Genomic DNA, 57,671 nt, shown 5'->3' with positions numbered 1-57,671 from the left:
AATCACAGTTGGGGTTGGATTTTACTGGGAAGCCATTGCCGGTGTAGCACTGTTAATTATCAGTGTTGAATTCATCCCATTTCTTATGACCTTCATCGGACCACGGCAATTAAGGCAAAAAGAAATCCGTCTTCAGTTCAATGTGAATAGCCGTGAAAGCATCGCCAATATCATCAGCAAGATTAAAGGCGAAGAAATCTCTTTGAAAAATGTCCGCATCAAGGATCTTGCAGAAGGAAACCAACTGGTTCAGTTGATTGTGACGGTGGACTTTCGCAGAAAGACTACAGATGTATATGAGGCAGTGACTGAAATCGAGGGAATTAACCGGGTAGAGATCGAAGGATTATGAGAAAAGCCGCTGATTGGCGGCTTTTTTGCTTCGTTCCGAAATTTTGTCTTGCATGTCCATGAAGAAGGTTATATAATCTTTCTTGTACCTTATCAATTTGATACGGGGGATTAGCTCAGCTGGGAGAGCGCAACGCTGGCAGCGTTGAGGTCAGGGGTTCGAGCCCCCTATTCTCCACTTACCGGAAACCCTTGCGCAGCAAGGGTTTTTTGCATTTTTAGGACTTCCCTTTGCCTCATACTTTTTGAAAAGTGCACAAAAAGTGCACCTTTAGTATACTAAAGCGCTTTAAGCCTGTTTGAAGAAGCCCCTTTCAAACCGATCTGCTGCTTGCTGTTGTAAGTCCGGATTTACATGCGAATATATGTCCAGGGTGGTTGTTACATCGGCATGACCTAATCGTTCCGCTACAATCTTAGGGTTTTCTCCATATATCAGCAGCAGGGTAGCATGAAGATGGCGTAAATCATGAAGCGTGATTTTCGGAACGCCTGATTTTTTAATATACCGATGAAACTCCCTTAGCAAATTCCGAGAATCTTTAAAGTTCCCATCATAAGCACAGAATACCATATCAAGATCATTATAAGCTGCACCTAACATTTCTTTATGTTTTTCTTGTTTTTCTTTATAGAGGAGTAGTTTTTCCACTAAGTATGATGAAATGGATATTTGCCTGCGTGAGCTTTTCGTTTTTACATCCTTCAAAAAAATCCCCTTCTTCACGGTCCTTGCAAGGGAGTGGCTGATCCGAATTTTTGCTTTTTCAAAATCTATATCCGACCATTTTAATGCCAGCATTTCTCCCCGTCTAATACCAGTAAAAATGAAGGTTTCATAAATCATTTCTTCTTCAACTTCTTTCACTACGTCCAAAAACCGATTCGTTTGTTCTTCTGTCCATGGATTAACTTCTTTCCTTTTAATTTTCGGGGGTGTTGCATCTAAAGCAGGATTTTGTTTCAGATATCCCCATTTAACAGCTTGAGTAAATGCCCTCCTAAGTAAGTTATGAAATTCACGGATTGTTTTAGGCTGGAGGTCCTCATCAAGCTTATCGTTATAGAAATCATCCAACATTTTAGTGGTTATGCTATTTATTGAAGTATTGTTGAAATAAGGGATTAAATGATTCTTTACGGTATACCATCTGGTTTCTGCCGTTGTATCCTCAACAGAATTTTTGTATGAGCCATTAAACCATTCAATAATATACTCAGAGAAGGGTATTTGCGAAGGTTCAACATACTTACCTTCATTTAGTTCACTAAGTACCTTATTTAGAAATTCCCTGGCTTCTTTTTTTGTTTTAAAACCTCCTTTAAATCCTTGCATTCTTCTACCTTCTTTTGTTTTCCCCTTATCGAATCTTACTGCATATTTTGTTCCCTTTTTGAAAATTGATCCTTCCATTTCGCTTACCTCCAAAACTGTATTTTATGTAAGCATCTGGTCTTTAACATGATTGCCATATGCTGTTTTGTTTAAAATTACTGGGAAACAAAAAACTCCGTGACTAATAAGTCACGAAGTGCTTCTCGTAGTTTAAATTTCAACGATATTTCAAGTTATCAATTAAGTTTTCCTGCATAATACTATCTAAAGTACTTTTGTGATTAAATTATTGCATTTCTACTCAACTTAAGGACTACTACGTAGTCCACACAGGTCGAACTCTGATCCGATTTAAGTAACAACATTGGAGATATGAACGACGGAATTCTCCTCGCCTTTTGTTTTACTGCAAAATCACTTAATGTTTTCTGAAATTTTATAAATAAACTTTATCAATACCGCTTTTAATTTTTCTAACTCAATCAATGCGTCTTCAATATTTTTTATTTTATACTGATCCACTATAAGTTGCTCCATCCCTTTACCTTGTTGTTCAAAACTATTTATTACATCGTTTAATTCATCATTATGCTTTTGACTTCTCACAGACCAAACCAAGGAGGTTAAAATAACAAGGATTAAGAAAGCAGAGAAAGTTCCAACCATTGAAACACTTTGTGAGAGAGGTGTAACTGCCTTTAACTCTGAAATGGGTGTAGATAGAAGATTATTGAAACTATAATAAATAAAAATAAAGAACGATGGGATTTCTTCGTAATAAAAATGAGTCGTGTTTAACTTAAATAATGATAAATTTATTAAAGTGAATGATAAGATAGTAAAAATCACGAGGCCAACAATACTAATTACATAGTAAGCAAAATTCATCCGGCTGTTTTGGTAAAGTCTTAATTTTTTTGCAATAAATAAATGTATTCTATTAAAAAGGACTAACATTTGAAGATTCGTTGTCCTTTTTTCCATCTGCCTGTCATTCAGGAGTTCAACAGGCGTTTTTGTTATTTCCTCTTCAAGAATTAATGTGGATTTATCCACTCTAGAGAGGAATAAAGTGTAAAATCCGAGGATACTTGATTTTTTAAATATAACTTTAAATCTGTTGTAAAACGTCAAAATCAATATTACTGATATGGCCGTACAAGAAAAGAGCAAAAGTGCTTTATTTGTTGATGTCATAATTACTATCAGCGAAATTAGATATACAGTAGAAGAAATGAATGAATATTTTATTGTAATCATAAAGGATAAAATTCCATTAATGAATGTAAAAGCTAAAACCCAGTTCTTCTGCCTGAAAATAATGTGTGGAATCCGCCAGAACAAAAGTATTAATGGATAAAAGCAGATATATAAAGACCAAAAAAATATATTCTTATTCTTGGTAAATAACCATAATAAAGCAACTAAACCTAATAGAATTGGTAATTTATATATAATAAAATAAGTGTGATTAGGCAGGAAATTTTGTATCAAATAAATATCAACATCAAATATAAATAATTTAATTATTGAATATGCCCATATAAAAGCTGCAATAAATTCTCTTAATAGCTTTGTTAAAGTCAACTTAGAATCTAAAGTACTCTTAACTATTACATTTATATCTTTCTTTCGATTCGTTATCTCGTTCATTTTCCCTCCAAGTAAATTAATATAGTAAGACGCCAAAGTATATAACTTATTTTATCATTTCATGAAATTTTTTACATCAACCATGAAAAAAAGCACGACAAACTTTGCAAAGTACAGCTTTTAATTTTTCGTACATAATCGTAAAGAAAACGCAGTGATTGAAGTCAGCGTATAAGTCAGCGAGACAATTAAATGGTTAGGACTACTACTATCGCCAAAACAACAAATCAACCAGTAAGATAATACTACGTCTTGTATCGCTTTGCAGCCAGAAATAAATGGAGAAGCACAGGGACGTTGTTCTTCTAAAGGCTCAAGGATGAAATCATCGGGAAGTTATCCCGGGAGATTCATTTAACCTTCATAACTTGGTGTTTTGCAAAACAAAGGGACCTACCATGGCTCCATCTGAAATAACTAAAGCTCTCAAAAGGTGTTTAAAGACAGCCAGCCTTCCAGATAACCGGTTTCACGATCTCAGGCATTCTCACGTAACGATTCTGCTGGAAGAGAATGTCCACTTTAAAATTGTCAATACCCGTTTCCACAAAAGAAGAATAAAGGCGATTTGGCGTAATGATATAATAATCGGTAGATTCCGGATTGGCTTCATCATACCGTCCACCTGTATATAGAGTTGAGCAGCTAATCTCTTTTAACTTACAGGTACAGTCAAAGGTTTTAAGATTTCCCATGACCGTGAATTCAGAATCAATCGCTGATGGCTTATCCTCATTATCGCCTGGATGGAATCGTGCAGTTGATTCATTAGGGACAATCTCAAACAGCCAAAAGGAATTGATGAAGGGAAGCAAACAGCTGGGAAATCAATTAAACAGTGGCGCAAAGAATATCGAAGCATACAACCAGGTCAGCCTTTCTCTAAAATGATGCCCAATCCGTTCCGATTAAAATAAGAACTCCTTCATGATGTGCCGAACTATGGAACAGGGCTTGCTCCTTATTTCATATCGCTCAGCTTATTTGCAGGTGCGTTACTCCTATCAACTGTAGTTCCTTTTCGGGATACAATCGCACCGCCCCAATCTGCCTTTAGCTGGTTTGTTTAAAAATTTGCTGGTTTATTTGTCATCTCGATTTTTCATAGCCTGATTACCAATTTCTTATTGGTTCAATTGATAGGACCGTTTAGCGTTTATGGCGACCATTTAAATCCTGGTCACAGCTGGAGATAATACAGGAAGATTTATTTGTATCATCCTGCTCGTTCTTCAATTAACACCGAGCGCAGGTACCTTTCCTGTGGAACTGGTGCCTACTACCCTTCAGAGGCTTAACTATGTATTGCCAATGACTTATACCCTACAAGGATCGAACTCTCATTTCCACAGGGGATTATGAAATTCTCCTCCAAGACATTTTTAGGCTTATGATCTTTCTAGTCGTTTCACTATTGCTTACAAAATTGGTGCTAAGCATCCAAAAAAGAAGACTAAAGATGTGAAAAACAAAACCTCCTCAAGAAATGATTGAGGAGGTTTTAACGAACATTTTTAATTAAAACTCTGAACAAAATTGCTCATTATTCAAAATGAACAAATGGATCCCTTAAAATAAATAAAATGACCAGTCAATGTTTATAATGAATGAGCCTTTTTATTATTGGTTAGAAGTATATGTTATTATTTTATAACTTCTATCGCTTTTAAAACAGATCCGTACGTCTTAATCGATGAAAAGTCGATTCCGGCACTAATAGATTTTTTTGCTAAATCGGGCCGAATACCAGTAAAAACCATATTTACTCCCAACAGCCGAAGAACATCATTTATTTTAAATAACTGACTTGCAACATATATATCAATAGTAACAATTCCTGAAAAATCCATAATAAGGTAGGCAAGCTTTAATCGAGAAATTTCGGGTACAACCCAATTGAAAATATGTTCAACTCTTTCAGATTCAATGTTTCCTATTAAAGGAAGGATAGCAATACCATCATGGATAGGTACAATAGGAGCCGATAATGCATCAATTGCTTTTTGTTTTTTAATTAACTCTTTTCCTCTTTCATCAATGACACTATCGGTCTGGCGCTCAAAAGCAAGTATGGTCTCAGTAACGGTAATATCGAGCATATAGTTAACACGTTTATTTATTTCAGCAGATTCTTCAAAGGTAAGTCCATGCTCTAAAGAAACCTTTGTGATTTGTTCTATAAGACCCAATCTAATTTGAGGATAACGCCCGATTATTCCTGAAATTCTGCCCCTGAGCGCCGCTGAACGTTCTCCACTTTTTTGACTCATTTTTAAAAAACCTTCTGGTACTTCATATTCATTTAAAGTTATGCCTTCAGCCGATAATGTGATGAACTCAGTGTAAACACTGTAGTAATACTCTAAGTCTTCTTGAGAAAGTACGATCCCAAGTCTTTGTACAATATCATCAACGACTTTAACTGCTAATGAATCAGCATGTTCAGTTAGATAATCAGCAACCACTGAAAATGATTTCATAATTCTCCGCCCATCCTTTCTTTCATTTCGATTATATCCTTTATTTTTTTAAATAAATATTTTAAATCATATTGTTAGAATATCGTATCCATTTTCTAAATTATATTTACTTTAATCCTTTTCTTGTTCTTAATATTCAGAACTTCGTAATTTGTTAGACATGGAAGGGAATATTGTAACCGTTCGATAGCCAACAGAAACCTCTTTAAATTGAATAAAATTTATTGTGTCTAGTAGATTTTCATCCATATATCCAACTCTTGCCGTTTATTCGTTATTCAACTATCCTGCTCCTATAGTACCATAATAAAATGTCACCATTAATTGGTGACATTTTCTAAATTATTGCACTAAGATGTTCTCTTTTTCTATCCAACCAAGAGAATAATTCTTTATTAATTCTATTATCCTTTCTCTATAATATCAGCCTTTATTTGAAGGTCAGAAAGTAGGCTATAGGATAATATTTTCTTTTTATACTCTTTAACAACATCTACACGGTCTTTATAAAGGAATAAGGATACTTTTACCTTCTTTTTACCTTCGTTCACGTTAATAATAACAGGAGGCCCACTATCATCCCTAACTAAGTAATGCTCCTCAGTCCCTGGCCAAATGTAGTGTTTTTCTAAAAATGTTCCTTCATTGAAAGAATGAATGATTTGTATTTTTTCTTTCCCTTCAATTATTTTACCATTTGAGAACACTGTGGAATTTTTATAATTAACCGTTGAGTGCAATTCAAATTTTTTGAGAATCCATTCAACAACACCGGTAGGAAGACAAGTGACTACAATCTTAAATAAACTAAAAAGTGTTAACGAAATGATAACAGCCCATGTCATTTAATCATCTCCAATATGATTTATTCAATATACTACAAGGAAAAAAAAGCCTCCGAAAACCTTTTAATCCCTCTTTCAATATTTTTTTCATTTTCGCGTGCAAATGTAAAACGTACAAAGCCTTTTTTTTCTCCCATAGTCAATCCAGGGACAAAGATTACCCCTCGCTTAATAGCTGCCTCAAGCAGTTTTGCCTCGCTATATTCTTTCTTCAGCTCGCACCAAAGATGGATTCCCCCTTGAGGAATATGGAATCCTACATGGTCCTCCAATGTTGAACGAAGGCTGGTAACAATTTGGTCCCTCCGCTGCATAAGCTTAGAAATCAAATTGTTTAAATGAACATCAAAATATTCCGAATCAAGAAATTCATTTGCAATCCACTGGGTAAAACTTGCGTGTCCGAAATCCACTTGTTGTTTAGCATCCGCAATCCTCTCGATAACTGGCTTAGGTCCAATAATCCATCCAATCCTCAGCCCTGAAGCTACAATCTTAGACAAGGAACTAATATACAAGACATTTCCGTTCACATCCATAGATTTTAACGGAGATGTTTTTTCTCCTGAAAAGGATGTTAAGCTGTACGGGTCATCTTCAATTACTGGAATGCCCATTTCTGATGACAACTCCAGTATTTGTTTACGGCGTTCGACGCTTAAAAAGGCTCCAGTAGGATTTTGATGAGCTGGATTGAGAAAAAGCATTCGTATTCGGTGTTTTTGATGCAGCTTTCTCAAATGATCGGGGTTGATTCCATCCTTGTCTACCGGAAGAAGATACGTTCTAACTCCTGCTGATTTGAAAATTGAAAGACCGTAATGATAAGAAGGATCTTCCAAAGCAACTGCGTCTCCAGGCTTAAGAAGACACTGAACCACAAGATGGAGTGCTTGCTGAGCTCCAGAAGTGATAAGAATGGATGATGGGTCAATTTCAATATCTTTATATTTTTTAACATGCTTTGCAATCGTTGAACGCAAAATTTGATTCCCTTGAGGGTGATCATACCCAAGGTTGCCAACGAAGGTCCTTGTTGAAGTAATTTTACCCATATATTCCAATGGGAATAAATCCGGAGATAATTCACCGCTGGCAAGATTGATGAGTTTTTGGTCTTCTGTCTCCTTTCGCAACCTTTGGACAACAGGTAAACTTGGCTGAAAAGAACCTGCTTCAACATATCGATTCCAGCTGGGGATTCTCTTTTTTGTCAGACCCCAAATATCTTTGCTTATGACTGTGCCGCTACCTCGCTTCCTCTCTATTAGCCCATTCGACTCAAGCTCATCATAGGCTGCGACAACAGTACTCCTGTTTAAATTAAATTCCTCAGCTAGCTTCCTTTCAGAAGGTAAAGGGTTATCCAGAGGGAAAGTTCCGTCTATAATTCCGTGTTCAATATACTCTGCAAGTTGTTTGTATATAGCTTTTTTATCTTTCCGATCAGGTTTCCAGTTCATTGCTTACCTCCTTTTTTATTAGTATTCATATCAATTAACAAATTTAATATACACTCCAACCGCAATGAAGGAGATTAAAATTACGACTATATAAATGATAGAAAGATTTACGGTATTTTTCTTTGTTGCATTCTGGTAACCTTCATCACCTTTCCCGGCCAACAGCAAAGTAAGCACTAGTACAGCGACTATAATAATGACAACTAAATATAGACTAAGGGCCATACGATCACCTCAAAAATTAATTAGGCTTTTTTTAATATTATTAAGTATAACTCTTTTGTCGAAAATTCAGACCATCCACTTTCACGGATTATTAACCATCCAATTTAAAGAAAGTTATATCCATAACTATGCAGCTAAGCTAACATGATACCTATAATACATTTTCCATGGCCAACCCAATCCATTAAAAAGAGCCGGCTTACTTAGCCGACTACTTTGATGTACCTTTATTATCTCCACTTATAAAATTGCTGCATATCTTAGACATGCTTGTATGACTTAGAATAAGAAATTAGTTTACATCTGGATTGAATTTCACTCACGGTGGATGTCCACATTTCTCATGGAGGTCAACCCTCCCATGCCTCACAGAGTCTTCGCTCTCAAATTCCTTCGTCCAACCTTTCCATGAGGTGGATGTCAGTCATGCTGCTCCACAGGGTCCATGCCCGAAGTTTAGTTGCTTTGCTGACTAATCCGTGCTTCAAATATATATGACGTACATAAACCTAAAAAACTACCTGTTACTCTACAGTTTCTACCAAATTATGCGGCCAATCTAACTTCAATTTCGTTCTCTCATATGAGGGATATTCTTTAACATTCTTTCTTCACTGAACTCAAATTGCTTTTTGCCTATGGCAAAGAAAATACGAATCAATTTATTGCACAAGGCGATTAAGGACTGCATCTTCTTTAACGGATTATCGGGACGCTGGGTATAGTAGGTATGCAAAGTCTTGAATGCTTGGTTCTTGGCGACCATAATCATACACACCCTGAACAGGAGTGCCCTTAGCTTCTTCCTGCCTCTTTTGGTTATCTTGGTTTGTTCCTTATGCTTACCGGAAGTGTTTTCCTTCAAGCTCAACCCTGCCAGTTTGATGATTTGTCTAGGGTGGGAGTACTCTTGTAGATCTCCCACTTCGGCGAAGAAACCGGCTACTGTATCTCTTCCTACACCCTTGATTGCCAACATTTGCTGTACACCAGGGATATGTTCAATAAGGTTATCTATCTTTGAATCTAATTCTTCAAATTTCATCTGGATTAAATCATACTTATCTAGCAGTGTAGTCAACTAAAGTTTCGCCATAGCTGTCATTCTACCAAGAGGCTATTTTTTTATACAAACTCAATTTTCTTTCATTACAGGAATGCTGCTTCGTTAGTTAAACAAGATAGCATTACTTGATTGTAATGCTCCACTAAATCTCATTTGGTTTGCTCTAGAAGCCAGTTAAAGAGATTTAGACTCTTTTATGCTTCCACCCAACAATTGTGACCAATTTCAGTATAATAGGTATATTTAACGTTTCCACAGATTCTTTCTAATACAGTCACAAGCCGTTTTGTCTTTTCACTGCTCACCTTACTTGAATTCCCTACTTCTCAAAGTATCTTAGAAGCAGGTGAAGAGACAGTTACTAAGACAATCAAAGAGTTATGTCCAAGGCGCTCGTTCAAGTGGGCTAATACAAAAGCAATAGCCCTTTTAGTTGCCGCTAGCCAAAATCCCTTCAGGAAAAATCTCTACCAAAGCCATATTTTTAGCATGGAAATGTATATAAAAATGTAAATAATTTTTTTCTGGATTACTTATCTTCTAATAATGAGGGGCCGCTTTTTCTATTTTAAGAAATGGATAAAATGGGGCCGCTTGGACAGACTAAACCGGAAATGCCAGAGAGTTTTTGGGCAGACCCTATTAAAGATATTTAAGCGAGGACAAATTACATGTTTTGGAAAAAAAGATCAAAAAAATCCGGCATGAACAAAAGGTGGCAACAAGCTACTTCAAAAAAGTGATAATTTATCGATTGATACTCTTAAGGACCTAATTTCCAATATGGATGATGGAGAGTTGATAGAACACAAAATCAATAGAGACCGGAATATTACGATTATTTTTATCAGAACATTGATAGACCAAGAAAGATTAAACGAATCTATCATCCAGCCAGTCAAAAATTGTTCAGAAGAAATGATACATACCTGCCTTTCCTCTGCAAGGGCTGAGGCCGTTACCAGACTAGATGAAGCCCAGAAGCTGCTGATGCTGGGCCATGTTCTTCTTCATGACGCAATGGGTAACTGGTGGGCCGTTCCGCTTGAAAATCCATTAGGGAGAAATATTGAACAATCAGAATCAGAAACCATTTTATATGGTCCTAAGGACAGCTTTACGGAGCAGATTGACCAAAATATCACCCTATAACCTGATTTCACGGTTTGGCTCCATATTCAATGCCTAGAAAAACCAAAAATGTTTCCTTGCTGATATCCTCCTTTTTACCTTTCGCTTTTAATAATTTCTGCCAGAAGCTCGTATGAATGCAGGCGAGCTTTGTGGTCGTAAACTTGGGCAATGGCCATGATTTCATCTGCCTGGCTCTCCTCCAAAAATGTATGCAGCTTGTCCTTTACCGTCTGCCGGCTGCCAACAATCGATGAGCCTAATTGCTGCTCTAGAGCCTTTAATTCGTAGCTGCTGGCCACTTCAGATATGTCATTTACAGGTGGTTGAAGCGGTGTAAGGTTGCCAGTCATCAGATTCAAAAATTGCTGCTGTATTGTTGTAAAAAGGCGCTTTGCCTCTTTATCCGATTCTGCTGTAATGATATTCAATGCCACCATCGCATACGGCTTATCGAGAACATTCGAAGGCTTAAACGCCTTGCGATAGATCTGTAGAGCACCCAGAGTGTTAAGTGGCGAGAAATGGGCGGCAAATGCAAATGGCAAACCCAGTTCTCCGGCCAGCTGAGCACTGAAGCCGCTTGAACCCAGCAGCCAGATTGGAATATTCAAACCTTCACCTGGAATCGCTTTTATAGGGTTCCCTTGTGCCAAGGATGGATCAAAGTAACCGCGGAGTTCAGCTAATTGCTCAGGAAAGTCATCTCCCGTTCTCCCCAAGTCCCGTCTCAATGCACGAGCGGTCATTTGATCTGTACCGGGTGCCCGCCCCAGACCGAGGTCAATTCGCCCAGGATATAATGATTCAAGAGTGCCAAACTGCTCAGCGATGACGAGCGGTGCGTGATTCGGCAGCATGATTCCTCCTGAACCAATCCTGATTTTTGATGTACCGGCTGCCACATGGGACATCACCACAGAAGTGGCGGAACTGGCGATAAACGGCATATTATGATGTTCTGCGAGCCAAAAACGGTTGTAACCAAGTTTTTCAGCAAGCTGTGCGAGTTCCAATGTATGGCGGAAAGAGTCAGCAGGAGTACTTCCGGCCGTTATCGGTGAAAGATCAAGTACCGAGAATGGAATTTCATTTAGATTATTTGCATGTTTAGACATAAGTTTATCTTCTTCCCTTATCTAATTTTTTGAATACTAATCTAATACTGGAATTTCATGAGTCGGAAAGTAAGGCAACACAAACTCTCCAAGCTCCTGGATGACTTCCTCAGGAGGGCGCTTTGAAAAATACAATACAAATGCCAGGTGATTGACACCAATGGATTGAAATTGATACAGAATTTCTAATAGCTGTTTGCGCCCTACACTAAATCCTAACGGAATCGGAACAGGAAAACGAATCGTGATTTTCCGATAAATCGATAAATAGAGTCTGAGTGAAGGTTTAAACACTCCTGGGGCGTGAATTTCCGACAACTCGCGATATTCGTTAATCAATTGAGTTTGTTGTGGGATAATCCTCGGGTACTGGATCCAGCCGTCCCCATTCTGGGCGATCCATTCAATCGATTGATTGCTGAAACCTGTCACCATGGTCGGAATCGAAGAAAATGGTTTGGGAATCATTCTCATATCCGATCCATCGATGATGCCTAAATCACTGTTGATTGTCGGATTGTCCTCCTTTAACAGCCGTTCAAGGAATGCATAATTCTTTTTAAACAGCCCTCCACTTTCGAGCTTGGATATTCCCAAAGCTGTAAAATCTTTATCCCGGTCTCCTGAAGCCACTCCCATGATTAGGCGTTCGGGAAACAATCGGTCAATAGATGATGCTTCCTTTGCCACTCGGACAGGATGGCGCAGCGGGAGGACCACACTCGCCGTCCCAAGTGCAATATCCCTGGTGTGGGCCGCAAGATAGGTCAAATAAATCCATACATCATACATTTGACCATTATCGTCAATATTCAAATTCTGAATCGTAACGTCCCGAAGCCACAGTGCCGAGAAACCATGTTCTTCAATTTTGCGGGCAAGCGACAGCTGATTTTCCATAATCGGATATTTGGACATCCTTGCCGTCGGAATCGCGAAACCAAGCGTCATTTTATTCTTTTGGTACAACCTGTTAAATGCTCGATGCTGTAATAAGCTCCCTTCAATTCTCCTTAGATTTTTGTACCAATGTATTTTTCGAACTTTTTAATCGTCTCCTCATTACGACGATAATACGTCCATTGTCCGATTCGCTTCATTTCAACAAGTCTGCTTTGCAGCAGAATCGATAAATACTGTGAAGTAGTGGATTGCGAAATCCCAGCCTTGCTTCGGATATCCCCTACGCAAACCCCGCCTTCAAATCCTTCATCAGCAATAATATGGGCTTGTGGTAAAAAATGTCTGTCGGGATCTTTTAACATTTGAAGAATGCTGACCCTCGTCTGGTTCGACAATGCCTTAAAAATTTCAACGGCTTGTTCATCATTTAAGCGTTCCAATTCCTGCTTCAATGTCATTTGCCTCTTTCTATATCGATTATGACTATCCAAATGGAAGCTGGATAGATGATCTGAAAGCATCACGCTAAATCGGTAATTCGCGATATTAATATATTAGCCATCTGGTCTGTCAAAATCAAAAGATTTGTTTCGAAGGAGATACGGCGAAAAGCTCCCATCTTAAAAAAGATAACTAAATAACCTGCATCTTACAGGTTATTCCGACAATTCCGCCACTCCATATTTGAACTTATTCCATTATTTATTGATATACACTTCTCTAGTTGATACAAGGTCTGCAATATTGTTCCTGTATTCCTGTTAATGGGGTTTGCACAAAGATTATTAACATTATTTATTTGAAATATGCTTAAAAGCCATAATCCTTCTTCTACAAATCTGCACCGTTCGTTTAATAAGAAGTTCGATAAAAAAGGTGCTTAGTCTTTCTGTTTGTTTGAATCAAAGGAGTGATAGACATCACAACCAAAAGGCAAAAATCCCTTGATTCTTTTGAATAAAAATAAGGTCCAAGAGCAAAATATTGTTGCAACATTAAAAGAAGAAGGTGGTGGTACTAATGTATGGTAATAATAATAATTTGTTTGGTATAGGAATGATTGCAATTCTTTTAACATCAATTTACACTGCAATTTTGGCTTCACTACTTATGAAAACTAAGGAACGGGTTGATTATATTTATCATAAGGAACGTTCAAATAAAGATGCTTAAAGATGGCGATGATTTCATCGCTTTTTTTATTAGTCACTGATTCCCCCCTTTCTCTACATTGTTTACTTAACTAATCCTCCTCGAATGTCCTAAGTATAACCACCAGTATCAGATAATCTATCTATTGGAGGTGCTAAACATGGGTCAAAAATTCGAAAAAAATCTTATAAAATTGCTTTATTTCTTTGGTATTAGTTCCTTTATTTACTTAATTAAAAAACCACTTGCAAAGGACTGGCTCCTTGTTTTCTTTATAAAAAGTTATTATGCATCATTGGTCGATCAACTAGTTGTAAATAAAGGTTATGTTAAATATCCCACCCGATTTCCAAAACGAGTTAGAACAAGTTTGGTTTTTGATTACATCCTTTTCCCAATTTCTTGTGTCCTTTATAATCAACTGACTAAGGATTCTCGCATGATTCAGTGCCTTTTAAAAGTTCTGTATTTCAGTGTACCGATGACTATTACTGAGCTATGGCTAGAAAAAAATACTCAGCTTGTTAAATATAAAAAGGGGTGGAATTGGAAAACCACTTTCTACTCGCTTTCTTTTTCCTTTTTATTGGTCAGATTTTCAATGTCTGTTATAAGAAGTCTCTTCAATAATAAATACGATTTTTCTTAAGATTGAGGTTCTTAATCACAAGAGAGTAAAAAGGCATTTCCCCTTTGTATTTTAAGTTCAACCAGATATTTCTGGTTGAACATTTTTTTAGATACAAGAAAAAGACCGCCGCAACAATCACCCTTCATAATGTATAAATGTTCCAACCATTTAAGATAATTTACCAATTTTAAAAAACATTAAAGAATGTTTTCCTCCTACTTTTGGAACAATACAATTTGATTGTTAACGAATAGGAGGGTAATCAGAATGGATAATCAAAAATTAGCCGATCATGAGTCATTGGATTTACATGAAGTTATTAACTTTAAAACCCTTTGCTTAGCCAAATCAAAACTAATGCAAGGATTGGTTTTTGATCAGGATTTGAGAAATTTAATGAAAAAAGATGTTGACCAATCAATCCAAGCGCTTAAAGAATTACAGGCAATTTATCAACGTGCACCTTTTGAAGCTCCGGTTCCTCAAAACCGGCCAACACCAATAGTAAATTGAAAAGGAGGCAAATTCATTGAATAATGACTATTTAGACCCTATAAACTCGCTACACGTACCAGAGCTAGCAGATACCACATTTGCGATGGATTTACTCCTTCGTGCCAAAGAAGGTGTCCGCAATATTGCTGTCGCATTAACGGAGACCGCATCACCTGATCTGAGAGCCCTCTTACGAAAACAGTTAATGCAAGGGATTGCCATGCACCAAGAAATTACAGACCTAATGATTAATAAAAAATGGTTCCATCCATATGAACTAAGTGAACAGTATAAACTTGATCAACTCTCCGCCAACAATACATTAATGATTGGCAAAATGAATCTATTTCCTGTTGAGACCAATAGAAAAGGTATGTTTGACCGGACACCTGATGATCACTAACACTGGAGGCTGTAACCAATGAAGGCAGTAACGTATCAAGGTATTAAAAATGTTGTAGTCAAAGACGTCCCAGATCCAAAGATTGAAAAACCAGATGACATGATTATTAAAGTAACGAGTACAGCTATATGTGGGTCTGATTTACATTTAATTCATGGCATGATTCCTAACCTGCAAGAAAACTATGTTATTGGCCATGAACCGATGGGAATTGTTGAAGAGGTTGGACCAAATGTTACGAAAGTAAAAAAAGGGGATCGTGTTATTATTCCTTTTAACATTGCCTGCGGGGAATGCATTTATTGTAAAAACCATTTGGAAAGCCAATGTGATAATTCTAATGATAATGGTGATATGGGTGCATATTTCGGATATTCGGGAACGACTGGCGGTTATCCAGGCGGGCAAGCTGAATATTTGAGAGTGCCGTTTGCCAACTTTACTCATTTCAAAATCCCTGAAACCTGTGAAGAACCTGATGAAAAGTTATCAGTTATTGCCGATGCGATGACTACAGGTTTTTGGAGTGTTGACAATGCAGGCGTAAAGGCCGGAGATACAGTTATTGTATTTGGCTGCGGTCCGGTTGGTCTTTTTGCTCAAAAATTCTGCTGGTTAAAAGGGGCAAAGCGAGTAATTGCCGTTGATTACGTCAATTATCGCCTGCAGCACGCCAAGCGCACCAACAAAGTAGAAATTGTTAACTTTGAGGACCATGAGAATGTAGGGAATTATCTTAAGGAAATTACCAAAGGCGGTGCAGATGTTGTTATTGACGCTGTTGGTATGGACGGTAAAATGACTGATATGGAGTTCCTTGCGAGTGGAATGAAGCTTCAAGGGGGAGCATTCAGTGCGTTTATAATGGCTTCACAAGCAGTGCGTAAAGGCGGGACAATTCAAGTTACGGGCGTTTACGGCGGCAGATATAATGGATTCCCAATGGGAGATATTATGAACCGTAACGTCAATATTCGAACTGGACAGGCACCTGTTATTCATTATATGCCATATATGTTTGAATTAGTTTCGACCGGAAAAATTGATCCAGGAGATGTCGTAAGTCATGTCCTTCCTCTTAGTGAAGCAAAACATGGCTATGAGATTTTTGACACAAAAATGGATGAATGTATTAAAGTCGTGTTGAAACCTTAAGGAAGGAGGTAGGAAAAAATGAATTACGCCTTGCATGAAGTTCTTGAAGTCCATGAGATGGCTGCATTTAAGACCAATTGTCTGACTAAGTCCAAAACGATGAAAGCGTTAGTTACAGATCAGCGTTTAAAAGATATTATGCAGCAAGACATTGATGTATCTACGAATCAATTACAAGAATATGCTTCTATCCTTTCCAACGCTAAGCAGTAAATTAGGAGGTGAATGAACATGAATCCAATCATTGAAAATTTAACTGGCATGAACGCACTATCGGATCAAGTGGTTGCAATGGATTTATTGATTGCAGCTAAGAGTGGAGTTAGAAATTATGCCATGGCTGTTACAGAATCAGGAACGCCCGAAATTAAAGAAATGCTCACTCGCCATTTAACAGAAGCTCTTGATATGCATGAACAAGTTTCCTTATATATGGAAGAAAAAGGATGGTATAATGCTTGGGATACAAACGAACAAATCAATTTAGATTTAAATAATATCGATACAGCATTGAACTTACCCATTCTATAAAAAAATAGGAGCAGTTTAGGTTTACCAGCCTAAACTGTTCCTAACAAACCAAAAACTTTTGTGACCATAATTTTTTACAATTATAAATTTGAATTTTTTTATTATCAAATGGTAGGAGCAGGAAACTCACCAATTTTCATACGAATTAAACTATAAGGTTTTTGTCGCAGGTCTTTTCCATAATGAAATCTTGCTTGCCGATGTAATTGGTTCACAATGACATATAAGTATTGATCCGGACCAATCGAAAAAGTATCCGGCCATAAAATTCTCGGGTCATGTGCGATGGTTTCCATTGTGCCATTTGGCAATATCTTTCGAATACTGTTGTTTTCATAGTCTCCGGCATAAATGCTTCCTTTTGCATCAGTGATCATTCCATCAGACGCACCTTTTTCTTCCCAGTACTCCACCTGATAAGGTAAATCCATGTCCGGTATATTTCTGTCTCTCAGGGCTTCTGTTGGGATCGAGAACAGATGACGGCTTGTTAGTGGACAAAAAAATAATACCTTTCCATCGGGAGAAATCGCAATACCGTCAGACGCCAATCTAAATGGAGATGTGGAACCATCTTTGTTTCGGTTCATTAAAATTTCACCTTCTACTTTCGGTAAAAAATTAGGATCGGGTGAAGTTGAATTTGCTCCATTTAACCGTCTAAACGCGTTTCCATTTTCTAAATCTACAACGATAATAGCTCCGGGTCCTTTGGAAGATGAATCCGTTATATATGCATAACCTGCTTTTCCAACACGAAAATCAAATCGGACATCATTCAGATAAGTTGTTGGCAGGACTACATCCTCTGTAAAGGTATATACTCTTCTAATTGTATTGGTTTGTAAATCAACAGCGACTAGTTTTGCCCCGCCTTTAATGGGTTTAGAAAAATTCGGTGCCGCTGTATCTAATACCCAAAGCGTTCCCCTTCCATCCGCAACGACACTTTGGACACTGATGAAACTCATTGTGATATTCTCAGGGTTAACCAAATTGGTTTGTAAGTTAGGATACGGCTGTAATTGGCCCTCAACAATTTCCGCAACCGTAAATTTAACATCATCTCCCCATTTCGGAAAACAAATAAAAATACGACCTGTTTCCGAAACACTAACACCTGTAGGCATAGCCCCATAAAAGGTATAAACCAGTTCTAAATTACCGAAATATTTTTCACTAGGCAGCATAGATTTCATGATATCCTCCTCAACCATTTACAACGGGATATCACCTATATATGATTTTTATTTTTTCTAGTGCATGTTTTGTAACAAATTTTCCTATACGAAAAGCTGATGGAATTGATTGTTTGGAAATTCGAACCATTCCCTATTCTTCAACGCTGATATTTTTTAGGAACTATATAAGATAATGCTGATTCAAAAAAGCAATAAAGCCTAAAAATTGTACCATGGCAATTTAGTAAGCTAATTTTTTATAGTCAGTCTCACGATTTATTATTATCTCCTTTAAACATTAATAGGTGGTTGCCTAATATACCATTACTATTCAAAATTTCTCATTAACCCAAAGAAGCAGACCAATTCAGTTGCGAATTGGTCCGCTTCTTTGGGTGCTAATTAAATTTTTATACTCAAAAACCAGATCTATTACAAATTTTCTGCATTATGTTGTTTATTTGTTTATTAAAAGGCAATCTTTATTAACGAATAAAATAAAATCTCAAAATACGCTTTATTGGATACTTTGAACGATTTGGGATAACCCTTCGCTAAGTGGTGCAGCAGGACGTCCTAGTAGTTTTTCAAAATCGCTGCCCTCGATTTCAAGAGTACCCTCTCGAATATCTTTCTGGATACCAACTAGAAAAGGAATGAGGAATTCTGGAACACCAGCACCCTTCATTATCTCAGCATAAGAAGCATCATCAACCTGTTGTACTGCTACTTCCTTACCCAATACAGCGCCAAGTGCAGAGGCAAACTCATCCTGTGTGAATAACTTGCCAGAGAGCTCATAAATAGTGTTTTCGTGCCCGTTACCAGCTAATACTGCCGCTGCAGCCTCTGCATAATCCTGTTGTAATGCCCATCCAACTTTTCCGGTTCCTGCAGAAGTCACCCACGGGGCTCCTGCCAGTACACCTTGAATGCTTGAACTTTCATTCTCCAAATACCAATTGTTACGTAAGAAAGAATAAGGAATTCCTGTTTTCAAAATAGCTTCTTCTGTTGCCTTATGTGTTGGTGCAAGCATGTTTTTACTTTCCTGTGCGTTTGCAATGCTAGTATATGCAATAAATTTAACACCGGCACGCTCTGCTGCAGCAACCGCATTTGTGTGCTGACGAATTCTTGTTTCATTGTCTCCATCCGCAGAAATAATCAATAAGCGATCGATTCCTTTAAAAGCTGTATCTAAAGTTTCTGGACGGTCAAAATCTCCCTGGCGAACTTCTACTCCTCGAGTTTTTATTCCTTCTGCCTTCTCCGGATTACGAACACTAACAGCAAGTTGATTTGCTGGAACAGTTTTCAACAATACATCAACAATTTTGGTGCCCAATTTCCCTGTAGCTCCAGTTACTAACAATTTCATCTTCCATTCCTCCCAATTAAATGTTTATCGTTCCATCCTTCAGTTACATACAATCCAATCAACTGTAACCACTTCTATTACATGTAACCATAATAATTACAACTCAAGATTTTGTCAATAACTATAAATGATAATTTTTTAAGGTATAATATAAACAGTGTAACCACTTTTATTACAAGAAAAGATTTATCCTTATGAAAATGCAAGAAAGGTGATGAATAAATGTCCATTAGCAGCCGATTTGCTGTAGGCGTTCATATATTATCTCTTATAGAGTTTAATAAAGACGGTGTAAGTTCATCTGAATATTTAGCAGAAAGTGTAAACACAAATCCAGCACTTATCAGGAAAATTATTGGAATGCTAAAGAAAGCAGGGTTAGTAGAGGTACATCCTGGTATTCCGGGAACTAAGCTTGCAAGGAATTTATCTGACATTACTCTGTTAGATGTATATAAGGCAGTTAATGTCGTACAGGATAATGAGTTGTTTAATGTTCATGAAAGTCCAAATCCTAAATGTCCTGTAGGAAGAAACATTCAAAATACGATCATTCCTATATTGTCTGCCGCACAATTAGCGATGGAACAGGTCTTAGGAAATGTATCCATCGAGTATGTAGTTAAGGATATGCTTGAAAAAGAAAATATAAATTAACAACTAGTCTTAGTTTAATAAAGGTATGTCATTACCATTTGCAATTACAATTTAATAGATATGTTTTGTCAGCCTTTTACATGGCCAACAAAGAAAAAGGGGCAATGCTATATCACATTGCCCCTTTCTATATTGTGGTGCTATTTACCTCGATTTATATAGTCAAGTTTTAATTAATTGACTCTTTCTTAGGGTTTAACCCTACAGTCTCCATATAGTTTTTACCCCATTTATACATAGCATCAAGAATCGGCATCAAGCTTCTCCCCTGTTCAGTAAGGGAGTATTCCACTTTTGGAGGAACAACCGGGTAAACTTTCCGCTCTACTATCAAGTCTTCTTCCAGTTCACGCAATTGGTTCACAAGCATCCTTTGCGTGATTCCTGGCATCAGAGCCTTCAATTCACCAAATCGTTTGGTTCCTTCCTTCCCTAGATGCCATAAAATCAGCATTTTCCACTTACCACCGATAACTGATAGCGTCAATTCCTTTTCACAGTTAAAGATCTTATCCTTCATTCGTGACATTTCACTCACCTCTATCTTTATTATATCCCATAGTATACTTTTTAGCACTATGTAAAATAAAAGTGCGTACTTCCACTAAAATGTTATAGGTTGTATACTTGCAATTGTTCAGCGATTAGGAACATCATCGATCCTGGTTGCTGGTACAGATAATACTCCAAAAGGATAATATTCCTGAAGAGGATCTATTTAATTTTGGAGACAGTATAACTGCACGAAAAATCCGAATAAAATTAATAGGAGTGAACATATATGGAATTACAATTAGCTTTAGATTTAGTCAATATTCCAGAAGCCATTGAATTGGTGAAAGAAGTGGAGGAGCATATCGATATCGTAGAAATCGGTACCCCAGTCGTAATCAACGAGGGTCTCCATGCAGTAAAGGCAGTAAAAGAAGCATTCCCTAATTTAAAGGTATTAGCAGACCTGAAAATCATGGACGCTGCTGGTTATGAAGTGATGAAAGCCTCTGAAGCAGGTGCTGATATTATTACGATTCTAGGCACAGCCGAAGATATGTCTATTCAAGGTGCTGTAGAAGAAGCGAAAAAACAAGGCAAAAAAATCCTTGTTGATATGATCGCTGTTAAAGATCTGGCTGCTCGAGCTAAAGAAGTCGATGCAATGGGTGTAGACTATATTTGTGTCCACACTGGCTACGATCTTCAAGCAGTAGGTAAAAACTCTTTCGAAGATTTGCAAACCATTAAAAGTGTTGTAAAAAATGCAAAAACTGCAATCGCAGGCGGCATTAAATTAGAAACACTTCCAGAAGTCATTAAAGTAAATCCAGATCTTGTCATTGTTGGCGGCGGTATTACAGGTCAAGCTGATAAAAAAGCTGCAGCAGCAAAAATGCAAGAAATGATCAAACAAGGGTAAGTTCGAGCATGCATACGACACAATATTTAGCTAAGATCTTAAAAGAGTTAATCAGAACAACTGATCTCATTTCGAATGAAGAAGCTGAGAAATTAGTCAATGGGATTCTTGAAGCAAAGAGAGTGTTTGTAGCTGGCGCAGGTAGATCTGGATTTATGGCCAAGTCATTTGCGATGCGAATGATGCATATGGGCATAGATGCTTATGTACCAGGCGAAACGGTGACCCCTAACTTTGAGGAAGGTGACCTGATCATCTTCGCCTCTGGTTCAGGTGAAACAAAAAGCCTGGTCTCCATGGCTGAGAAAGCAAAAAGCTTAGGTGGAACTGTTGCAGCTTTAACCATTTTCTCTGATTCCACTATTGGAAAATTGGCAGATATGACAGTTAAATTACCCGGATCTCCTAAAGATCAATCGGAAGGTGATTATAAAACCATTCAGCCTATGGGCTCATTATTCGAGCAAACTCTTTTACTATTCTGCGACGCTCTCATTCTGAGGTTCATGGAGAAAAAGGGCTTAGATACGAATAAGATGTATGGCAGACACGCCAATTTAGAATAAAACGTTGATTGTCTATGGGAGACCGCAAACTGTTCCATGCAAGATTGCGGTCTTTCTATTTAACTTTGTGTAAAAACCTTGTTCATAGGAGTGAAAAAATGAATTCATTAAATGGCAAAACTGCTTTAATTACGGGTGCAGGCAGAGGTATTGGACGAGCTACTGCTATCGCCTTAGCAAAAGAAGGGGTTAATTTAGGATTGCTTGGCTTGAATATGTCTAACCTTGAAAAGGTTGCGGCTGAACTAGCACAATTTGATGTAAAAGTTTCAATAGCATCAGGAGATGTTTCCAATCTCGAATCAGTTATTAATGCAGTTGAACATATTAAAGCTGATCACGGACCAATTGATATCCTCATTAACAATGCTGGAGTTGCCAAGTTTGGCGGTTTCCTTGATTTAACTCCTGAAGAATGGGAGAAAATCATCCAAGTGAATTTAATGGGAGTTTATAATGCAACAAGAGCCGTACTTCCCGGCATGATTGAAAGAAAAACAGGTGATATTATCAATATCTCTTCCTCTGCCGGACAAAAAGGCGCTCCTGTAACAAGTGCTTACAGTGCTTCTAAATTCGCTGTTTTAGGACTAACAGAATCACTTATGCTCGAAGTAAGGAAGCACAACATCCGTGTAACAGCATTTACACCAAGTACGGTTGTAACAGATCTTGCAATTGATACTAACCTTGTCAGCGGTAATGAAGATCATGTTATGCAGCCAGAAGACCTTGCTGAATTAATCGTTGCAGGCTTAAAATTAAATCGAAGGGTATTCGTTAAAACTGCTGGGCTTTGGTCAACCAATCCTTAATCTAAATGAAGCAGATCCATTTGGATCTGCCTCTTTTTTATTCACACCATTAGCAGCCGCATCCGTCATTGATGGTACATTGACATTACTCTCTCCAAATCACAAATCAACTCATTGATTTCATTTTGTGTCAGGTGTAAAGGCATTTGATCGTAAAGGGTAATTATTTGCCCATCATCTTCATGCTGATGTTTTTTTAAATAATGATATATATTGTTTAACTGGTTTTCCTTAAGAACCGATTCTGTATTTAAATTTTTCACTTTCTGTAAGGAAAATTCATTCATGGAGGAATCAAATTCACCTGCAATTATTGTACCTTGCATATACATGCTCTCACTCCTCAAAATCAATATTTCTTAGTTTCCCCTACAAATAAATACTAGATGCAAAATGTTAACAAAAGATAGAAGGAGCGATATATAGTTCACTCCCTGAATTTTTTTACTACATCAACGCAATCGTTTTAACAAATAAACCATAACATAACATCAGTCTTGCCTCTGTGAGTTTGGATTATGATTGGATTCTTATTGCTCTCTGGATTAAAATACAAATCCTCAGTCCCCGGCCAACTATAATATTTCTCTAAAGATGTTGCTTCGTTAAAAGGGTGATCTGTTCGAGCTTTTTCACTGCCTTCTTCACTTTACCGCTGTAAAATACCTTAATGCTTTCTTTATCTAACGTTGAATGCCATTCAAATTCACTTAAAACCCACTCTACTGGACCTGATGGAAGAAATGTAATTACTATGTTAAGTAAACTTAAAAGAATAATTGGGATAACCCAGACCAATTCATTTAAATCCTGCCCTTATGTTCTATTCTCAAGCTGCTCTTGCGTGTCATTTATATAGAGGAATAACCATCTGAGAACCGCAGAATTAAACTTCTGAAATAAAAAAGAATGCCTTAGGATTGGCATTCTACATTCTTGAGACTTTGATTAATGAATTTCACTTATTCATTCTCAGTTATATTGGAGCTATAAGTTTTATCTTTATTCAATTGAGTTTTGAATGTTATTTTAAAAGTTGTCCCATTATTCGATTTGCTTTTAACATCGACACTCCCTTTATGGTTCTGAATAATTTTATAGCTCACCATAAGCCCCAAGCCATTTCCATCTTGCTTTGTCGTAAAAAAAGGCTCTCCCAGTTTTTTAACCTGATCGGACTCCATTCCTATACCGTTATCCTTTATTGTGATAGATATATTTTGGTCTGTCCTTTCGATCATAATGTCTATTTTGCCACCAGTAGGCATTGCCTCAATGGAATTTTTAATTATATTTAAAAATACTTGTTGCAATTGATTTTTTTCCCCATAAATCACTACATCTTCTGCCGGGAAATGGTATTTAATTTTTACATTTTTCATGATTGCTTCGGGCTCGATAAACTTAACAACACTGGTTAAAATACTTTTTATATTACAATCACTGAAGTAAATCTGGTGAGGTTTTGCAAAGACCATGAATTCACTGACAATAAAATTGATACGATCAATTTCATCAAGGATCGTGCTTGCATAATTTGGCTCAATCTCATTAGCAGACAGAAGCTGTACAAATCCACGGATGGTTGTTAACGGATTACGTATTTCGTGGGCGAAGCCAGCGGCCAATTGTCCAATCATTGCAAGTTTCTCAGTTTTACGCAATGTTTCTTCAGTTTTTCTTTTTTCAGTTATGTCATATTGAATTGAAATATGTTTATAACGCTCTCCATTTGAATCTACAAAGGGAACGATGGTTGTATCTAACCAATATTGTGTCCCATCCTTCGCTTGATTTAGAATATCCCCTTTCCAAACCTCTCCCCCTTGTATCGTCTCCCATATTTCATGAAAAAATGAAGGAGGATGAAAGTTAGAAGAGTATACATCATGTTTTTTCCCGAGCAATTCTTCTCGGGTATACTTATATAAATCGCAAAAATTGTCATTTGCATATAAAATTTTATCTTCACGATCTGTAATAGCAAAAATGGTTGCTTCATTTAAGACTCTCTCTAAATCCGCCAGCTCTCTTAGTGTCATTTTTAAATCCTCTTTAGACTCATCTAAAGCAAGCTTAATGAATAACAATTCCTCATTGTAGATATTCAAAAGTGTTTTGGAAATAAGCTGGTAGGAGTATTCAATTATTCTAAGCACTTCAAAAAAGCTGCTTATGGAAATCCTATTTTGTCGCAATTCTTGTTCAAGCAAATCCATAATTGAGCAACGAGTCAGATAAACAAAATTGATTGATTGATCCAGGGAGGCTTTAGATTTGATTAACTCTAGGCCAAAGGCTTCTACAAAGGTAATTAAGTTATTTTTGTGTTCTTCATTCGGATTAATTAAAAACTGCCCTATATGAATAAATAAGTCTTTCTCTGAAATCTCAGAAAAATCCATTTTGGTAAATATAGGATTATTAAAATTTTCTTCACCTATTGGCGTTTTGATTTTTTTAAAAGTATCTCCACTTAGTTCTTTAAACTTCCTGCCAATATACTCAATTTCTTTGTTCATCTTATACCTCACTAAAATTTTTTTACTTAATAAATAGATAAATCTATTCAAAGTACCTTTTAGCTAAACAACATTACAATTTAGTAGAGTAAGAAACTGATTTCTTTTTAATTGCCAGGATATCCATTTTTATCGATTTTGCCCTTAATTCCTTTAATCGTAAAATAACCATTTCTATTAAACCTTCTTCTACTAATGTTTCAGCTTGAAGTGCACACAATGTCCATCCTTCAAAAAAAACGCTTTACTTCTTTCAATTATTTCTTCAACAATAATGCGCACTAATCCTCCATGAATAAATGTACACCAAAGTATAATGACAAATTTTCCATAATTGGTTTCAAACAAAGATTTATTACAGAATTCTACCACGTTTGATTATTATAGTATCTTATAGATAATATCTAACTTTTAGTGAGGCTCTGCGGACTTTAGGTGGCTTTGTGAGTATCTCATCACCTTTATTTTTCCCATTGAATTCTACACAGCGTCACAGCATTAAGCCATCCTTTGAAGCAGAGTAATGGACTGATTTTCTATGTGTAACTCAGAAGATAAAATCTAAATAATACTCCAGTTCGTTTTTTTTTGATTCCTGGGTAGCTTGAATAAAAAGCATTTTTAGTAGGGATTGGCATAATTTACACCTTCCTTCATAAATATATTATTTTTTCTTATTCGATATATCCGCAATGATTCCTCTTTAGTCCTCCCAATTCTAATCTAAAATAGATTTTATTTACTATTAATTGGAGTGCTATATTAAATAAACTGGTGTTTGAAAAATTCAGTATTATATTACTTTATACAAAACTCTTGTTTATTCGAAAGACCTCTGTTAGAATTCAAAAATCAACTTCATATGATCCTTATATAACTATGGAAATATGGTCCATAAGTCTCTACCCGGCAGCCGTAAAATGCCGGACTATAAGGAAAGTTAGAGCGCAACACGGGATACGTGTACCTGGTGCATTCTCTTCTTTCTTTATAGATTGAGGGAATGCACCTTTTTTATTTTCACAACAAGAAGTCAGACATCTGACAATAATAAGGGTAGTCTATGAAGCAAATTTAAGGAGGTTAAATAGTGAATATTATATATGGTTTACTATCCCTAGTGGGATTACTGTTTTTGGCTTGGCTTTTAAGTAAAAATAAAAAGTCAATCAAATGGCGTACGATTATTGTAGGTGTAGCGTTAGAAGGGATTTTCGTTTATTTTATGCTCAATGTTCCCCTTGGTCGCTGGGTTCTTACAAATACTGCTGAAGGCGTGCAAAACGTCATGAACTATAGCCAAGCAGGCATTGAATTCTTATTTGGTGGATTTTTTGCTGAAGGAACGAATGTAGGATTTGTTTTTGCGATTCAGGTGTTATCTGTTATCATCTTTATCTCTGCATTGGTCTCAGTTCTGTATTATTTACGAATCATCCCTATTGTTGTACGTGGACTTGGTTGGGTTGTTGGTAAAGTGTTTGGTACCACCCGTGTTGAATCTTTTAATACAGTTGCTAACACGATGTTGGGAGTGGCAGAATCCCCGTTACTAATAAAGCCTTATCTCGCAAAACTGACACGGTCGGAATTGTTTACGGTTATGGTCGGAGGTACAGCTTCAGCAAGTGGTGCGATTCTTTTGTCATATGCTCAAATGGGTATTGATATTAAATATTTATTGATATCTGTTTTCTCTGTTCCTTTTGTCGCTATAGTCATGTCCAAAATCATGGAACCTGAAACAGAACCATCCGAAACGACGGAAGATGTCAAAATGGTACAGGCAGAACACTCAAATATTTTTGAAGCTATTTCGGAAGGAGCTGTAAGTGGAGTAAAGCTTGCCGCTAATATTGGAGGTTTGCTTATTGCCTTTATCAGTCTATTGGCACTTACAGACGGCATTCTAGGCATCATTGGATTGGATTTAGCTACAATATTTGGTTATGTATTCTTTCCTTTTGCATTACTTGTCGGGATTCCTGTTGAAGATGCTTTCCGAGCTGCCTCCATTATCGGGACAAAGCTTGCAGCCAATGAACTTATTGCTTTCCAGGACCTGCTCAAATTTCAAGATCAACTAACTCCTCAAACTGTTGCGATTTTATCTGTTGCATTATGTAACTTCGCAAACCTGTCATCTATCGGACAATTAATTGTAGGCCTTGGTTCCTTGGCGCCTTCAAGGAAAAAACTAATTGCATCTCTGAGCTTTAAAGCCATTATCGCCGGTACAATGGCAAGCTTTATTACAGCCATCTTTGTAAATATGTTTATCTAACTAACCTTTGTAGTTGAAATGATATCAATGAATTTAACTGAGTTTGTTATAAATCTATAAAACATCCTTTAGCTGCCTTTGTTAGGCAGCTTTTTTATGGATATGTTAGTTAAAGGATGAGAGTATAATCTAATCACTCAATTTTTTTATCTAAAACTATACTGCCTCTTCGTTTAATAAGGAGTTCAACAAAAAGGTGTCTCAGGATCAACTCTCATTGCTAGATGAAGCTCGCTTTTCCAGATCCAGGAGCATTATCTTCATTTCTAATCCGCCCCGATAGCCAGTTAATGAGCCATTCTTTCCTATTACACGATGGCACGGCACAGTAATTAATACCGGATTAGCTCCAATAGCCGTGCCTACAGCACGAACAGCTGTTGGTTTATTTATATCATTTGCAATGTCGGAATAGGATTTCGTCTTCCCATAAGGAATGTCACAAAGTGCATTCCAGACTGCTAGCTGAAATTGCGTACCTACGTACTCAAATGGAACAGTAAAGGTATTCCGCTTTCCTTCAAGATACTGAGTGATTTCTACCACATAAGGTTCAAGCTTTTCATCATCTTCAACAAGTGGACTTCCTGGGAGGCGTTTCTTAGCCCATTCGAACAATTCCGCGAATGGTTTGTTCTGTGAACCTACAAACACAAGCCCCTTTGAAGTTGAAGCAATATAAAAATTCCTATCCTGAAAATTTAGTAAAGACCAATAAAGGGTTGGTTTAATCTTTTTATCCATTGTACTTTTCCTCCATTTTACTCCTTTGACGAAATTGTGCTGGTGTCTGTCCAGTTTTCTTTTTAAATAAAGTAATAAAATAAGGTGCGTTAGCTATACCCACACATGCGGCGATATCTCCAATCGCTTTATTTGTCTGAACCAAATACTTTTTAGCCGCGTTTACTCTAACTTGTTGTATATACTCAACCGGCGTAATGCCTTTAATCTTTTTAAATGTTCGATGCATATGATATGGACTCCCATGGCAAATATTTGCTAACGATTCTAGAGTTAATTTTTCTGTGAAATTTTTATCTATATATTCAGTAATTAATTCAACCCACTCGGTATCAGGCAGATATTCATTAGTGGGCTTGCAACGTTTACATGGGCGAAAATTTGCGAGGAGAGCTTGCTCTGCGTTTGGAAAAATGCAAACATTTTCTTTTTTTGGAACGCGTGATTTACAGGATGGTTTACAGAATATCCCTGTCGACTTTACAGCGTAAAAAAATTCATTATTGTAAGCTGGATCATTATTTATAATTGCTTGCCACTTTATATCAGTTATCAATTCTGCATCATTCAAAATTCTATAATCATGGCTCTCTTTATGTCCCTTATCCATACTATCCGGCATTTATTTCACCTCTCCTTACAATATAATCCTTATAAACTTCAGAAGGAATAATTCTAGGAATGAAATGGCAAAATATTGAAGTTGACTTTTATTTTGAATCATGAAAAATGATTCCAAGACCGTATCGTGCTCCAGAAGTTACTGTGCTTACTCCGTGACGAACCGTATTTTTGTAATATCCTTTTTTACCTAGAACAGGTCTATGATTAGTAGGAAAAATTAGCGCACTGCCTTGTTCTAAAGTAATTACATGCCCCCTGCTCTGAGCACGGGGTATTTGTTCCACTAATAGAGATTCTCCACCGCAAAAGTCTTTATCTCGCTGATTTAATAAAAATACTACTTGAAACGGGAAAGATATGTCGCCATATAAATCCTGATGCAAACAATTAAACCCGCCTGTTTCATACTTTAATATTAAAGGTGTCGGTCTAGTTTGTTCGTATTTTTCACAGGTGTTCAAGAAATCTTGAAGATGAGCTGGAAACTGTTCTGTTTTCTTTAAATAACCTAACCATCGATTGGCTGTCGTGGACAATTTTGGATAAAAGGACTCTCTTAAACTTTGGATGATTCCAGGTAGTGGATAGGAAAAATATTTGTACTCCCCACTCCCAAAGCGATGTCTCGTCATATTGATTGTCGTTCTGTATGACTCTTCCTCACAATACAATTCTATGAAGAATTGACATTCCTCTTTTGTTAAAATCGCTGGAAGCTTTGCAAATCCTTGCTCATCTAATTCATTTTGGATTGAATCCCAATTTAAGTTTTCAACACGTGTTTTTATATCTTGGACCAATTTAATCCACTCCTTTTCAGCAATCTTGATTACTAACACTATAACCTCATAGGTAGAAAAAATTAAGGTGTTTGGAGTGTAATAGCAAGATAACAAAATTAGTAAGGATTATTATGTGATAAAGTAAATGTGAGTTTTCCTATAATTATTTTGTAATGGTATAGACAATCGTAATAAGATGAGGAGAATGAAAAAAGTGACATGGCATGAATTCAATGATGTTATTGTAATTACACTACCTGAGCATTTCGACATGAATGCTAACCTAGGCTATCTGACAAGGGAAAAAAATGAATGCATGTATGAAATAGAGAACGATATAATCACAAAAGTTATAGCCATTGGGGAAATTCGGTCCCTAGTTCAGGTCAGCGTAATCAATAATAAACAAATGCTTGTTCAATTCCTAAATGATTCTAGACCTATTGAAAAGTGGAAACGGGAAGAGATTGTAAAATATATTCATGAATGGTTTGATCTCGATAACGATTTAGCGCCATTTTATGAAATGGCAAAAGCAGACCCATTACTTAAAATGCCTGCCCGAAAATTCTATGGATTGCGTGTTATAGGCATTCCCGATTTGTTTGAAGCTTTATGTTGGGGAGTTTTGGGGCAACAAATTAACTTAGCCTTCGCGTACTCTTTAAAGAAGCAATTTGTAGAAGGATTTGGCGATTCCATCGAATGGAATGGTAAAAAGTATTGGGTATTCCCATCCTACGAGCGAATTGCACAGTTAACACCTACCGACCTAGCAGATATTAAAATGACGGTAAAAAAATGTGAATATATTATTGGGATTGCCCGATTAATGGCCAGTGGAGAATTATCGAGGGAAAAATTAATGAAAATGAACTTTAAAGATGCTGAAAGAAACTTAATTAAAATACGAGGAATCGGTCCTTGGACAGCCAATTATGTTCTAATGCGCTGCCTTAGGTTCCAGACAGCTTTTCCAATCGATGATGTAGGTCTTATTAATTCGCTAAAAATATTACTTAATATGAACAGAAAGCCAACGAAAGATGAAATCTTAGAAATATCAGTTCCATGGAAAGACTGGGAATCATACGCTACCTTTTATTTATGGCGTATCCTTTATTGAATAACGGTAACAGGGGGTTGATTCGAGTAATTCAACACCCAGCCACCACTCAAATAACATAAGGTAGATTAGATAAGTCAGTTTCCAGCATTCGTAGGCAAAGGGAACACATTTCACAAGATCGACAAACCTTCATGTTCAGAGGATATGAAGATGATTTTAGATTTTATTGGAAACTTTTGACGAACCATGAGCTTGTTTTGTTAAATATGAAAAAACCCTTCTCAAACGAGAGGGGCTTTTACGGTAAATTGACTTTCTTAGATTGCTTTCATGCCTTCTAGGATAATTTTTGCATCTGCATTAAGATAAGCTGGTGTATCTTTTCTAAGCAGTAAGTTTGGATAATCCTTTACAATCATTTTTATTCCTCTAACGTCAAACTTATTTGCGTATGTATTAATTGCATTAATGATAGCCATATCCTTTCTAGTCAACGGCTGTCCATCATGAGCCTGCATTTGCAAGATGAAATCCAATAACTCCCTTGCATTTTTATTTAACATATTTTTATGCTCATTTAAGATTGAAATGTTTTCTTCAATATAAACCCTCGCGGTAGCAAGTTCCATTTCTTCTACGTTTTTGTTAATCTTTGCTGTAAGTGATTCTAAACTCAATCTGTCCATCTCCTTGGTTGTAGCTATAGTGTATATCGGAATAAAAACGATTTACTTTAAACAAGTCAAAATTATAGCCAAAAATACGGGCAAATTATTTTAGAATTTCAGGATCTATGCCATAGAATTCTGTTAACCTTTTTAAAGTAGATCCTCGGTGATTTCCTTTGTCATTTTCTATGTTGCCTAGAGTCCTGGTTGTCATATTGAGTTCTTCGCAAACCTGCTCTTGAGACAAATTCTTTTTAAGTCTTTCTAACCTTAACTGAGTACCCAAGCTTTCATTATTCATCTAGAAACCAAACCTCCCTGATGTATATATGAGATTATATCCTTCCAATAAAAGAATTCAAACCCAACTCAAACGATAAACTTTATGACTATTTTCAAGTTACAAGATAGTATAGATTTCGTTTCCTTTATTATCTTCATCGCTTCACTTGCGTTTAGGCATTTATTTAATGTTTCGAAAAGAAAAGAACAAACAATAAATGTCATTGTATGCAAAAACAAATCAATCCGTAAATTTTTGTAATAAATATACCCTTTTATATAAAAAAGGTGTGTAATCCTTCTTAGATTAACACACCATAAAATTATGTCACTGTTACATAGACTGAATTTAAAGGCTAAATCTTAAACTGACTTACTGTATTTTGAAGGTTCTCAGCCATTTTTGATAAATTTTGTGCTGAAGCCGACACTTCTTCCATTGAAGCAAGTTGCTCTTCGGCCGAAGCAGCTACACCTTGACTATGCATTGAAGACTCTCTTGATATAGTGGTGACTCCTGATACGGTTGCAGAAACCTCCTGGGTGCTAGCCGACATTTGCTGGGCAGTTGCTGCCATCCCATCAATTTTCCCTCCCATTTCAACCATAGACCGTAAAATCAACTCAAAACTCTTCTGTGTATTAGAGACAATTCCCAATCCGTTTTCAACTTCATATTTTACTGTATCCATTGAATCATTGGATTGGTTCATATCATTTTGAATTTGTCTTATCAAATCTGAGATCTGAGAAGATGAATCCTGGGACTGCTCAGCAAGCTTGCGTACTTCATCAGCAACTACAGCGAAGCCTTTTCCATGTTCCCCTGCTCTTGCAGCTTCAATGGCAGCATTTAATGCCAATAGATTTGTTTGGTTTGCGATGTCTATAATTGCCTTTGAGATATCACCAATTTGTTGTGACCTTTCGTTCAATAGTTTGATGACCTTACTTGTTTCATTTACAGTACTATGAATCATATTCATCTGTTGTGAAGTTTGATCTACATATTTTCCACCTTCCTCTGCATGTGTACTTGCTTGGGTACCATTTTCAGCTATAGCTGCAGAGGTTTCAGCAATATTGGCAATTCCGAACGTCAATTCTTCTAGTGCTCTTGCACTCTCTTCTATACTTTGTGTCTGCGTATCCGACCCAGTGGCAATTTGTTGAATTGCTTCTGTAATCTGTTCAGTAGCCTTGCTGGTCTGTTCTGCCCCAGCAGTTAACTCTTCTGATGAAGCAGCTACCTGTTCGGAAGTCTCTAAAACCCCTTTTATCATGATTATTAAATTTCTCTTCATGTCATTGTAACTGTTTGAAAGATTTGTTAATTCATCACCTGTCTCATCAATAACTTCAGTTGTAAAGTCTCCTTTACCTGCAAGCTCTATCGCGCTGTTAATGGCTGCAAGGCGTTTTTGAAGCCTTCTTGTAAACCATAGAACGATTAGTGAAGAAATTATTACAATGACTATGACTAGGATAAGAAACTTCATCATAAAATTGGATAGAAGTTCATCAATTATTGTTTGAGGGGCTCCTACATAAAAAATTCCCACTGTTTCTCCACTTTTGCTCTTTAAAGGCATATAGGCAGTTTGGTACATATTGCCGGCTACTTCAGCTGCACCATAATAGTTTTTACCTTGTTTAAGTACAACTTCAGCCACTTCTGGAGAAACTTTAGTCCCAATATTCCGATTACCATTTACTAAGACATTCGTTGCAATCCGGGTATCTCCCTGAAAGATTGTTACCGTATCACCCGTATCCTCCCCAATCGTATCTACTAACTCAAAATTCTCATTAAACTTTTTCTCTCCTCTATACAATTTCCCGTTTTTGATTTCCCAATCACCAGGAAATTCACTTCGAATATACCGATCACTTAAACTTAAATCACCCTTGGCTTTTCCAATCGCAAATGTTTCAATCCCTTTTGTTACTTCACTAACGACAACTCCACCGATAATAACCGATAGTAATAATAAAATGCTAATAACAATTAAATTGATTTTTGTTCCTAATTTGAATTTCAACCTAGTGATTTTCCTCATTTGTTTACTCCCTTTGATGTTTTTTGTCTCTTAAATAACAGACTGTCTTTCTTCACTAAAAGGCAACTCTTTTTGTATATATTTAATATCTATAATTGTTGTTATAATTTCACCGCTATCCATAATCGAAATAATTCGATCTCCTTTTAGCGCTACTCCTTCAATCAAGTAGTTCGCATTCATCATCTCAACTGGTTTAATCAAACTGTCTTCTATTTCTAGAATTTCATTTGTACTTTCAACCATCAAAGCTATTGTTGACCCTTGAACCTCTAATAAAATATAACGTGGTTCTTCATCTCCATGAAGATGTTTCTGAAAGAGGAGATAGTTACTATCAATGACAGGTATAACTTTCCCTCTTATACTTACAATACCCACCATGTAATCAGGGACTTGAGGTAGAGTCGTTACTTTACTGTTTCTCTCAATGGAAACCACCTTTTTAAGATCGATCCCATACTCAGCTCCCCGTGCCTTGAATATTATAAATGTCCTTTTCATATTTCTTCTCCTTTATAGCTGTAAAAATAAGTAGGTCAGATTTTTAGAGTAACTCTAAACTTAATCCTTCTCTGTAACTAGTATCACTTATAAACGATGGGGTCTCGAGATGTAATAACCTTGTACTGCAGGGATGCCTAAGTGAGAAGCCGTTTTTAAATCCTCCTCATTTTCAATCCCCTCAAGAACAATAACAACATTGTCCTCTGACTTTGTTAACAAAGAATGAATAGCTTTCTGCTTGTTTATGGAATGAGCAAGATGTCTTGAGCACGAGCGATCCAATTTAACGAAATCAGGGCTGTATTTAAGAATTTTTTTTACAGAAACTGAAGAAAGTCTTAAATCATCCAGAGCGATCAGAAATTCCAATTCTCTTAATAGATTTATTCTTTCTACAAAAGTATCTGCATCCCAAATCATTGACTCTAATGGTTCTTCGTTAATTTCAAAAACAACCTTCCCACTTATCATGGGATAGTCTTGAAGTAATCCCCTAATTAATGTAGGGAAATCAGGATGCACCAGCGTAGAAGGAAATATGTTGATAAAAAGATGGTATTTCTGATAATAGGATTCAGGATACTCCTTAATTGCATTGGTAATAGAGGCTATATCAAATTCATAAAGGACTCCTCGTTCTCTCCCAAAATGAAAGATTAAAACTGGATTTATTATAGGGCTAGTTCTAATCAAAGCCTCATAAGCAAATATTTCTTCCGTTTCAGTGTTCCATAAAGGTTGATACTCGTGAAAGAATAACCTCTGTCTCATAATATTAGATATATTCAATGCAGCTTCGCCCATCTGTTGACTCCTTTCAAATTATCTTCCTCCTTTGTAAGACCATATAAAAAACACTTACTTATCTAGAGTAAAATTCTAGAAAAGGAAGTGTTCTAGGTTCATGGCAGGAGCGCTACCAAAATCTAAAAGTTCCAGATTTTATAAGGTATTAAAGTAAATTAGTAACAGGGTCCCTATTCTATATCCACAATATTACCTATAAATTTTACTATTTTTGGTTAACAACTTCTAAATTATAGCAGTGCGAGAAAAAAATTCAATGCTTTTTCTCTTAAAAAAATAAAAAAAATTCATTGGGAGAGTTGGTTTTTTTAAAAATCACTTTGTATAGTACAATATACTTAACTTAACTATATATAATGGGAGTTAACACTTGATATGAAAATTCAAATTCCGAGACACGATAATATTGGTGAAAAGATACGTAGTAAGAGAAAAGAAAAAGGAATTACTTTAGGGGAGTTATCACAAGGCATCTGTTCAGTGGGAAAAATGAGCAATATTGAAAATGGCCATATTCCTGTGTCTGAAGATGATCTCAAATTAATCTGTGCTAAACTTCAAACCTCATTCAGCTATTTTTCCGACCCAAATATTGAAGATAAAATTCAAGAATTAGATTATCACAAGAAAAAAATAAATGATTTGATCATCCTTAAAGAATGGAAAGTCGCTTTAACCGAATTACAGAACTTCAAGAATAAAATAATCGATTACAACATTCCAAGCAGAGAGGTAGATTATCTATTTCTTAGGGGAGTTTTTTATTTAAATCAAAAACTTTTATTACAGTCAGAAGAATGGTTCCATCAGGTAATTGAAGTAAAAGAAAATAATAATTACATCCTAAGGTTAAAATTACGCTCGCATAATGCTTTAGCAAAAATACTGTTTTCAAATAAGAAAGTATCAGAAAGTAAATTTCATTTAGAAAGAGCTTTGGAGATATCAAAAGAAAGCCCTACTGTAACTAAAGAAGAACGAGATAATATCTTTTATAATCTTTCCATTTTATATCTTTATATAGGAGCTTACACAAATGCAATGAAAAGCATTAACAGTATAAACCATTATATAATTTCACCAGTTGAAACTGAATATCTAAAGATTCTCATTGGATTCCTTGAGAATTCATCAAGCAGCGAGGTAAGAAAAGGCCTCCAATTACTTCGTGACAAATTACAAAGAATGAATGATAAGGAAGGTATGATTAGAAGCTGGGCTCTAACCATTTTTACTTTGATGACTGCTTATCCAAATCAAGAATTAGTTGTTAAAATTCAAGACCTTTTTTGGGCCGATATGGAATTATTAAGTGAGACCGGAGATCTAAAAGAAACAGGTATAGCTTTGTTGCAGCAAGCTATGTATGTATCTATAAAAAAGAAGGTTGAACTTCCCTTTATCAAAAAAGTCCTCCAAAAAACAAAACAACTACTTCCAAATACACATAATCAACTATTACATTCTAGAAATTATTATCTGGAGGGAAAATTAAATAAGGAGATATTAGGTGATAATTCTACCGCTTTAAAGTTATTCAAGATGTCCCTTCAAATGTTGGATGCTAACTATAACGGATTACTTAAGGCCGATATTCTCTATGAAATATGTAAGATAACACCGATTCAAAAAGAAGCAATAAATGCCTTAGAATTGTACCATGGCCATTTAGAAAGCCAATTTTTGTTTACTCATTTTCATGATTTATCATTACCTCCTTTTAAACATTAATAGGTTGGTCGCCCTTTTACAAAAGCCTTAAAAAGCCAGTTAAGTTAAAAACTTAACTGGCTTTCCACTGACCACAGACTTTCTTCGGGACACCTAATTAGTGCACAAAACAGTGCACAGACTTATTTTATTTAATTGAACTAGATTGGTTTAAATTGTTTAATACAGTCCACAAACCCTTATAAATCATGACTTAATTGATTTTAACTTAACTTATTTAACTCAGTTCAACTAATGGATTTCCTCTGGCAGCGTTGAGGTCAGGGGTTCGAGCCCCCTATTCTCCACTTACTAAAAAGCTGCAAAACCAATTGGTTTTGCAGCTTTTTATATTTGCACTACTACTTTGTCGCACACATAGATTTAATTTCTATATTCAACTAAACATGAATATTTGCATCCGAAAGAGCTATTTCTGAAGATCATAAGTTTTGATTTCAAAATTCGATTTCCCTTTTAATAAAGACTCTCAGAAAGCTCACCTTTACGTGGGCTATTTTTTTGGATCCCACTCCAAGTGCTGCATCGGGAAAGGTCCGAATTATGTTTCCTAATCTAATTCATAGTAACCGCAAACAACATGTCCCACCGCTTTAGCAGCGACAAGAAGGGCATCTTCATCAATATCAAACTTCGGATTATGGTTGAAATAAGGATCCTCTACTCCTTTAGGTGTGCAGGCGATGTAAAAGAAGCATGAAGGGAATTTTTCAGCGTAGTAAGCAAAGTCTTCGGATGGCGCCATTGCTGGAAACTCCTTCACTTCAGTAATATCTTTATCGTTCGCACTATTAAGAATCTCTGCAACCTGTGCTGTTACGGCTGGATCATTGTATAATGGCGGATAATCATTTAGATAAGTCAGTTCACAGCTTACTCCGAATTCTTCTTCTATTCCTTTTACAAGTCGTTTTACTTCTTTTTCAATCGTAGCTTTCGTTTCAAAAGTCATGTACCTGATATCACCTTCAAGTTCAATGCTGTCTTTAATGACGTTGAAGGTTCCTTTTCCATCAAATGACCCAATGGTGATCACACCAATATCGAAAGGACTTAACCGACGGCTGATGATCGTCTGAACCGCTGTTACAAAATGGGCTCCAGCGACAATCGCATCGTTTGCCAAATGCGGCGAAGAGCCATGCCCTCCTCTCCCATTAATCTTTAATTTCATGTAAGCCCTGCCGTTAAAAGAATATCCAGAGTGATATCCGACAACCCCAACTGGACCCATTGGCAGAAGATGGATGCCGAAAATATTATCTAAGTCATCAAGTACACCGGAATCCACAATGCTTTTAGCGCCGCCTGGCGGTACTTCTTCCGCATGCTGATGGATGATTTTGATTGTGCCTGTTATTTCCTCTTTTAATTGAATAAGACAATCTGCCAAAACCATCAAATAGGCCGTATGCCCATCATGGCCACATGCATGCATCACACCCTCATTTTTCGATTTAAATGGTACATCTGTTTCCTCGACGATTGGGAGAGCGTCAAAATCAGCTCGCAAACCAATGTTTTTACCTGGTTTTCCGCCTTTTATCGTGACGATGATCCCGTGTCCGTTTCCAATATTCGATTGGACCTCGACATCTTTTCCTTTATAAAAATCTAAAATATATTGAGCGGTTTTTTCTTCTTGAAAAGAAAGTTCAGGATTTTCGTGAAGATGCCTGCGTATTTCAATGATTTCATCCTTCCGCGATTCTAGCATTTTCATTAATTTATTCCTCATAATCCCCTCATCCCTTCTTTAGAATAATGCCAGGCAGCGGCTGTATACCTCATGTTTAAACTTATATATGAATCTTATTTGCTTCGCTTACAATACTTCTAATTAAGTCTTCTGCCGATTGTGTTTTAGCAAGTCTTGGACTCTGGCCGGACCATAGTGACATATAATCCCTGTTTTTTTGGCTAGTTGCAGCTTTCCTGATCGGTTGCGTTAGTGCATTTTGAACTGGGAATTGAGGGAAGGCCTCCCCTTTCCCCTGCATTTCTTCTATAAACCGATTTTTTATGCCTCTTGCCCATTTACCAGAGAAGGCATTGGTTAGCACCATCTCCTCTTCATCAGCATTCATAATCGCTTCTTTATAAAGAGGATGCGCTCCGCTTTCCGTACATGTTAAAAAGGCGGTGCCCATTTGAACAGCTCTTGCACCTAAGCAAAGGGACGCCATTAGTCCTCTTCCATCCATGATGCCGCCAGCAGCAATAACAGGGATTCTTACATGGTCAGAAACCTGGGGGATCAGCGACATTAAGCCAATTAAGCTTTCTTTGTGATCGCTAATAAAGTTCCCACGATGTCCACCAGCTTCACTGCCTTGCACAATAACAGCATCCATACCGCTCTTTTCAGCTTCACTCGCTTCCCTGACTGTTGTTGCCGTTCCCAACAAGATAATATGGTGAGCTTTAAGCTCGCTAATAATTTCCTTTGAAGGCAAACCAAAAGTAAAGGAGCAAACCTTGACTTTGTCTTCAATTACAATCTTGATCATCTCATTGAATGTTTCAGCATGATGCCTGTATTCTGGGATTTTCACCTGGTGTTCTTCTTGTAAATTCAAGGCTTGACGAATTGGTTTTAAATTTTTTTCAGCTGTTTCAACTTCATCCACCGTAACATGAAATTTATTCGGCACGAATAGGTTGATACCGAAATTTTTAGTGGTAAGCTGTTTGATTTCCCTGATTTGTTCCTGCAATGCATCAGGAGTCATATAGCCTGCCCCTATCATCCCCAGGCCTCCTGAATTGGAGACTGCCGAAACTAATTGTGAGGTCGTAATGCCTCCGGCCATCGGTGCCTGAACGACCGGATATTCAATATTTAAAAGCTTAGTCAATTCATTTTTCAGCATGGAATTACCACCTCATTTCTTTTTAACTCCCTGAAGTTCATTTACCGTTATGAATTTATACCCTTCTTCTGTTAAAGCCTTCAACACTCCTTCGATTGTTTTAAGCTCATCTCCAGATTGATCGTACATTGGATGCAATAAAATAATCGAACCAGGCTCTACATTATCTATCACGTACTTTACTTTATCAGCAGATGCGCGATAGAAGGAATCTGGTTCAAGGTTCCAGGTAATGGTGTCGATTTTTTGCTGATGCAAGTAGTAGGGCAGACCGATTAGTTTTTTTCCATTAGGCGGGCGAAAGTCTATCTCTCCTACAAAACCTGCCTCTTTAATTAAAGAATTGGTCCGTCCAACCTCCTCTTTGATGAAAGATGGAGATTTCAATACCATCCGTCGATGTGAATATGTATGGTTGCCGATTTGATGGCCAGCCTTTGCGATTTTTTCAGCTTCTTGCGGATTCTTTTCAATTTCATTTCCAATCAGGAAAAACGTTGCTTTGGCATTGTACTTTTCTAAGATCGGCAAGATACTCTCTACATTTTTGGTCGGACCATCATCAAAGGTCAAAGCAACAACTTTCTCCTCTGTGCCCACTTGGGATGTCAACCCGCCGAAAAATTGAAATGTCCTTGAGTTCATTAGTTTATAGGAACTGAATAGCAGCAGAATGACCAATCCTGATGCAAATCCCCAATATATTAATCTTTTTTTCATAAAGTCTGCCTCTTCATATTTTACTTTCTTCATTTCTATCCAACAGCTTCTCCTTAAACAATCCGATCCGCTTGATCTCTTCTAGATGGATCGCAGACAGACCTTCAAGAATTCCCACCCCTTTTTCGGTCACTTCTACAAATACACTCCTGCCGTCTTCTGGATTTTTCCTGCGTGAAACAAGTCCTGCTTCTTCACAGCGATCAATCAGGCCAACGCAGGAGTGGTGGGTGATCTGCAGGCGTTCTGCCAGCTCCCGCGGTGTTGCGTAGTCCCTGTCCGGATACCCTTTTATCGCCAGCATCAACTGGTGCTGTTGGCCAGTAATGCCCATATCCTGTGCTGCTGTTTCACTGAACTTCTGGAACTTCCTTAATTGGTAACGGAACTCTGCGAGGTACTCATACACTTCTTTACTTAACAAAAATTCCACCTTACTTTCCGGTTGATAAATATATCTTAACACGATATAATTAAATCAACAAAAGTATCGTATTGCGATATACATTACGAAAAGGGGAGCTTTTTAAATGGAATATTTACACTACCTTTCTCCAAATTCAGTTTCGGGAGTCATTCTATTCCTCGTCGGTAGTTTATTGACTATATATCTGAACCTAAAAGTTTACAAAATATAGCTATTACCCCCTGCATCAGCTGCAGGGGGTTTTTTCATTTATTCTTTTTCAATCAATCCCGCTTTTCTCAAATACTCCCTTGCTGTTTCTTCAGGAGATTTTCCTTCTACGTTCACCTGGTAATTCATTTTCCGCATTTCATCGTCCGTGATTTTACCGGCAAGTTTGTTGAGGGCGTCGACGATTTCTGGATATTTTCCAGCTGTTTCTGCTCTTAGCAGCGGAGCTCCCTGGTATGGTGGGAACAGGTTTTTATCATCTTCCAGTACGACCAGCTTGTATCTCTGGAGTTCACTGTCGGTCGAGTAGGCGTCGACAAGGTTAATTTCACCGCTTTTAATTGCTCCGTACCTCAGTTTTGGCTCCATTGTAGTCAGGCTTGCCAGATTAAGTCCATAAAGCTTTTTGATTCCTTTGTAGCCATCTTCCCGATCTGAAAACTCAAGTGTGAAGCCAGCTTTTAATGATGATTCAATCGACTTCAAATCAGAGATGGTCTCTAGGTCATTTTCTTTCGCCAGTTGTTTTGGAACAGCTAAAGCATAGGTGTTGTTGTAGTCCATTGGCTGGAGCATATCCATGTCGAACTCATTTTTCATTCCTTCTTTTGCCTGCTTATATACTTCTTCGCGGCTCGTACTCTCGGCTGTTTCTTTTAAAAATTCCGAGATAACCGTGCCGGTAAATTCGGGATAAATATCAATATCTCCGTTTTTCAATGCGGTGAAAACAAAGGATGTTTTCCCCAGTCCTGGTTTCAGCTTTACCGAATGATCCGTTTCTTCTTCGATCAAAAGCTTGTACATATTGATCAGGATTTCCGGTTCTGCTCCTAGCTTTCCGGCGATGACAATTTCGTCTTCATTTTTCCCGCCAAGGAAAGGAATCGCCATCATGAGAATTACGGCTAATGAAATGGCACCAATCGTGATAAGAGATTTTTTAAAGGAAACCGTTTCAAACCTTCTAAGCACGATGTCAAACAGGATGGCAAGCAGGGCAGCGGGAATGGCGCCAAGAACGATTAACGCGGTGTTATTACGGTCTATTCCTAGCAGGATCAGGTCGCCTAAACCCCCGGCCCCAATCAACGCGGCAATTGTAGCTGTACCAACGATCAAGACCATCGCTGTCCTGATTCCAGCCATGATGACCGGCATTGCCAAAGGGAGTTCCACTTTCATCAAACGCCGCTTGCTGTTCATTCCCATAGCCCGCGCGGCTTCGATCAACGAAGGATCCACTTCATTGATTCCTGTATATGTATTTCGTAAAATCGGCAGCAGCGCATATGCCACAAGCGCAATGATCGCAGGAATTTTGCCGATTCCGAACAGCGGAATCAGCAAACCGAGCAATGCTAGTGAAGGGATTGTTTGCAGCACCGCAGTTACTCCTATAATTCCTTCAGATATCTGCTTCCTTCGTGTCAGGAAAATTCCCAGAGGGATTGCGATTAAGACAGCAAAGAACAGTGCGATGAACGAAATTTGGATATGTTCAAGCAGTGAACTTAACAAATCGTCTTTTCGATCAATGAATGTTGAGGTCCAGCTATTCATTTCAGTCCCTCCATCTGCCGTGATAAAATCCGAATGATTCCCTGTCTGTCGATGATGCCGATTATTTCATCGATTTCTTTTACAGCCAGCTCCTCATGTTCGCCAAGCAGCGACAGGATTTCGTTTATCGGCATTCGGGAAGCAATGATAGGCAGCTTTCCCAGTTCTTCTTGTTTTGCCGGCTTGACTACTTCCCGGATATCAATCATCCGTTCCTGGGACTGGTCAATCCCGACAAACTCACGGACAAAGTCATTCGCAGGCTGCTGGAGCAGTTCTTCCGGAGTTCCTGTCTGGACGATTCCCCCATCTCTCATCAGGCAGATCCGATCACCAAGCTTCAATGCTTCGCTCATATCATGGGTTACAAATACGATGGTCTTCTTAATGTTGTTTTGCAATTGAATCAGGTCATCCTGAAGTTTTTCCCTGCTCAATGGGTCCAATGCGCTGAATGGCTCGTCCATTAAAATGATCGGCGGATTCGCAGCAAGCGCCCGGGCGACGCCAATCCTTTGCTGCTGTCCACCGGATAGTTCATTGGGCAGCCTTTTGCGGTACGTTTCCGGTTCAAGCCCGACCATATGCAGCAATTCATCAATGCGTTGATTGATTTCTTCCTGCTCCCATTTCTTCATTTCCGGGACAATCGCAATGTTTTCTTCGATCGTCATATGCGGGAACAAGGCAATCTGCTGAAGCACATAGCCAATATCCCAGCGCAGCTCGTGAATATCGTAGTCACTGATCATCTTATCCTTGATTCTAATGTACCCTTCGGTTAGCGGAATCAACCGATTGATCATTTTTAAAGTCGTCGTCTTTCCAGAGCCGCTCGGACCAATCAGGACAAGCAACTCTCCTTCGTTGATATGTAAACTGAAATTCTTTACTGCATAAGTTCCATCGTCATATTTCTTAGCGACATTATCAAAGCTGATCACTTTTTCACCCCTATATCTCTCGTATTTTCCATATTAACTATTGTTAGCACTTTGAAGCTTTCTTATTTCAGTTACATGAAGTGCCTAAATTACATACTACCAAAGCATACCCCGTTGGTAAAAAGCGAACCTCTTATAAAACCAAGTTACCTTTACCCTAATAACAAGAAATAAAAAACAAAGCTGTAAAACCATTTGGCTTTACAGCTTTTCATCAAGTCCTTATTTTAAGATGTCATCAATCATGTTCAACTCTGCTTCACTAAAATCAAGGCGGTTCAGTGCAGCAACATTTTCTTCAATCTGACTGACCTTGCTTGCACCGATAAGTGCTGAGGTGATTTTCTGTTCCCTGAGAACCCATGCAAGGGCCATCTGGGCAAGTGACTGGCCACGTTCCTGTGCTATTTCATTTAATTGTCTGACCTTAGTAAGGACTTCTGCAGAAACATCACCCTCATTGAGGAAGCTGTTCGGCTTTAACGCTCTTGAATCTTCCGGAATTCCATTTAAGTATCTATTCGTCAACAGCCCTTGTGCCAATGGAACAAATGCGATTGAGCCAACTCCTTCTTCTTGAAGCAAATCAGTGAGCCCGTCTTCTACCCAGCGGTTGAGCATCGAATAAGCAGGCTGATGGATCAGCAATGGAGTACCCAGCTCTCTTAAAATTCCGATGGCCTGTTTCGTTTCCTCAACACCATAATTGGACAGGCCGACATAAAGAGCTTTCCCCTGCCTGACGACATGGTCAAGTGCCATCATCGTTTCCTCTAATGGAGTTTCCGGATCTGGTCTGTGATGGTAAAAGATATCGACATAATCGAGTCCCATCCTTTTTAAACTCTGGTCGAGGCTCGATACCAGGTACTTTCTTGAACCCCAGTCGCCATATGGTCCCTGCCACATGCCATAGCCGGCTTTGGTCGAAATCACCATTTCATCACGGTAGCCTGAAAAGTCCTTGCGCAGGATGCTGCCGAAATTTTCTTCTGCTGATCCTGGCGGCGGTCCATAGTTATTCGCAAGGTCGAAATGGGTAATACCCAGATCAAAGGCCCGTCTGATTAACGAACGGCCATTTTCAAAAGGATCCTGGCCGCCGAAATTGTGCCATAGTCCCAGCGAAATGGCCGGCAATTTAAGCCCTGATTTGCCGCATCTGTTATACGTCATCGTTCCATAGCGATTGCTGTCTGGTTGATATGCCATTGTGTAAAACCTCCATACTGTTTTTTACCAACCCAACGGATCGGCTTGCAGTGTTTCTTCCCATAGTACTTCTAGCTTTTCTACTTTCCCTGCTGAAATCCTTTTTTCTGACGCTGATAGATTCTCAATCAGCTGCTTCAGATTCTTGTTTCCAGGTATGACGGTAGAGATTTCCTGATAATTAAGTATATACCTCAAAGCAAGCTGGACCAGGGATTCTCCTGGTTCGAGCATTTCCTTTAGAACGGGCAGGAACTCGGCTCTTTTCCTGAGCTGCTCCTTGTCCCATCGGCTTCGTATGTCTGTAAAAACACTATTTTCGTCATACTTGCCTGATAGCCAGCCAGAATCAAGCGGAACTTTAACAATCAGTCCTACATTTTTTTCTGCAGCCAGGGTAAACGCACTTCTTGGCTCCTGATGAAAAATATTGAACATCACTTCAATAACCTGGCTTCCGGTATTCTCGAGCAGCTCTCTCATTTCCTGGCCAGAGTCAACAGAAGCCCCGTATGCCCGGATCTTCCCTTCCTGTTTGAGGGATTCCAATACCTCAAAATGACCAGAGCTGCCTGTCAGAATTTCAAAAGGGGGATTATGCAATAAAATCGAATCAAGATATTCTGTTTTAAGCCGGCGTAAGCTGCCTTCAACCGAACTGCGGATTTTCTGCGAATCGAAATCAAAGGTGTTATCCGGATGATGACCGAACTTGCTGTTAATAACTGCGACGCTCCTTTTTCCAGAAAAAGCCTCTCCAAGCAATGATTCACTTTTACCCCCGCCATAATTCGGAGCTGTATCAAAGAAATTGCAGCCCTGGTCAAGCGCTTGATGCACCAGCTTGATTGCCTGATTGTCATCCATGCCCCCCCTGTCCCTGGCGTTTCCGAGCTGCCAGGCACCGAAACCAACTTCCGACACTTTAATCCCTGTATTTCCAAGCTGTCTGAATTTCACTTCACGCCACCTCACAAAAATCTAGAATCATGCAGTTTGAACCCTGTCCTCAACCAGGACCTTCTTCTCCCAGGCCCGGCTTTTCCATCTAATATACATGATGATTCCTCTCAACCATTCATCAACGATAAAGGCGATCCAGACACCTGACAGTCCGAAGCCCATCTTTATCCCAAGGATATAAGCAAGCGGGACACTGATTCCCCACATAGAGACAAAGGCCATTTTTACCGGGAAAACTGCATCTCCGGCTGCCCGGAGAGAACTGATGACAACGATGTTGAAGGTCCGGCCAGGTTCAAGGATCAAGCAAAGCAGCAGGACCTTGCTTCCTTCCCTGATAATCTCCTTATTAGCAGTAAAGACTCCAAGAATAGGTTCTCTGATTGAAACGATTATGACGGTAATCGCCATTGTGATGATAATGCTTAGTTTCAAGCTTTTTAAGAGCTGATGGTAGGCCTTATCAAATTCCCTGGCCCCAACCTTGTAACCGATCAGTATTTGCGTTCCCTGTCCGATTGCTATCCCAAAAAGCATCATGAAGGACATGATATTAAATGTGTATACCCTTGTTGTCAGGGCCATAGCCCCCAGCAAACCAATTATGACGGTAATGGCCATCTGGCTGGTGTTATAGACAACATTTTCGCCTGCGGAAGGTACACCTATTTTCAGGATCTTTTTGATAAAAGATTTATTGAAGTTCAAATAATCTTCTACAGCAATTCTCATAGGGAGCCTGCGGTACATCAAGCGGAAAATAAGAATGACGGCAATGGCACGTGAAATGGCTGTCGAAATCGCTACACCCTGAACACCCATTTCCGGAACGCCTAACAGTCCAAAAATAAATAAACTGTTACCTGCAAGGTGGATGATATTCATAACAATTGAAATCACCATCGCCTCTTTTGTCAGCCCGTTTGCCCGGAGGATTGCCGATGCAGTAACCAGGAGTGCCTGTGTAAAAAGAGTGCCGCCAACAATCGTCAAATATTGTTGAGCCAGACGGTGTATTTCCGGAGTCAGATTGAACATTTGTAAAAACAAATCATTGAAACCGACAACAATCACACTGACCAACAAGCCAAATATAAGGTTAAGAGAGAGCGAAAGACCCGATATCTTCCTTGCATCTGCTTGAAGTCCCGCCCCAAGACTTTGTGAAACTAAGACTGCAGTACCTGTGGCAACAAAGCCAAAGACCAGAATCGTGAAAAAGATCAGTTGGTTGGCTACGCCTACAGCCGCAACGGCCTCATCCGAAATATGCGAAAGCATGAACGTATCCGTGCTGCCCATCAGCATGTGTAAAAATGATTCTATGAAAATCGGCCAGGTAAGTGCTAATAATCCAATCTGTTTAGGCAGACTGTTGTTTTTCTGTAAAGTCATCTTGCATTTCCACCTTTTAAAATTCACTATGATGGTCAGTATTACGCTGGCCTGCTCATGATCAAAACTAATATATTAAAATAGAAGAAAAGAGGCAGAATGCAACTGCTGTTCTGCCCCATTGAGAACTTAGTTTTTTATGATGCTTACATTGTCCAGATAGACATTTGTTGCTGCATTTCCGTTTAAAATATTGCCAAGTTCGAAGACGATTTTGCCATCGCCATAGGTTTCTTCAGTCATGGTAAAGGTATAGCTGTATGGTTTCATTTCTGTCGTTAAATCAACTGTGTATGTTGGCATATAGGCTATGAACCAAGGATCCGTACTCAATTCCTTACCAATATTGACATTCAATTTCCTTGGCTCATCAGCTCTTGCATCAAAAGTTACTGTATAGCTGCTGCCTTTTTCAAAAAGCAGGTCCATTTGAAAGACTTGAGGGGAATACGTTGCACCGCCAACCTGTGAAATCGCAACCTTCAGTTCTTCGTTTTCAACATTCATTGTACCTTCAGCATAGCCGCTCCACTGATCGCCCCACCAAGCGTTCCAGTCTGTTGTACCATCCGCAAATGTTCCATTGTCAATCCCAGGTGTGGAAACAGGCTCTTGCTCGGACGGAGCGCCCTTGACCTTTAACACCACGTTATCGATGAATACCTCATGCGCGCCGAGTGGTGATAAATCATTTTTGCCAAGTAACATCTTCAAAGACGCAGTGTCATCGGCAGGCATTGTGAATTCATATGTGTATTGCTGCATTTCGTCATTAAGTGAAATCACTTTTTCGAAATACCTGTTGTACTGTGCGTTTTCAACCGTAATCTCAGCATTTCTCTCCTTTGTAGAGCGAGCGGCGAAGCTAAGCTCATAGACTACTCCCTTAGCAAGGCTTAAATTACCCTGTTCCAATAGAACACTCCATGTTTCATTGCCTTCGTTACTGATTGCTGCTTTTGCCTCGCCATTATCTACTGAGATTACGGCACTAGCATCGTAATGCACGTAATTTCCCCAGGATGACAAACCGTCTGAAAAATCGCCATTCTTCAATGGATATAAGTCGATATTTCCATAATCAGGTATGTTAGAGGTCTTCAGCAGGACTACATCATCCAGATAGACATCGCCAACTTCGTCCCCAAAACTAAAAACAAGTTGAGCTTCTGAATCAGAAACATCCTCTGGCATTGTAAATTCCACTGTGTACTCTTCCATATTTGAAGTGAGCTCAGTTGCTTCTGTTCCTGAGTAATTAGTGCCGTCTTCACTCAGAAGCGCTGCCTGAATAGTCCTTGGTTCGTCTGCTCTTGCTTTATAGCTAAGTTTATAATCATTTCCCGCAACAAGGTTCATCCCTTGTTGGTCAAGCTTGACTGTTTCAGAATCGCTGTTTCCATCTTTAATTGCTACATGGAGCTCTCGTGCGTCTTCCGAAACAGATGCGGTTGCAGCTGTATCGCCTGAGAAATTCCAGTACATCATTCGATCCATGCCGCCCTGGTCGAATGTTCCGTTATAAACATGGTTTCCATTTGGCAGCGGCTGTTTTGCAGCATTTTGATCTACTGGTGTACCTGTAATATCTTCAACTCTTACATTCCCAATCCAGACTGGGTTTGTTCCGTTGCCGCCAAGATTGAATTCAAGTCGTGAAGCGATATCCGTTTCATTCAGCATATCAAAAGTGAATTCATAGGTTTGCAGTTCACCAGATAGCTGGAAGGATTCCTCATTAGAATACTTCACCCAGCCTCGTTCAGCACCCGCACCGACTTTTACCATCATGTTTCTGGCAGCATTCGACTTGGCGTCAAAGCTGACTTTGTATTTGCCGCCATTGCCAAGCGAGATGTTCTGGATCATTTGCAGTGAATACAATTGCGTTCCAGCAGTTGTTATACTCGTTTTCGCAAAGTTCCTGCCATCGATGGCATCCACTTCTAAGCTGCCAGCACCTCCGAAATCTGGTAATTTTACAAAGTTCCAATACATTGGATCCAGTTCGATCCCAGGTTGATCTACTAATTTTACTGGCTTTTGATAGTTTTGGTCATAAACCAAATTCCCATCTTCCAACGGCTGCTTTGCATCTGCAGGCAATTCCACAGGTCCGGATACCGGCTCTACCGGCTCACGGTAATCACGTTTTTTCAAATCGTAAACCCTGACATAGTCGACCTCCATCTGGCTTGGCAATTTCGTCGTCTCGTCAACTTCCCCGTCAAACCAGCCGCCAACTGCGAGGTTCATTACTAAATAGAATTCCTGGTCGAAAGGTGCAGGGTATGAAAAGTTTGCAGCGTTATCCGTTCCTTTTGAATACCATTTGTTCTGAGTTTGATAGAGTTCGCCATCCACATACCAGCGCAGCTCCCCAGGTTCCCATTCGAGGGCATATGTATGCCATTTGTCGATGCCTCTGTTTTTCGGAAGCTCGAATTCCTTGCCGGTATACTTGTTGTTCGGCCAGCCTTCACCGTAATGGATTGTTCCTGCCACTGTATTCGGTCTGCTTCCCCATGACTCCATAATATCGATCTCGCCGGAGGCTGCCCAGGCACCATATTTATCATCCTCGGGGAGCATCCAGATCGCAGGCCAGAGCCCTTTACCTGTCGGCAGCTTCGCCTTGATTTCGTATCTGCCGTATTTCTTGCTGAAAAGACCCTTTGTTTTAAGTTTGGCTGAGGTATAATCATAGGTTCCAAACTGGTCAGTAACCTGTTCTTTTTTAGCTTTAATGACAAGCTTACCATCGTCAATAAAAGCGTTATCATTAGAATCCGTATAATACTCTTTTTCATTGTTCCCCCAGCCTGAGGTGATTCCCTTACCATTCTCGTCCACGATCCAGTTCCCAATATCATAAGTCCATTTGCTGCGATCGATTTCTGGTCCGCTGAACTCATCTGACCAGACAAGCGACCACTCAGATTTGTTCTGTTTGTTTTTCAGTTCATCATTTCCCAGTTTATCTTTAGGAGCTGCGATACTGGCTGCGGGCAAAATCATCATGGCACTCAACAAAATAGCCAGGGTTTTCTTCATACCTATTCCTCCTTCATTATTTTACAAGCGGTAAAAACTTCTAAAAAAACCACCTCCTTTTCATATTCATCACATACCATAAAGCACATTTTGTCATGACAAGGAGGTGGCAGAGCTTAACTTTCTATAATGAATGTTGTAATCGAATGTCCAGGCAGCTCGGCTTTGGCAGTCTTGCTTCCGACCGATAATGAGAATGACTCTGCAGTGTCTGCATCATTCATGACGACAGCGACAATGGAGCCATCTTCGTTTTGGAATGATACTGCTTTTAAAGATTCATGGTTCAGTTCATGTCCGATTCTAACTGCGTTCGGCTTAATGTATTTGCTGAAGTGACCAATATAATAAAAGGAGCTATTATAGTGAACCTCTCCGGTTTTAGTATCGACGATGACCGGTGCATCGCAATAGTTGCCTACATGGTTCGGCCCGCCCTGTTCGTTCAGGACGATATTCCAGTCAATCCAGCCTTCAAGCCAGTTGTTGATATCACCCATGATGTTCCTAGCGTAACGTTCTCCAGTATGCCATGCGCCAAGCTGTACTCCGCCTTCAATGCAGCCTTCGGTAAAAATCAGGTGCTTGTCAGGGAAGTCTTCATGAATTTTGCTCAAGTTCTCGAATTCTTCTGAGACATACCAGTGAAGCCCTGTGCCCCAAATATATTTTGCAGCTTCTGAATCTGATAAAATCGTTTTTGCCCGCTCATAAGCGATATCCCTGTTATGATCCCAGATGATGATTTCCTTATCACCCAGTCCTTCCTGTTCCATCACAGGTCCTAAGTGATTCTTAACGAAATCACGCTCTTCTTCTGCACTATATCTGCAGGAGTCCCACACTTGAGTGGCCTCAGGTTCATTTTGGACAGTGATGCCCCAGATCGGGATTCCTTCTGATTCCATTGCCTTGATGTATTTCGTGTAATACATGGCCCATGTATCAAAGAACTCTGGCTTCAGTTTTCCGCCGTGATTCATTTCATTATTCGTTTTCATCCAGGCTGGAGGGCTCCAGGGAGAAGAAAGAATCGTCAACCCTTCTCCTCTGGTCTTCACAGCATCTTTGATGAGCGGAAGTACATATTTGTTTTCACGCTCTATCGAAAAAGTTTTAAGCTCCGTGTCATTTTCTTCAACATAAGTGTAATTCTCCAAGGCGAAATCACAGCTATGGATATGTGTCCTGCCCAGGCTGTAGCCAAGCCCTGTTTCCTGGTTAAAATAGCTGTCGATTACTTTTGCGCGTTCTTCCCCGGGAATTTGCGCCAGTGTGTAAGCAGCTGCCTCTGTAAAAGCTCCGCCGAATCCCATGAAGCTTTGGTATTGCTTTTCTGGATCAAGCTTCATCACAAGATTTTTGGCTGGCTCATCTGAAAAAGAAAGATTGCCCTTGTCAGCAAAACGTTCTTCGGTATTCTTAGCAGTCTGGATCATTTTTAATTCCATCTGTCAGCACCTCATCTATTAATCTAGGTAAACATCCATTCTTGATACTTTTCCGTCCCTGACTGCTTGTGCATAGGTTTCCTGCAGCTGCTTGCCCTGAACCTCAACCACTTCGCCATTCATATGGAGTCCATATTTGACTGTCTTAGCTCCATCTTCTCCGAAAGTATTTCTCCTTGATGGATTATGATAGGTTACTTGAGTCTTGCCGAGCATTGTAAATTGCACCTTGCCCTCTGAATCGAAAAGCCATGAAGGAAGAATCGGCTCAAGCTTCAGTGTCAACCTGTCTTCATTTACGTTAAAAAGCTTTTTCCCCATCATCATCATCTGCCAGATGCTTAAGAATTCTGCCGTTGTTCCACTCAGTCTCGCAACAAAGCCTTGTCCATGAAGGCTGGAATCAGGGTTCACGCTGCTCGCGATAAAGGACGAATTCTCAAGGACGCTTCTTCCGTAAACTTCTGCTTCCATGAATGGCGGCATCGCATAATTGATATCTTCATAGAACTCTTCATACAATCCTGACTTCAGGACGCTGAGCAGGTATTTGAATTCCATATGCATGAAGATGGATTCCCGCTCAAGCCAGCCAGGAGTGAATGCTCTCGCGCGGCCGATATCAAAGGTTTGATCTTCAAGGGATCCGGAAGTTTTGTACATTTTCAACTTATTGTCGTAAATCTCCGAGTTCCTTACATTTTGATAGGTCAACCTCGCTGTTTGGTGATCAGCAGTCTTCAATGCCCTTGCAGGACCTTCCAGGAAATGCGGCAGAACTGACACTTCAAAGCTATTGACCTTAACTAATGGCAAGCCTTTTTTATTCATTTTTTCATTTCCGTTTTCATCGACGATCTTTTCCCAGTCAGCGGCTTCGAAAGAGAAATACGTAGGAATCAGACCATTGCCAAGCTCAGTAGCCTTGTCAATTCCCGCTTTTGTCTTAAGAAGCATTTGCTCTGCATAACCAGTAAGCTTTTGTAACTCGATGGTCTTTTCCGCACCTTCAAAGCCGTTTTTCACTAACTCGCGGTATTTTTCACGGGCGGCCGCTGTTTGATTCCAGTAGCTGTAATCATCCAGCTCGCCATTTTTAAATTGATTCATGGATTCCACCACAGACTCAGCCAGATCGACGACTTCTGCAGGAAGCGTGATCTTCAGCTCTGCATTCTCTCCAGAAGCAATGACGAATTCGAGCAGACGTTTCAGCTCCAATGTCTCACTCATGGCTGAACCGAATATTCCTGGCAGGCCATTCATGGAATCATTCCAGCCTGGCTTATTCGCTTCCATTTCCACACCCATACCATATGGATCCAATGTTGAAAATTTCAATAGTGCCAGTGAGAACAGTTTGCTGTAAAGATTCGATGTAGAGAACTCACCGTCAGGCTTCCTCAGCCAATTTGATCCTTGCTGATGACCGAATTCAGTAATGGCATCGTATTGGCGGATCTTGCCATTAGCCAGGACATATTTTTCAGAACGAGGATTCACAAATACAGGGCTGTAGAAATATTTGTAGCCATAATCATCGAACAATAGCTGTGCTTTATTTTCCGGATATACCTTCAAATAGTTTTCAACCAGGTCAAGATTGTACGTCCAGTGGTCCATCCAGTACCCTTCTCCAAACTCCGCTTCAATGTTCTGGGAACTCCTTGAAAGAACTTTCTTCAAGAATTCAGGTAGTGAGGATTCAAGCTGAATGCCGCTGTCTGAAATCGTTTGAAGCAGATCGCCTGGTGTATAGGTTCCGCTCAGTTTCTTCTTAATGAATTCTGCATCCTTTTGGACAGGAACCAGCTCATCCAGCCATCCCCATTCAGACTGATCTTTTAGTTCAAAGCTTGCTCCTTTTACGACGAGCGGGTTATAGCCGTCCGCCTGGATCAGGCTCATGAACAGCTTGATATTGTAATCTCCCGTCTCAGGATGGAAGAACACATCATTCCTGCGGTTCTGGTTCACATCACGGAAGTTGCCGTTGCCCTGCGAGAAGTATTCAGGCGCAAGCGAGAAAAAGTTGTAATCCCGCTCCAGGTCACCGTGCTTTCGGGAAAACACATAATAAATAAAGGCTGAATCATCACTCTCCAATTCAATTGGATAGCCGCCGCGCAGCACATTATCAAGATAGCTTTGGTTTACATAGGCATCGAATAGCGGGGATGCTGTCTTTGTTTCAACATCCTTCGTAATCTCCGTAACCAGGCTTTGCGCTTCTTCGTATTTTCTTTCCATATATCCGCCAGCTCTTATATCAGCTGCTTTTTCATTGATGATTTCGATATCCTTCACATGGCCGACAAGTGTGTAGAATGTGACTTGTTCTCCTTTTCCAAGCACTTTTCCCAGACCGGAAAATCCACAAGGTACCTTGTTGGAGGTAACTGGCTGAGTTTTTGATAACTCAGGAAGTGATTTGCTCTCAAACTCATCTGGGAAAGAGAATGAACTGTTCGATCCAAAGACAAGTTCTGCATCAACGACTGGGGTGATTAATTGTCCTTGGTCATCGAAGCTCAAGTAAAAATGACCTTTTGAAATTTCTTCAACTTCCGCAGAGTCATTCGTTGAAGAACGGACTCTGTAATACGGAATTCCGTTTTCCAGGTTAAATACATCCATCCAGCTTTTCAGCGTATTCCCGACCGCTTTGTATGCTGCATCATCGATTCCATATGGGATGATCGCTGGAAGTCCATCAAGCAGTTCAAGCTCGATCTGTTGTTCAGATAGATTTTCTATTTGGACCTTCCTTGCCAGTGCGCCAAAGTTTTCATTCGGCAGCGTGAAGTAGGTAATCAGCGTCTTGATCCCATACTTATGGTTGATTTCTTCAATTTTCAGTTCGTTTTCTTTTATATACATGTTTCTCGTACGATCTTTTTTGCTTCCATAAGACGAGAATGGTTCAAAAACGGTCTTTCCATCCAATTTGATGAAAGTGCGGAAACCATTCGTTGATACACGCTGGTATGCCTGGTTTGCCGGGAAAAACTCTGTGATCGCATGGTTTTTATCCTGGACACCGAAGCTGACCATCGCCTGTCCGCGGTTTACGTAAAAAGCCCACATCGGGACCCCGTATAAACCGGCCAATCCTGGCAGGAAGCTCGAAAAGGTCTTTGCCTGATCGAAGTCTTCGATTACAAAATATTGCTTTTCATCAAATCTGTATTTTCCCATCATTTCTCACTCCAGAGGTGTTGGATTTAGATTGTTCGGTTCCTGATAATTTCGGCATAACGGTAACCGCTATCCTTAAGGATTCTTTCCTGGGTTTCGAAATCAACATAAGTGATTCCAAAGCGTTTGTCGTAGCCAAATGCCCATTCAAAATTATCAAGCAATGACCATAAATAATATCCGGCGACGGTCATGCCCTCTTCATTAAGCTCGGCAACAGCAGTGATGTGTTTTTCAACATAATCCTGCCTGTCTGTATCATGAACACGGTGGTCATCTGATACTTGATCATCGAACGCCGAACCGTTTTCGGTGATATAGATTGGCAGATTCGTATACTCCTTGCGCAAGCGGTGAATCAGTTCTTTAAATTCTGCCGGAGATATATCCCATCCCATGCCGCTCTTCGGATAATCTGAGTATGCACTCTTGAACAAGAAGTCCGATGCAGCATTGAATTCAACATGACTGCGATTATAATAGTTGATTCCAAAGAAATCACATTCTACCGAAATCTTCTCCAAATCGCCTTCCTGGATAAAGTCGAAGGAATGGACATATTTGGAGAAAAGATTCATCATATCCGCAGGGTAAGATCCTTTCAGTACTGGATCCAGGAACCACCTGTTCGTGTAGCCATCCGCATTATTGGCAGCCAGCTGATCATTTGCAGAATTGCTTGCCGCGTACATCGGTGACAGGTTCAGCGTAATGCCGATCGGAGTGTCCGAAGCAAATTTTCCTTTCAGCATTGAAACGGCTTCACCATGGGACAGAAGCATATGGTGAACAGCTTTTACCGCCTCTTCCATATTTGTATGTCCCGGAGCATGGACGCCCTGATGGTAGCCGAGGAAACCTGCGCACCACGGCTCATTATGGGTAATCCACATTTCCACATGCTCATCCAGTTCCGCAAAGCATTTTTCCGCATACTCCATGAACCAGTTGACTGATTCCCTGTTAGTCCAGCCGCCTTTTTCATGAGCCCACATTGGCAAATCCCAGTGGTAAAGCGTGACAGCAGGCTTAATGCCATTTTCATTCAAGAGTGTTATAAGCTTTTTATAAAAGTTCATTCCAGCTTCGTTATACTTGCCCTGCTCCGGGAAAATCCTTGGCCAGGCGATCGAGAAGCGATAAGAATCCACACCAAGCGTTTTTAAAATTTCAATATCCTTCTCATATAAGTGGTAATGGTCACAGGCGATATCCCCGTTATCCATATTGAAGACCTTACCGGGAGTGCGGGAAAACGTATCCCATATAGACAGGGTTCTGCCATCTTCCTGATAGGCCCCTTCAATTTGATAGGATGACGTTGCTGTACCAAAAATAAAATCCTTAGAAAACTTGTTCATTTCCTGTTCACCTCTGCTGTGTTTATTTTTCTTTTTTGTATACTTTGATGTAATCAACTGTCATCTGCTGCGGAAACTGGGTTGTTCCATCAGGATATCCTGGCCACTTTCCTCCAACAGCCAGGTTCAGCTGCAGGTGAAAATCACGGTCGAACGGTGCAAACCCAGCTTGCGGTTCCTCTGCATCAGGAGTCTTGCTGAACCATTCAGTCTGCCTTGCATACAGGACATCGTCCACATACCAACTGAATTCACCTGGTTCCCAATCAAGGGTGAAGACATGGAAATCATCCGAGAACTTCCTGTTTCCAGGCAGTGTGTAATTTTCTCCTGTATAGGTATGAGGCATGCCATAGTGCAGCGTTCCATAAACCGTGCCAGGCTGATGCCCGATCAGCTCCATGATGTCGATTTCCCCGCATGCAGGCCAACCTGTGTACAGTTCCATATCTTCTGGCATCATCCAGATTGCCGGCCAAACCCCCTGGCCTTCGGGCAACTTCGCCCGGATCGAGATCCGCCCATATGTCCAGGCTGCCTTGCCTCTGGTCGTCAATTTAGCTGATGTATAATCCAGCCCGTTATACTCCTCATTCCTGGCCTCAATGACCAGCATGCCATTTTCAATCCGCGCATTTTCTTTCCGTTCTGTATAGAACTGGGACTCTTCATTCCCAAATCCCGTTCCCGCCTCAACGAAATTCCACTTGCTTTCATCTATTTCAGGAAGATCAAAATTCTCCTCCCATACCAGACTCCACTCTGCTCCAGTTTTTGAAAGCGTCATCATTTCTTTATTTAATTTTCCCTGATCATTTTGCTCCACCTAAACTGCCCCTTTCAGAAAAACCGGATTGCTTCGAACAAAAGATATCTCAATTCCTATTCTACCTTTGCCAGCAAAGCATCTTGAGATAGAGAATTTTGTTTAGGGTGTCAATATTTTAGAAGGACGCACTTTCTTTTGAAAACACTTCCAAAAAGTGCAAATTTTTATCGGGATTAGAGCGTTGAGTTGGATGGCGAGTTAACAGAACGCGGGCTGCTCAGCCAAAGTGGAGGCAAACCGGTGAGATTTCGTACTAACTTTGGGGCACTTCGGACAATATGAAGCTGCACAGGCGATTCTTTGTCCGAACTTGGGGGGACTTCGGACAAAATGATGCCGCACAGGCGTTACTTTGTCCGAACTTAGGGGCACTTCGGACAAAATGATGCCGTACAAGCGTTACTTTGTCCGAACTTNGGGGNACTTCGGACAAAATGAT

53 protein-coding genes, 1 tRNA gene, 2 pseudogenes and 1 riboswitch (1 of these 57 running past the window's edge) are annotated in these 57,671 nt (G+C 39.1%); of the genes and pseudogenes, 19 read left to right on the top strand and 37 right to left on the bottom strand.

Going from position 1 to position 57,671, the window contains the following annotated elements; all coding sequences use genetic code 11:
- Both ACNAZ4_RS22145 and ACNAZ4_RS22140 read left to right on the top strand, forming a co-directional pair.
- On the top strand, positions 1-352 hold the 3' portion of the coding sequence (locus tag ACNAZ4_RS22145; RefSeq protein WP_415818179.1) for an MgtC/SapB family protein. Its footprint begins 344 nt before the window's first position; only the last 352 of its 696 coding nucleotides appear in the window; its start codon lies off the left edge, out of view; it ends in the stop codon at positions 350-352.
- Between the two features lie 104 nt (positions 353-456).
- Positions 457-529, top strand: a tRNA-Ala gene (locus ACNAZ4_RS22140).
- A gap of 111 nt (positions 530-640) precedes the next feature.
- On the opposite strand, the gene ACNAZ4_RS22135 is transcribed toward ACNAZ4_RS22140, so the two are convergent.
- Together ACNAZ4_RS22135 and ACNAZ4_RS22130 are read right to left on the bottom strand one after the other, a co-directional pair.
- A complete protein-coding gene (locus tag ACNAZ4_RS22135) occupies positions 641-1,765 on the bottom strand; it encodes a site-specific integrase (protein ID WP_415818177.1) in 1,125 nt (374 codons plus the stop codon).
- A 336-nt stretch (positions 1,766-2,101) separates the two neighbouring features.
- Positions 2,102-3,340: a hypothetical protein gene (locus ACNAZ4_RS22130; RefSeq protein WP_415818175.1), complete on the bottom strand. Its 1,239-nt coding sequence runs from the start codon at positions 3,338-3,340 to the stop codon at positions 2,102-2,104.
- A 398-nt stretch (positions 3,341-3,738) separates the two neighbouring features.
- Between ACNAZ4_RS22130 and ACNAZ4_RS22125 the strand changes: the two genes are divergently transcribed.
- Complete coding sequence (locus ACNAZ4_RS22125) at positions 3,739-3,975, top strand: site-specific integrase (RefSeq protein WP_415818173.1); 237 nt, start codon at positions 3,739-3,741, stop codon at positions 3,973-3,975.
- 58 nt (positions 3,976-4,033) lie between these two features.
- Positions 4,034-4,231, top strand: coding sequence for a hypothetical protein (locus ACNAZ4_RS22120; RefSeq protein ID WP_415818171.1), 198 nt, complete (start codon positions 4,034-4,036; stop codon positions 4,229-4,231).
- Positions 4,232-4,983: 752 nt separating this feature from the next.
- Here ACNAZ4_RS22120 and ACNAZ4_RS22115 read toward each other — a convergent pair.
- The 4 genes and pseudogenes from ACNAZ4_RS22115 to ACNAZ4_RS22100 all read right to left on the bottom strand — a co-directional run.
- Positions 4,984-5,820 (bottom strand): STAS domain-containing protein, encoded by an 837-nt coding sequence (locus ACNAZ4_RS22115; RefSeq protein ID WP_415818169.1) that lies wholly within the window; start codon positions 5,818-5,820, stop codon positions 4,984-4,986.
- Between the two features lie 404 nt (positions 5,821-6,224).
- Positions 6,225-6,665, bottom strand: a complete 441-nt coding sequence (locus ACNAZ4_RS22110) for a YfmQ family protein (protein ID WP_415818167.1) — start codon at positions 6,663-6,665, stop codon at positions 6,225-6,227.
- 32 nt (positions 6,666-6,697) lie between these two features.
- Positions 6,698-8,128, bottom strand: a complete 1,431-nt coding sequence (gene pdxR, locus ACNAZ4_RS22105; RefSeq protein ID WP_415818165.1) for a MocR-like pyridoxine biosynthesis transcription factor PdxR — start codon at positions 8,126-8,128, stop codon at positions 6,698-6,700.
- A gap of 790 nt (positions 8,129-8,918) precedes the next feature.
- Positions 8,919-9,434, bottom strand: a pseudogene (locus tag ACNAZ4_RS22100) (transposase); the annotation flags it as partial.
- Positions 9,435-10,217: 783 nt separating this feature from the next.
- Here ACNAZ4_RS22100 and ACNAZ4_RS22095 point away from each other — a divergent pair.
- Positions 10,218-10,571 (top strand): spore germination protein, encoded by a 354-nt coding sequence (locus ACNAZ4_RS22095; protein ID WP_415818163.1) that lies wholly within the window; start codon positions 10,218-10,220, stop codon positions 10,569-10,571.
- A gap of 74 nt (positions 10,572-10,645) precedes the next feature.
- On the opposite strand, the gene ACNAZ4_RS22090 is transcribed toward ACNAZ4_RS22095, so the two are convergent.
- From ACNAZ4_RS22090 to ACNAZ4_RS22080, 3 genes are read right to left on the bottom strand one after another with little or no spacing between them, the layout of a single operon-like run.
- A complete protein-coding gene (locus ACNAZ4_RS22090; RefSeq protein ID WP_415818161.1) occupies positions 10,646-11,668 on the bottom strand; it encodes an LLM class flavin-dependent oxidoreductase in 1,023 nt (340 codons plus the stop codon).
- A 36-nt stretch (positions 11,669-11,704) separates the two neighbouring features.
- A complete protein-coding gene (locus tag ACNAZ4_RS22085) occupies positions 11,705-12,637 on the bottom strand; it encodes a TIGR03571 family LLM class oxidoreductase (RefSeq protein WP_415818159.1) in 933 nt (310 codons plus the stop codon).
- A gap of 44 nt (positions 12,638-12,681) precedes the next feature.
- Positions 12,682-13,029, bottom strand: a complete 348-nt coding sequence (locus tag ACNAZ4_RS22080; protein ID WP_415818157.1) for an ArsR/SmtB family transcription factor — start codon at positions 13,027-13,029, stop codon at positions 12,682-12,684.
- A 562-nt stretch (positions 13,030-13,591) separates the two neighbouring features.
- Here ACNAZ4_RS22080 and ACNAZ4_RS22075 point away from each other — a divergent pair.
- The 7 genes from ACNAZ4_RS22075 to ACNAZ4_RS22045 all read left to right on the top strand — a co-directional run bounded on the left by ACNAZ4_RS22075 (position 13,592) and on the right by ACNAZ4_RS22045 (position 16,938).
- Complete coding sequence (locus ACNAZ4_RS22075; RefSeq protein WP_415818155.1) at positions 13,592-13,744, top strand: hypothetical protein; 153 nt, start codon at positions 13,592-13,594, stop codon at positions 13,742-13,744.
- A 139-nt stretch (positions 13,745-13,883) separates the two neighbouring features.
- Complete coding sequence (locus ACNAZ4_RS22070) at positions 13,884-14,372, top strand: CBO0543 family protein (RefSeq protein WP_415818153.1); 489 nt, start codon at positions 13,884-13,886, stop codon at positions 14,370-14,372.
- A 249-nt stretch (positions 14,373-14,621) separates the two neighbouring features.
- Complete coding sequence (locus ACNAZ4_RS22065) at positions 14,622-14,867, top strand: spore gernimation protein GerQ (protein WP_415818151.1); 246 nt, start codon at positions 14,622-14,624, stop codon at positions 14,865-14,867.
- 16 nt (positions 14,868-14,883) lie between these two features.
- A complete protein-coding gene (locus tag ACNAZ4_RS22060) occupies positions 14,884-15,252 on the top strand; it encodes a spore coat protein (RefSeq protein WP_415818149.1) in 369 nt (122 codons plus the stop codon).
- A gap of 18 nt (positions 15,253-15,270) precedes the next feature.
- The gene (locus ACNAZ4_RS22055) at positions 15,271-16,407 is read left to right on the top strand and encodes a zinc-dependent alcohol dehydrogenase (protein ID WP_415818147.1); all 1,137 of its coding nucleotides are present in this window, start codon (positions 15,271-15,273) and stop codon (positions 16,405-16,407) included.
- Between the two features lie 18 nt (positions 16,408-16,425).
- A complete protein-coding gene (locus tag ACNAZ4_RS22050) occupies positions 16,426-16,620 on the top strand; it encodes a hypothetical protein (protein ID WP_415818145.1) in 195 nt (64 codons plus the stop codon).
- Between the two features lie 18 nt (positions 16,621-16,638).
- Positions 16,639-16,938, top strand: a complete 300-nt coding sequence (locus tag ACNAZ4_RS22045) for a spore coat protein (RefSeq protein WP_415818143.1) — start codon at positions 16,639-16,641, stop codon at positions 16,936-16,938.
- A gap of 104 nt (positions 16,939-17,042) precedes the next feature.
- Here the strand turns inward: ACNAZ4_RS22045 and ACNAZ4_RS22040 are convergent, their stop codons facing one another.
- Positions 17,043-18,137 (bottom strand): L-dopachrome tautomerase-related protein, encoded by a 1,095-nt coding sequence (locus tag ACNAZ4_RS22040; protein ID WP_415818141.1) that lies wholly within the window; start codon positions 18,135-18,137, stop codon positions 17,043-17,045.
- 499 nt (positions 18,138-18,636) lie between these two features.
- Positions 18,637-19,500, bottom strand: coding sequence for an SDR family oxidoreductase (locus tag ACNAZ4_RS22035; protein ID WP_415818139.1), 864 nt, complete (start codon positions 19,498-19,500; stop codon positions 18,637-18,639).
- A 222-nt stretch (positions 19,501-19,722) separates the two neighbouring features.
- Here ACNAZ4_RS22035 and ACNAZ4_RS22030 point away from each other — a divergent pair, with 222 nt between their 5' ends.
- Positions 19,723-20,157 (top strand): Rrf2 family transcriptional regulator, encoded by a 435-nt coding sequence (locus tag ACNAZ4_RS22030; RefSeq protein ID WP_415818137.1) that lies wholly within the window; start codon positions 19,723-19,725, stop codon positions 20,155-20,157.
- Positions 20,158-20,326: 169 nt separating this feature from the next.
- Here the strand turns inward: ACNAZ4_RS22030 and ACNAZ4_RS22025 are convergent, their stop codons facing one another.
- Positions 20,327-20,686: a winged helix-turn-helix transcriptional regulator gene (locus tag ACNAZ4_RS22025; RefSeq protein ID WP_415818135.1), complete on the bottom strand. Its 360-nt coding sequence runs from the start codon at positions 20,684-20,686 to the stop codon at positions 20,327-20,329.
- Between the two features lie 252 nt (positions 20,687-20,938).
- Between ACNAZ4_RS22025 and hxlA the strand changes: the two genes are divergently transcribed.
- From hxlA to ACNAZ4_RS22010, 3 genes are all read left to right on the top strand, one after another.
- Positions 20,939-21,571 carry a 3-hexulose-6-phosphate synthase gene (gene hxlA / locus ACNAZ4_RS22020; RefSeq protein ID WP_415818133.1) on the top strand — a complete coding sequence of 211 codons (633 nt, stop codon included), beginning with the start codon at positions 20,939-20,941 and terminating at the stop codon, positions 21,569-21,571.
- An 8-nt stretch (positions 21,572-21,579) separates the two neighbouring features.
- Positions 21,580-22,137, top strand: coding sequence for a 6-phospho-3-hexuloisomerase (gene hxlB, locus ACNAZ4_RS22015; RefSeq protein WP_415818131.1), 558 nt, complete (start codon positions 21,580-21,582; stop codon positions 22,135-22,137).
- A gap of 98 nt (positions 22,138-22,235) precedes the next feature.
- Positions 22,236-22,952, top strand: coding sequence for a 3-ketoacyl-ACP reductase (locus ACNAZ4_RS22010; protein WP_415818129.1), 717 nt, complete (start codon positions 22,236-22,238; stop codon positions 22,950-22,952).
- Between the two features lie 65 nt (positions 22,953-23,017).
- Here ACNAZ4_RS22010 and ACNAZ4_RS22005 read toward each other — a convergent pair whose 3' ends face one another.
- The 3 genes and pseudogenes from ACNAZ4_RS22005 to ACNAZ4_RS21995 all read right to left on the bottom strand — a co-directional run bounded on the left by ACNAZ4_RS22005 (position 23,018) and on the right by ACNAZ4_RS21995 (position 25,474).
- Positions 23,018-23,278: a hypothetical protein gene (locus tag ACNAZ4_RS22005; protein WP_415818193.1), complete on the bottom strand. Its 261-nt coding sequence runs from the start codon at positions 23,276-23,278 to the stop codon at positions 23,018-23,020.
- A gap of 140 nt (positions 23,279-23,418) precedes the next feature.
- Positions 23,419-23,750 (bottom strand): annotated as a pseudogene (locus tag ACNAZ4_RS22000) (YfmQ family protein).
- Positions 23,751-23,914: 164 nt separating this feature from the next.
- A complete protein-coding gene (locus ACNAZ4_RS21995) occupies positions 23,915-25,474 on the bottom strand; it encodes an ATP-binding protein (RefSeq protein WP_415818127.1) in 1,560 nt (519 codons plus the stop codon).
- A gap of 849 nt (positions 25,475-26,323) precedes the next feature.
- Positions 26,324-26,425, top strand: a riboswitch (purine riboswitch).
- A 139-nt stretch (positions 26,426-26,564) separates the two neighbouring features.
- Here ACNAZ4_RS21995 and ACNAZ4_RS21990 point away from each other — a divergent pair.
- Positions 26,565-27,758, top strand: a complete 1,194-nt coding sequence (locus ACNAZ4_RS21990) for a NupC/NupG family nucleoside CNT transporter (RefSeq protein ID WP_415818125.1) — start codon at positions 26,565-26,567, stop codon at positions 27,756-27,758.
- 207 nt (positions 27,759-27,965) lie between these two features.
- Here the strand turns inward: ACNAZ4_RS21990 and adaB are convergent, their stop codons facing one another.
- The 3 genes from adaB to ACNAZ4_RS21975 form a co-directional block, all read right to left on the bottom strand.
- On the bottom strand, positions 27,966-28,502 hold the full coding sequence (gene adaB / locus ACNAZ4_RS21985) for a methylated-DNA--[protein]-cysteine S-methyltransferase (RefSeq protein WP_415818123.1): 537 nt from the start codon (positions 28,500-28,502) through the stop codon (positions 27,966-27,968).
- Positions 28,495-29,124 (bottom strand): bifunctional transcriptional activator/DNA repair enzyme AdaA, encoded by a 630-nt coding sequence (locus tag ACNAZ4_RS21980; protein ID WP_415818121.1) that lies wholly within the window; start codon positions 29,122-29,124, stop codon positions 28,495-28,497. The genes adaB and ACNAZ4_RS21980 overlap by 8 nt, the downstream gene beginning before the upstream one ends.
- Positions 29,125-29,212: 88 nt before the next feature.
- A complete protein-coding gene (locus ACNAZ4_RS21975) occupies positions 29,213-29,926 on the bottom strand; it encodes a 2OG-Fe(II) oxygenase (protein ID WP_415818191.1) in 714 nt (237 codons plus the stop codon).
- A gap of 196 nt (positions 29,927-30,122) precedes the next feature.
- On the opposite strand from ACNAZ4_RS21975, the gene ACNAZ4_RS21970 reads away from it, so the two are divergent.
- Complete coding sequence (locus ACNAZ4_RS21970) at positions 30,123-31,034, top strand: DNA glycosylase (protein WP_415818189.1); 912 nt, start codon at positions 30,123-30,125, stop codon at positions 31,032-31,034.
- A gap of 260 nt (positions 31,035-31,294) precedes the next feature.
- Here ACNAZ4_RS21970 and ACNAZ4_RS21965 read toward each other — a convergent pair whose 3' ends face one another.
- From ACNAZ4_RS21965 to ACNAZ4_RS21945, 5 genes are all read right to left on the bottom strand, one after another.
- Positions 31,295-31,654, bottom strand: coding sequence for a hypothetical protein (locus ACNAZ4_RS21965; protein ID WP_415818119.1), 360 nt, complete (start codon positions 31,652-31,654; stop codon positions 31,295-31,297).
- A gap of 94 nt (positions 31,655-31,748) precedes the next feature.
- On the bottom strand, positions 31,749-31,946 hold the full coding sequence (locus ACNAZ4_RS21960; RefSeq protein ID WP_415818117.1) for a helix-turn-helix domain-containing protein: 198 nt from the start codon (positions 31,944-31,946) through the stop codon (positions 31,749-31,751).
- Positions 31,947-32,283: 337 nt separating this feature from the next.
- Positions 32,284-33,987, bottom strand: coding sequence for a methyl-accepting chemotaxis protein (locus tag ACNAZ4_RS21955; RefSeq protein WP_415818115.1), 1,704 nt, complete (start codon positions 33,985-33,987; stop codon positions 32,284-32,286).
- Between the two features lie 30 nt (positions 33,988-34,017).
- Positions 34,018-34,491: a chemotaxis protein CheW gene (locus ACNAZ4_RS21950; protein WP_415818113.1), complete on the bottom strand. Its 474-nt coding sequence runs from the start codon at positions 34,489-34,491 to the stop codon at positions 34,018-34,020.
- A gap of 87 nt (positions 34,492-34,578) precedes the next feature.
- The gene (locus ACNAZ4_RS21945; protein WP_415818111.1) at positions 34,579-35,298 is read right to left on the bottom strand and encodes an EAL domain-containing protein; all 720 of its coding nucleotides are present in this window, start codon (positions 35,296-35,298) and stop codon (positions 34,579-34,581) included.
- 378 nt (positions 35,299-35,676) lie between these two features.
- Between ACNAZ4_RS21945 and ACNAZ4_RS21940 the strand changes: the two genes are divergently transcribed.
- Complete coding sequence (locus tag ACNAZ4_RS21940; RefSeq protein WP_415818109.1) at positions 35,677-37,032, top strand: helix-turn-helix domain-containing protein; 1,356 nt, start codon at positions 35,677-35,679, stop codon at positions 37,030-37,032.
- Between the two features lie 550 nt (positions 37,033-37,582).
- Here the strand turns inward: ACNAZ4_RS21940 and ACNAZ4_RS21935 are convergent.
- The 14 genes from ACNAZ4_RS21935 to ACNAZ4_RS21870 form a co-directional block, all read right to left on the bottom strand.
- Entirely contained in the window at positions 37,583-38,770 is a 1,188-nt protein-coding gene (locus ACNAZ4_RS21935) for an amidohydrolase (protein ID WP_415818107.1), read from the bottom strand.
- Between the two features lie 61 nt (positions 38,771-38,831).
- Entirely contained in the window at positions 38,832-39,905 is a 1,074-nt protein-coding gene (locus ACNAZ4_RS21930) for an NAD(P)H-dependent flavin oxidoreductase (protein WP_415818105.1), read from the bottom strand.
- Positions 39,906-39,917: 12 nt separating this feature from the next.
- Positions 39,918-40,625 (bottom strand): polysaccharide deacetylase family protein, encoded by a 708-nt coding sequence (locus ACNAZ4_RS21925; protein WP_415818103.1) that lies wholly within the window; start codon positions 40,623-40,625, stop codon positions 39,918-39,920.
- Positions 40,626-40,638: 13 nt separating this feature from the next.
- A complete protein-coding gene (locus tag ACNAZ4_RS21920; RefSeq protein ID WP_415818101.1) occupies positions 40,639-41,058 on the bottom strand; it encodes a MarR family winged helix-turn-helix transcriptional regulator in 420 nt (139 codons plus the stop codon).
- A gap of 243 nt (positions 41,059-41,301) precedes the next feature.
- On the bottom strand, positions 41,302-42,825 hold the full coding sequence (gene opuFB / locus ACNAZ4_RS21915) for an osmoprotectant update ABC transporter permease/substrate-binding subunit OpuFB (protein WP_415818099.1): 1,524 nt from the start codon (positions 42,823-42,825) through the stop codon (positions 41,302-41,304).
- Positions 42,822-43,769, bottom strand: a complete 948-nt coding sequence (locus ACNAZ4_RS21910; RefSeq protein ID WP_415818097.1) for an ABC transporter ATP-binding protein — start codon at positions 43,767-43,769, stop codon at positions 42,822-42,824. Before ACNAZ4_RS21910 ends, opuFB begins: the two co-directional genes overlap by 4 nt.
- A 222-nt stretch (positions 43,770-43,991) precedes the next feature.
- Entirely contained in the window at positions 43,992-44,981 is a 990-nt protein-coding gene (gene mgrA, locus ACNAZ4_RS21905) for an L-glyceraldehyde 3-phosphate reductase (protein ID WP_415818095.1), read from the bottom strand.
- Between the two features lie 24 nt (positions 44,982-45,005).
- Positions 45,006-45,941 carry an aldo/keto reductase gene (locus ACNAZ4_RS21900; RefSeq protein WP_415818093.1) on the bottom strand — a complete coding sequence of 312 codons (936 nt, stop codon included), beginning with the start codon at positions 45,939-45,941 and terminating at the stop codon, positions 45,006-45,008.
- 27 nt (positions 45,942-45,968) lie between these two features.
- On the bottom strand, positions 45,969-47,339 hold the full coding sequence (locus ACNAZ4_RS21895; protein WP_415818091.1) for an MATE family efflux transporter: 1,371 nt from the start codon (positions 47,337-47,339) through the stop codon (positions 45,969-45,971).
- Between the two features lie 129 nt (positions 47,340-47,468).
- Positions 47,469-50,393, bottom strand: a complete 2,925-nt coding sequence (locus ACNAZ4_RS21890) for a carbohydrate binding domain-containing protein (RefSeq protein WP_415818089.1) — start codon at positions 50,391-50,393, stop codon at positions 47,469-47,471.
- 116 nt (positions 50,394-50,509) lie between these two features.
- The gene (locus ACNAZ4_RS21885; RefSeq protein ID WP_415818087.1) at positions 50,510-51,844 is read right to left on the bottom strand and encodes a glycoside hydrolase family 30 protein; all 1,335 of its coding nucleotides are present in this window, start codon (positions 51,842-51,844) and stop codon (positions 50,510-50,512) included.
- 18 nt (positions 51,845-51,862) lie between these two features.
- Positions 51,863-55,045, bottom strand: coding sequence for a cellobiose phosphorylase (locus tag ACNAZ4_RS21880; protein ID WP_415818085.1), 3,183 nt, complete (start codon positions 55,043-55,045; stop codon positions 51,863-51,865).
- A gap of 23 nt (positions 55,046-55,068) precedes the next feature.
- Positions 55,069-56,403, bottom strand: a complete 1,335-nt coding sequence (locus ACNAZ4_RS21875) for a GH1 family beta-glucosidase (RefSeq protein ID WP_415818083.1) — start codon at positions 56,401-56,403, stop codon at positions 55,069-55,071.
- 22 nt (positions 56,404-56,425) lie between these two features.
- Positions 56,426-57,229 carry a glycoside hydrolase family 16 protein gene (locus ACNAZ4_RS21870; protein ID WP_415818082.1) on the bottom strand — a complete coding sequence of 268 codons (804 nt, stop codon included), beginning with the start codon at positions 57,227-57,229 and terminating at the stop codon, positions 56,426-56,428.
- Positions 57,230-57,671 lie beyond the last annotated feature (442 nt).

The organism is Mesobacillus thioparans, from assembly GCF_965138835.1.
Taxonomy (GTDB): Bacteria; Bacillota; Bacilli; order Bacillales; family Cytobacillaceae; genus Mesobacillus; species Mesobacillus thioparans.
This window is presented reverse-complemented; position numbering and strand designations above follow the sequence as displayed.

Excerpts from the sequence above, each read along its gene's own strand:
- ACNAZ4_RS22135 (WP_415818177.1), bottom strand. The coding sequence starts at position 1,765 with ATGGAAGGATCAATTTTCAAAAAGGGAACAAAATATGCAGTAAGATTC.
- ACNAZ4_RS22130 (WP_415818175.1), bottom strand. The coding sequence starts at position 3,340 with ATGAACGAGATAACGAATCGAAAGAAAGATATAAATGTAATAGTTAAG.
- ACNAZ4_RS22125 (WP_415818173.1), top strand. The coding sequence starts at position 3,739 with ATGGCTCCATCTGAAATAACTAAAGCTCTCAAAAGGTGTTTAAAGACA.
- ACNAZ4_RS22120 (WP_415818171.1), top strand. The coding sequence starts at position 4,034 with ATGACCGTGAATTCAGAATCAATCGCTGATGGCTTATCCTCATTATCG.
- ACNAZ4_RS22115 (WP_415818169.1), bottom strand. The coding sequence starts at position 5,820 with ATGAAATCATTTTCAGTGGTTGCTGATTATCTAACTGAACATGCTGAT.
- ACNAZ4_RS22110 (WP_415818167.1), bottom strand. The coding sequence starts at position 6,665 with ATGACATGGGCTGTTATCATTTCGTTAACACTTTTTAGTTTATTTAAG.
- pdxR (WP_415818165.1), bottom strand. The coding sequence starts at position 8,128 with ATGAACTGGAAACCTGATCGGAAAGATAAAAAAGCTATATACAAACAA.
- ACNAZ4_RS22090 (WP_415818161.1), bottom strand. The coding sequence starts at position 11,668 with ATGTCTAAACATGCAAATAATCTAAATGAAATTCCATTCTCGGTACTT.
- ACNAZ4_RS22080 (WP_415818157.1), bottom strand. The coding sequence starts at position 13,029 with ATGACATTGAAGCAGGAATTGGAACGCTTAAATGATGAACAAGCCGTT.
- ACNAZ4_RS22075 (WP_415818155.1), top strand. The coding sequence starts at position 13,592 with ATGTATGGTAATAATAATAATTTGTTTGGTATAGGAATGATTGCAATT.
- ACNAZ4_RS22070 (WP_415818153.1), top strand. The coding sequence starts at position 13,884 with ATGGGTCAAAAATTCGAAAAAAATCTTATAAAATTGCTTTATTTCTTT.
- ACNAZ4_RS22065 (WP_415818151.1), top strand. The coding sequence starts at position 14,622 with ATGGATAATCAAAAATTAGCCGATCATGAGTCATTGGATTTACATGAA.
- ACNAZ4_RS22055 (WP_415818147.1), top strand. The coding sequence starts at position 15,271 with ATGAAGGCAGTAACGTATCAAGGTATTAAAAATGTTGTAGTCAAAGAC.
- ACNAZ4_RS22050 (WP_415818145.1), top strand. The coding sequence starts at position 16,426 with ATGAATTACGCCTTGCATGAAGTTCTTGAAGTCCATGAGATGGCTGCA.
- ACNAZ4_RS22045 (WP_415818143.1), top strand. The coding sequence starts at position 16,639 with ATGAATCCAATCATTGAAAATTTAACTGGCATGAACGCACTATCGGAT.
- ACNAZ4_RS22040 (WP_415818141.1), bottom strand. The coding sequence starts at position 18,137 with ATGAAATCTATGCTGCCTAGTGAAAAATATTTCGGTAATTTAGAACTG.
- ACNAZ4_RS22035 (WP_415818139.1), bottom strand. The coding sequence starts at position 19,500 with ATGAAATTGTTAGTAACTGGAGCTACAGGGAAATTGGGCACCAAAATT.
- ACNAZ4_RS22030 (WP_415818137.1), top strand. The coding sequence starts at position 19,723 with ATGTCCATTAGCAGCCGATTTGCTGTAGGCGTTCATATATTATCTCTT.
- ACNAZ4_RS22025 (WP_415818135.1), bottom strand. The coding sequence starts at position 20,686 with ATGTCACGAATGAAGGATAAGATCTTTAACTGTGAAAAGGAATTGACG.
- hxlA (WP_415818133.1), top strand. The coding sequence starts at position 20,939 with ATGGAATTACAATTAGCTTTAGATTTAGTCAATATTCCAGAAGCCATT.
- hxlB (WP_415818131.1), top strand. The coding sequence starts at position 21,580 with ATGCATACGACACAATATTTAGCTAAGATCTTAAAAGAGTTAATCAGA.
- ACNAZ4_RS22010 (WP_415818129.1), top strand. The coding sequence starts at position 22,236 with ATGAATTCATTAAATGGCAAAACTGCTTTAATTACGGGTGCAGGCAGA.
- ACNAZ4_RS22005 (WP_415818193.1), bottom strand. The coding sequence starts at position 23,278 with ATGCAAGGTACAATAATTGCAGGTGAATTTGATTCCTCCATGAATGAA.
- ACNAZ4_RS21995 (WP_415818127.1), bottom strand. The coding sequence starts at position 25,474 with ATGAACAAAGAAATTGAGTATATTGGCAGGAAGTTTAAAGAACTAAGT.
- adaB (WP_415818123.1), bottom strand. The coding sequence starts at position 28,502 with ATGGATAAAAAGATTAAACCAACCCTTTATTGGTCTTTACTAAATTTT.
- ACNAZ4_RS21980 (WP_415818121.1), bottom strand. The coding sequence starts at position 29,124 with ATGCCGGATAGTATGGATAAGGGACATAAAGAGAGCCATGATTATAGA.
- ACNAZ4_RS21960 (WP_415818117.1), bottom strand. The coding sequence starts at position 31,946 with ATGAATAATGAAAGCTTGGGTACTCAGTTAAGGTTAGAAAGACTTAAA.
- ACNAZ4_RS21955 (WP_415818115.1), bottom strand. The coding sequence starts at position 33,987 with ATGAGGAAAATCACTAGGTTGAAATTCAAATTAGGAACAAAAATCAAT.
- ACNAZ4_RS21950 (WP_415818113.1), bottom strand. The coding sequence starts at position 34,491 with ATGAAAAGGACATTTATAATATTCAAGGCACGGGGAGCTGAGTATGGG.
- ACNAZ4_RS21945 (WP_415818111.1), bottom strand. The coding sequence starts at position 35,298 with ATGGGCGAAGCTGCATTGAATATATCTAATATTATGAGACAGAGGTTA.
- ACNAZ4_RS21940 (WP_415818109.1), top strand. The coding sequence starts at position 35,677 with ATGAAAATTCAAATTCCGAGACACGATAATATTGGTGAAAAGATACGT.
- ACNAZ4_RS21935 (WP_415818107.1), bottom strand. The coding sequence starts at position 38,770 with ATGAGGAATAAATTAATGAAAATGCTAGAATCGCGGAAGGATGAAATC.
- ACNAZ4_RS21930 (WP_415818105.1), bottom strand. The coding sequence starts at position 39,905 with ATGCTGAAAAATGAATTGACTAAGCTTTTAAATATTGAATATCCGGTC.
- ACNAZ4_RS21925 (WP_415818103.1), bottom strand. The coding sequence starts at position 40,625 with ATGAAAAAAAGATTAATATATTGGGGATTTGCATCAGGATTGGTCATT.
- opuFB (WP_415818099.1), bottom strand. The coding sequence starts at position 42,825 with ATGAATAGCTGGACCTCAACATTCATTGATCGAAAAGACGATTTGTTA.
- mgrA (WP_415818095.1), bottom strand. The coding sequence starts at position 44,981 with ATGGCATATCAACCAGACAGCAATCGCTATGGAACGATGACGTATAAC.
- ACNAZ4_RS21895 (WP_415818091.1), bottom strand. The coding sequence starts at position 47,339 with ATGACTTTACAGAAAAACAACAGTCTGCCTAAACAGATTGGATTATTA.
- ACNAZ4_RS21890 (WP_415818089.1), bottom strand. The coding sequence starts at position 50,393 with ATGAAGAAAACCCTGGCTATTTTGTTGAGTGCCATGATGATTTTGCCC.
- ACNAZ4_RS21885 (WP_415818087.1), bottom strand. The coding sequence starts at position 51,844 with ATGGAATTAAAAATGATCCAGACTGCTAAGAATACCGAAGAACGTTTT.
- ACNAZ4_RS21880 (WP_415818085.1), bottom strand. The coding sequence starts at position 55,045 with ATGATGGGAAAATACAGATTTGATGAAAAGCAATATTTTGTAATCGAA.
- ACNAZ4_RS21875 (WP_415818083.1), bottom strand. The coding sequence starts at position 56,403 with ATGAACAAGTTTTCTAAGGATTTTATTTTTGGTACAGCAACGTCATCC.